Annotated in this window: 47 protein-coding genes and 1 tRNA gene (1 of these 48 running past the window's edge); 22 read left to right on the forward strand and 26 right to left on the reverse strand. The window is 67.5% G+C overall.

Features of this window, described 5'->3' with window-relative positions:
• The 5 genes from AC1DP9_RS26090 to AC1DP9_RS26110 all read right to left on the reverse strand — a co-directional run.
• On the reverse strand, positions 1–425 hold a 425-nt coding region (locus tag AC1DP9_RS26090), incomplete at its 3' end, for an ABC transporter ATP-binding protein (protein WP_477108899.1).
• A gap of 324 nt (positions 426–749) precedes the next feature.
• Positions 750–2429, reverse strand: coding sequence for a GMC family oxidoreductase (locus AC1DP9_RS26095; protein WP_454757423.1), 1680 nt, complete (start codon positions 2427–2429; stop codon positions 750–752).
• A gap of 90 nt (positions 2430–2519) precedes the next feature.
• The gene (locus tag AC1DP9_RS26100) at positions 2520–3452 is read right to left on the reverse strand and encodes a lysophospholipase (protein ID WP_477108925.1); all 933 of its coding nucleotides are present in this window, start codon (positions 3450–3452) and stop codon (positions 2520–2522) included.
• Positions 3453–3549: 97 nt separating this feature from the next.
• Positions 3550–3978: a Cu(I)-responsive transcriptional regulator gene (gene cueR / locus AC1DP9_RS26105; protein WP_477108900.1), complete on the reverse strand. Its 429-nt coding sequence runs from the start codon at positions 3976–3978 to the stop codon at positions 3550–3552.
• Entirely contained in the window at positions 3975–6233 is a 2259-nt protein-coding gene (locus AC1DP9_RS26110; protein ID WP_477108901.1) for a heavy metal translocating P-type ATPase, read from the reverse strand. The genes cueR and AC1DP9_RS26110 overlap by 4 nt, the downstream gene beginning before the upstream one ends.
• A 161-nt stretch (positions 6234–6394) precedes the next feature.
• Here AC1DP9_RS26110 and AC1DP9_RS26115 point away from each other — a divergent pair, with 161 nt between their 5' ends.
• Positions 6395–6658 carry a heavy-metal-associated domain-containing protein gene (locus AC1DP9_RS26115; RefSeq protein WP_477108902.1) on the forward strand — a complete coding sequence of 88 codons (264 nt, stop codon included), beginning with the start codon at positions 6395–6397 and terminating at the stop codon, positions 6656–6658.
• A 4-nt stretch (positions 6659–6662) separates the two neighbouring features.
• Here AC1DP9_RS26115 and AC1DP9_RS26120 read toward each other — a convergent pair whose 3' ends face one another.
• The 6 genes from AC1DP9_RS26120 to AC1DP9_RS26145 form a co-directional block, all read right to left on the reverse strand.
• Entirely contained in the window at positions 6663–7238 is a 576-nt protein-coding gene (locus AC1DP9_RS26120) for a hypothetical protein (protein ID WP_477108903.1), read from the reverse strand.
• A 46-nt stretch (positions 7239–7284) separates the two neighbouring features.
• The gene (locus AC1DP9_RS26125; RefSeq protein WP_477108904.1) at positions 7285–7872 is read right to left on the reverse strand and encodes a hypothetical protein; all 588 of its coding nucleotides are present in this window, start codon (positions 7870–7872) and stop codon (positions 7285–7287) included.
• On the reverse strand, positions 7862–10006 hold the full coding sequence (locus AC1DP9_RS26130; RefSeq protein ID WP_477108905.1) for a hypothetical protein: 2145 nt from the start codon (positions 10004–10006) through the stop codon (positions 7862–7864). Before AC1DP9_RS26130 ends, AC1DP9_RS26125 begins: the two co-directional genes overlap by 11 nt.
• A gap of 283 nt (positions 10007–10289) precedes the next feature.
• The gene (locus AC1DP9_RS26135; RefSeq protein ID WP_477108906.1) at positions 10290–11018 is read right to left on the reverse strand and encodes an OmpW/AlkL family protein; all 729 of its coding nucleotides are present in this window, start codon (positions 11016–11018) and stop codon (positions 10290–10292) included.
• A 249-nt stretch (positions 11019–11267) separates the two neighbouring features.
• Positions 11268–12236: a delta(1)-pyrroline-2-carboxylate reductase family protein gene (locus AC1DP9_RS26140; protein WP_477108907.1), complete on the reverse strand. Its 969-nt coding sequence runs from the start codon at positions 12234–12236 to the stop codon at positions 11268–11270.
• Between the two features lie 68 nt (positions 12237–12304).
• Positions 12305–13303: an aldo/keto reductase gene (locus tag AC1DP9_RS26145; protein WP_477108908.1), complete on the reverse strand. Its 999-nt coding sequence runs from the start codon at positions 13301–13303 to the stop codon at positions 12305–12307.
• An 87-nt stretch (positions 13304–13390) separates the two neighbouring features.
• Between AC1DP9_RS26145 and AC1DP9_RS26150 the strand changes: the two genes are divergently transcribed.
• A complete protein-coding gene (locus AC1DP9_RS26150; protein ID WP_477108909.1) occupies positions 13391–14317 on the forward strand; it encodes a LysR family transcriptional regulator in 927 nt (308 codons plus the stop codon).
• Here the strand turns inward: AC1DP9_RS26150 and pbpC are convergent.
• The 4 genes from pbpC to AC1DP9_RS26170 all read right to left on the reverse strand — a co-directional run bounded on the left by pbpC (position 14314) and on the right by AC1DP9_RS26170 (position 23800).
• Positions 14314–16518, reverse strand: a complete 2205-nt coding sequence (pbpC, locus tag AC1DP9_RS26155; protein WP_477108926.1) for a penicillin-binding protein 1C — start codon at positions 16516–16518, stop codon at positions 14314–14316. The two genes, AC1DP9_RS26150 and pbpC, sit on opposite strands and share 4 nt — an antisense overlap.
• A 2-nt stretch (positions 16519–16520) precedes the next feature.
• Complete coding sequence (locus AC1DP9_RS26160) at positions 16521–17234, reverse strand: lysoplasmalogenase (protein WP_477108910.1); 714 nt, start codon at positions 17232–17234, stop codon at positions 16521–16523.
• Entirely contained in the window at positions 17231–23227 is a 5997-nt protein-coding gene (locus AC1DP9_RS26165; protein WP_477108911.1) for an alpha-2-macroglobulin family protein, read from the reverse strand. Before AC1DP9_RS26165 ends, AC1DP9_RS26160 begins: the two co-directional genes overlap by 4 nt.
• A gap of 93 nt (positions 23228–23320) precedes the next feature.
• On the reverse strand, positions 23321–23800 hold the full coding sequence (locus AC1DP9_RS26170; protein ID WP_092292059.1) for an Lrp/AsnC family transcriptional regulator: 480 nt from the start codon (positions 23798–23800) through the stop codon (positions 23321–23323).
• Between the two features lie 141 nt (positions 23801–23941).
• On the opposite strand from AC1DP9_RS26170, the gene phhA reads away from it, so the two are divergent.
• The 4 genes from phhA to AC1DP9_RS26190 all read left to right on the forward strand — a co-directional run bounded on the left by phhA (position 23942) and on the right by AC1DP9_RS26190 (position 27666).
• Positions 23942–24865 carry a phenylalanine 4-monooxygenase gene (phhA, locus tag AC1DP9_RS26175; protein ID WP_092290944.1) on the forward strand — a complete coding sequence of 308 codons (924 nt, stop codon included), beginning with the start codon at positions 23942–23944 and terminating at the stop codon, positions 24863–24865.
• A gap of 23 nt (positions 24866–24888) precedes the next feature.
• On the forward strand, positions 24889–25212 hold the full coding sequence (locus AC1DP9_RS26180) for a 4a-hydroxytetrahydrobiopterin dehydratase (protein WP_255370721.1): 324 nt from the start codon (positions 24889–24891) through the stop codon (positions 25210–25212).
• A 110-nt stretch (positions 25213–25322) separates the two neighbouring features.
• Positions 25323–26027 (forward strand): response regulator transcription factor, encoded by a 705-nt coding sequence (locus tag AC1DP9_RS26185; RefSeq protein ID WP_092290948.1) that lies wholly within the window; start codon positions 25323–25325, stop codon positions 26025–26027.
• On the forward strand, positions 26014–27666 hold the full coding sequence (locus AC1DP9_RS26190; protein WP_477108912.1) for a sensor histidine kinase: 1653 nt from the start codon (positions 26014–26016) through the stop codon (positions 27664–27666). The genes AC1DP9_RS26185 and AC1DP9_RS26190 overlap by 14 nt, the downstream gene beginning before the upstream one ends.
• Positions 27667–27680: 14 nt before the next feature.
• On the opposite strand, the gene AC1DP9_RS26195 is transcribed toward AC1DP9_RS26190, so the two are convergent.
• Entirely contained in the window at positions 27681–28178 is a 498-nt protein-coding gene (locus AC1DP9_RS26195; protein ID WP_092290953.1) for an SET domain-containing protein, read from the reverse strand.
• An 820-nt stretch (positions 28179–28998) separates the two neighbouring features.
• On the opposite strand from AC1DP9_RS26195, the gene AC1DP9_RS26200 reads away from it, so the two are divergent.
• Both AC1DP9_RS26200 and AC1DP9_RS26205 read left to right on the forward strand, forming a co-directional pair.
• On the forward strand, positions 28999–29277 hold the full coding sequence (locus AC1DP9_RS26200) for an HU family DNA-binding protein (protein ID WP_092290955.1): 279 nt from the start codon (positions 28999–29001) through the stop codon (positions 29275–29277).
• 241 nt (positions 29278–29518) lie between these two features.
• Positions 29519–30490, forward strand: a complete 972-nt coding sequence (locus tag AC1DP9_RS26205) for a DUF2272 domain-containing protein (protein ID WP_477108913.1) — start codon at positions 29519–29521, stop codon at positions 30488–30490.
• 54 nt (positions 30491–30544) lie between these two features.
• Here the strand turns inward: AC1DP9_RS26205 and AC1DP9_RS26210 are convergent, their stop codons facing one another.
• Positions 30545–32299: a carbohydrate porin gene (locus AC1DP9_RS26210; RefSeq protein ID WP_477108914.1), complete on the reverse strand. Its 1755-nt coding sequence runs from the start codon at positions 32297–32299 to the stop codon at positions 30545–30547.
• A 306-nt stretch (positions 32300–32605) separates the two neighbouring features.
• Here AC1DP9_RS26210 and AC1DP9_RS26215 point away from each other — a divergent pair, with 306 nt between their 5' ends.
• The 5 genes from AC1DP9_RS26215 to AC1DP9_RS26235 all read left to right on the forward strand — a co-directional run bounded on the left by AC1DP9_RS26215 (position 32606) and on the right by AC1DP9_RS26235 (position 39218).
• Complete coding sequence (locus AC1DP9_RS26215) at positions 32606–33745, forward strand: TRAP transporter substrate-binding protein (protein WP_092290961.1); 1140 nt, start codon at positions 32606–32608, stop codon at positions 33743–33745.
• A gap of 111 nt (positions 33746–33856) precedes the next feature.
• Positions 33857–34759 carry an EamA family transporter RarD gene (gene rarD / locus AC1DP9_RS26220; protein ID WP_092290963.1) on the forward strand — a complete coding sequence of 301 codons (903 nt, stop codon included), beginning with the start codon at positions 33857–33859 and terminating at the stop codon, positions 34757–34759.
• Positions 34760–34880: 121 nt separating this feature from the next.
• Positions 34881–36053 (forward strand): DNA polymerase IV, encoded by a 1173-nt coding sequence (gene dinB, locus AC1DP9_RS26225; protein WP_477108915.1) that lies wholly within the window; start codon positions 34881–34883, stop codon positions 36051–36053.
• A gap of 80 nt (positions 36054–36133) precedes the next feature.
• A complete protein-coding gene (locus tag AC1DP9_RS26230) occupies positions 36134–37327 on the forward strand; it encodes an MFS transporter (RefSeq protein ID WP_441591598.1) in 1194 nt (397 codons plus the stop codon).
• 175 nt (positions 37328–37502) lie between these two features.
• Positions 37503–39218, forward strand: coding sequence for a diguanylate cyclase (locus AC1DP9_RS26235; protein WP_477108916.1), 1716 nt, complete (start codon positions 37503–37505; stop codon positions 39216–39218).
• A gap of 30 nt (positions 39219–39248) precedes the next feature.
• On the opposite strand, the gene AC1DP9_RS26240 is transcribed toward AC1DP9_RS26235, so the two are convergent.
• Positions 39249–39749 carry a hypothetical protein gene (locus AC1DP9_RS26240; RefSeq protein WP_092290972.1) on the reverse strand — a complete coding sequence of 167 codons (501 nt, stop codon included), beginning with the start codon at positions 39747–39749 and terminating at the stop codon, positions 39249–39251.
• A gap of 376 nt (positions 39750–40125) precedes the next feature.
• Here AC1DP9_RS26240 and AC1DP9_RS26245 point away from each other — a divergent pair, with 376 nt between their 5' ends.
• The 6 genes from AC1DP9_RS26245 to AC1DP9_RS26270 all read left to right on the forward strand — a co-directional run bounded on the left by AC1DP9_RS26245 (position 40126) and on the right by AC1DP9_RS26270 (position 46273).
• Positions 40126–41082, forward strand: coding sequence for a Bug family tripartite tricarboxylate transporter substrate binding protein (locus AC1DP9_RS26245; protein ID WP_092290974.1), 957 nt, complete (start codon positions 40126–40128; stop codon positions 41080–41082).
• Between the two features lie 137 nt (positions 41083–41219).
• Positions 41220–41702 (forward strand): tripartite tricarboxylate transporter TctB family protein, encoded by a 483-nt coding sequence (locus tag AC1DP9_RS26250; protein ID WP_092290976.1) that lies wholly within the window; start codon positions 41220–41222, stop codon positions 41700–41702.
• Between the two features lie 19 nt (positions 41703–41721).
• Positions 41722–43236, forward strand: coding sequence for a tripartite tricarboxylate transporter permease (locus AC1DP9_RS26255; protein WP_477108917.1), 1515 nt, complete (start codon positions 41722–41724; stop codon positions 43234–43236).
• A gap of 96 nt (positions 43237–43332) precedes the next feature.
• Complete coding sequence (locus tag AC1DP9_RS26260; protein WP_092290980.1) at positions 43333–43773, forward strand: PaaI family thioesterase; 441 nt, start codon at positions 43333–43335, stop codon at positions 43771–43773.
• Positions 43774–43792: 19 nt separating this feature from the next.
• Complete coding sequence (locus tag AC1DP9_RS26265) at positions 43793–44722, forward strand: patatin-like phospholipase family protein (RefSeq protein ID WP_255370691.1); 930 nt, start codon at positions 43793–43795, stop codon at positions 44720–44722.
• Positions 44723–44791: 69 nt separating this feature from the next.
• Entirely contained in the window at positions 44792–46273 is a 1482-nt protein-coding gene (locus tag AC1DP9_RS26270) for a dihydrolipoyl dehydrogenase family protein (protein ID WP_092290984.1), read from the forward strand.
• Between the two features lie 60 nt (positions 46274–46333).
• Here AC1DP9_RS26270 and AC1DP9_RS26275 read toward each other — a convergent pair.
• The 8 genes from AC1DP9_RS26275 to def all read right to left on the reverse strand — a co-directional run bounded on the left by AC1DP9_RS26275 (position 46334) and on the right by def (position 54734).
• Positions 46334–46409: transfer RNA gene (locus AC1DP9_RS26275), tRNA-Phe, on the reverse strand.
• A gap of 62 nt (positions 46410–46471) precedes the next feature.
• Entirely contained in the window at positions 46472–47191 is a 720-nt protein-coding gene (locus AC1DP9_RS26280; protein ID WP_477108918.1) for a response regulator, read from the reverse strand.
• 51 nt (positions 47192–47242) lie between these two features.
• Positions 47243–49723 carry a sensor histidine kinase gene (locus AC1DP9_RS26285; RefSeq protein ID WP_092290988.1) on the reverse strand — a complete coding sequence of 827 codons (2481 nt, stop codon included), beginning with the start codon at positions 49721–49723 and terminating at the stop codon, positions 47243–47245.
• On the reverse strand, positions 49720–50610 hold the full coding sequence (locus AC1DP9_RS26290) for a DUF4390 domain-containing protein (RefSeq protein ID WP_477108919.1): 891 nt from the start codon (positions 50608–50610) through the stop codon (positions 49720–49722). Before AC1DP9_RS26290 ends, AC1DP9_RS26285 begins: the two co-directional genes overlap by 4 nt.
• 8 nt (positions 50611–50618) lie before the next feature.
• A complete protein-coding gene (gene rsmB, locus AC1DP9_RS26295) occupies positions 50619–51992 on the reverse strand; it encodes a 16S rRNA (cytosine(967)-C(5))-methyltransferase RsmB (protein ID WP_092290992.1) in 1374 nt (457 codons plus the stop codon).
• A 128-nt stretch (positions 51993–52120) separates the two neighbouring features.
• Positions 52121–52981, reverse strand: coding sequence for a zinc metalloprotease HtpX (gene htpX, locus AC1DP9_RS26300; protein WP_092290994.1), 861 nt, complete (start codon positions 52979–52981; stop codon positions 52121–52123).
• Between the two features lie 140 nt (positions 52982–53121).
• The gene (gene fmt, locus AC1DP9_RS26305; protein ID WP_477108920.1) at positions 53122–54117 is read right to left on the reverse strand and encodes a methionyl-tRNA formyltransferase; all 996 of its coding nucleotides are present in this window, start codon (positions 54115–54117) and stop codon (positions 53122–53124) included.
• A gap of 110 nt (positions 54118–54227) precedes the next feature.
• Complete coding sequence (gene def, locus AC1DP9_RS26310) at positions 54228–54734, reverse strand: peptide deformylase (RefSeq protein ID WP_092290998.1); 507 nt, start codon at positions 54732–54734, stop codon at positions 54228–54230.
• 161 nt (positions 54735–54895) lie between these two features.
• Between def and AC1DP9_RS26315 the strand changes: the two genes are divergently transcribed.
• The 3 genes from AC1DP9_RS26315 to AC1DP9_RS26325 all read left to right on the forward strand — a co-directional run.
• Positions 54896–56071: a LysM peptidoglycan-binding domain-containing protein gene (locus tag AC1DP9_RS26315; RefSeq protein ID WP_092291000.1), complete on the forward strand. Its 1176-nt coding sequence runs from the start codon at positions 54896–54898 to the stop codon at positions 56069–56071.
• Positions 56068–57231 (forward strand): DNA-processing protein DprA, encoded by a 1164-nt coding sequence (gene dprA / locus AC1DP9_RS26320; protein WP_477108921.1) that lies wholly within the window; start codon positions 56068–56070, stop codon positions 57229–57231. The genes AC1DP9_RS26315 and dprA overlap by 4 nt, the downstream gene beginning before the upstream one ends.
• A 74-nt stretch (positions 57232–57305) precedes the next feature.
• Positions 57306–57671: the 5' portion of a thioredoxin family protein gene (locus AC1DP9_RS26325; protein ID WP_149137045.1), read on the forward strand. 36 nt of this gene lie beyond the right edge of the window; only the first 366 of its 402 coding nucleotides appear in the window; it begins with the start codon at positions 57306–57308; its stop codon lies beyond the right edge, outside the window.

A 57671-nucleotide genomic window follows, 5' to 3' on the forward strand; every position in this document is an offset into this window, starting at 1 on the left:
AACTCGGTCAGGCCGACCTGTTCGAGCAGGTCCATCGCCCGGTCGTTGAGCACGTCGAGCGATCGCTCGCTGCGCCAGAACTGGAACGAGGTGCCAAGCTGGCGCTGCAGGCCGATGCGCACGTTCTCGCGCACGGTCAGGTGCGGGAACACGGCGGAAATCTGGAACGAACGTATCACGCCGCGCCGCGCAATCTGCGCCGGCTTCTCGCGGGTGATGTCGATGCCGTTGAAAAGGATGGTGCCGGTGGTCGGCTCCAGGAACTTGGTGAGCAGGTTGAAGCAGGTCGTCTTGCCCGCGCCGTTGGGGCCGATCAATGCGTGGATCGAGCCGCGTCGCACCTGCAGGTTGACGTCGCTAACCGCCGTGAACCCCTTGAATTCCTTCGTGAGGTTCTTTGTTTCCAGGATGATTTCCTGAGTCATAGTCTCCTGCCCGCCCTCTTGCTGCGATACCGGGTTGTGCCCGGCACTGACAATGGTTCGAACTCCGGCTTTGTCGCCATGTTTGCCGCGTTATAGGTGTCTGGAAGCGGCGCGGCTGCCGCGATATCCGGGTGGCTCAACCGCCCTGAAGTGCAGGCGGGAGCACCGTATACCGGCGACTATTGTGTGCGTCTGCTGCGTCGCAAAACATCGGGGTTTGCACTAGGCATAAGACATGCAGGAGTCGTCATGTTTCGCCTTGTCTGGTCAACGCTGGCGCGGGTTGGCGGCGGGTTGGGGGGCTCCCGCTGCCGACCCGGCACATCACGCCACGGGAATACCCGAAGGCGTGTCAGCAAGCACCTGCACCACGGCGGCGCCACTGGCGCGCAGCTTGCGATCCTCGCGGATCATGTCGCTGGCGCGCTCGGCGATCATGATCGTCGGCGAGTTGGTATTCCCCGACGTGATCAGCGGCATGACGGACGCATCCACCACGCGCAGGCCGGCGATGCCCCGCACGCGCAGGCGGTTGTCCACCACGGCGTCCGGATCGTCGGCGGTGCCCATGCGACAGGTGCCCACCGGATGGAAAATGGTCGTGCCGATGGCGCCAGCAGCCTCGGCCAACTGCTCGTCCGTCTCGAAAGCGGCGCCGGGCAACCATTCCTGGGGCTTGTACGGCGCCAGCGCCGGGGAGGCGACGATGCGACGCGTCAGGCGCAGCGAATCGGCCGCCACCTTGCGGTCCTCCTCGGTGGCGAGGTAGTTGGGGGCGATGGCCGGTGCGCGCCGGAAATCGGCGTCTTCTATATGTACGCTGCCGCGCGAGCTGGGCCGCAGGTTGCACACGCTGGCCGTGAAGGCGTTGAAGGCGTGGAGCGGATCGCCGAACTTGTCGAGCGACAGCGGCTGCACGTGGTATTCGAGGTTCGGCCGTGTGTAGCTGGGGTCGCTGCGCGCGAACGCGCCGAGTTGCGACGGCGCCATGCTCATCGGCCCGCTCTGGTTGAACGCGTACTGGAGGCCGATGCCGAGCTTGCCCCACCAGCGCGCCACGCGCGTGTTCAGCGTGCGCACGCCATCCACCTTCATCACCGCGCGCAGCTGCAGGTGATCCTGCAGGTTCTCGCCCACGCCCGGCAGCGCCTGCCGCACGCGGATACCGAGCGACTGCAGCCGCTCCGGCTGGCCGATGCCGGACAGCTCCAGCAGCTGGGGCGAATTGATCGCACCCGAGGCCAGGATCACTTCCTCGGTGACGCGTGCCTCGCGGTTCTCCCCGCCGCCGACGAACTGCACGCCGGTGCAGCGGCGCCCGTCAGGGCCGTCGAAGGTCAGCGCACTGACCTGCGCCCCGGTGACGATGGTCAGGTTGGGCCGGTCCGAGGCGCGTCGCAGGAAGGCCTTGGCCGTGTTCCAGCGAATGCCGCGCCGCTGGTTGACCTCGAAATAGCCCACGCCGAAGTTGTCGCCACGGTTGAAGTCGTCGGTACGGGGGATGCCGGCCTGCTCGGCCGCGTCGATAAAGCGCTCGAGGATGTCCCAGCGCAGCCGCTGGGCCTCCACGCGCCATTCGCCGCCCGCGCCGTGGAAGGCGTTGGCGCCGCGATAGTGATCTTCGCTGCGCCGGAACAGCGGCAGGACGTTGTCCCAGCGCCAGCCGTCGTCGCCGGCGATGCGCGCCCACTCGTCATAGTCCTCGCGCTGGCCGCGCATATAGATCATGCCGTTGATGGACGAGCTGCCGCCGAGCACGCGCCCGCGCGGGTAGCCGAGCGAGCGGCCATTGAGCCCCGGCTCCGCCACGGTGCGGTACATCCAGTCCGTGCGCGGGTTGCCGATGCAGTACAGGTAGCCCACCGGAATATGAATCCAGTGATAGTCGTCCTTGCCGCCCGCCTCCAGCAGCAGCACGTTGACGTCGGTGTCCTGCGTCAGGCGGTTGGCCAGCACGCAGCCCGCCGAACCGGCGCCCACGATGATGTAGTCGTACGTCTCCATAGTCCCTGGCTAGTCCTTCAATGCGCCCCGGCACATCGGTTTTATTATCGGAATGCCACGGATCATCGCACGACTCGGACCCTGCCGCCGTCAGGGCTTTGCCTGAGCCCCCGCACCCGTCACCGCCACGGGTGCCGCCCCCAGATGCGCCCGCAGCCAGCCGGAGAGCGCCGCGAACACCTCGCTGCGCAGCGGCTCGGCCTCGTTGAAGATCTCGTGATAGCCGTTGTCGAACCAGACCATCTCGCGCAGGTCCTCGGGCGCGTTGTCGTGGAAGGTGCGGCTGCCGGCGGCATCGACGACCCGGTCCGCGCCGCCCACCAGCATCAGCGTGGGCGCCTCCAGCCGGGGCGCGTCGGCCTGCGCCTGGGCCATGCCGTGGAGGAACGTCTCCAGCACGCCAGCGCTGATGGTGCCCTGCACCAATGGATCGGTGCGATAGGCGCGCGCCACCTCGGGGTCGTGCGACAGCTGCCGCGCGTCGATCGGATTCGGCACGCGCAGTTGCGGCGCCAGCGCCAGCAGCAGCCGGTGCACGGTCATCATGCCGCTGGAGATGCGCAGCGCCAGTGCCGGCGAGGACAGGATCAACGCGCGAATCGGCCGCACGCGTGCCGTGGCCAGCCGCGCCGCCACGAGCCCGCCCATGCTGTGGCCGAGCACGATCGGCAATTCGTTCCACTGGCGCACGGTGGCGTCGTGGATCTCGGCGAGGTCATCCACAGAGATGTCCGCGTGCGGCACGATCATGCGCGGGCCGCCGCTGGCGCCATGGCCGCGATGATCATAGGCGCGCACGCGCAGGCCGAGCCCGCACAGCAGCGCCGCCACGTGCGGGTAGCGCCCGCTGTGCTCGGCCAGCCCGTGTACCAACAGCAGCGTGCCGAGCGGCTCGGGGTAGCGGTTCGGATCGGGCAGCCAGGTGCGCACCAGCAGCTCGGTGCCGTCGCGCATGCGCTGGCGGGTCTCGGCTGGGGCGATGCTGGGGCGTGCGGCGGCTTCGGTGCCAGGCCGTTCGTCCATGCCGCCCACGTCGTCCGTGCCGATGAGAGGTTCGTCCATCGCTTGTCTCCTGATTGGTACGCCTGCTTCTTCTTGTGGGAATGCTTGCGGCGCGCGGTCAGCGGTGACAGCTCGCACAATCCTTGGAATCCTCGCCGGCGGCGCTCGCCATGTCCGCCAGGATCGGGCAGTCGGGGCGATCGTCGCCGCTGCATGACTCGGCCAGCGCACGCAGCGTGTCTCGCATCGCAGCCAGTTCGGCAATGCGCACTTCGAGATCCGCCACGTGCTTCAGGGTCAGCGCCTTGACGTCCGCGCTGGCGCGCGCGCGGTCGTGCCAGAGCGACAGCAGCCCGCGAATCTCGTCGAGCGAGAATCCCAGATTACGGGCCCGCCGCACGAAGCGCAAGGTGTGCACCGCGCGGTCGTCGTAGCGCCGGTAGCCGCCCTCGGAACGCGGCGGCGTGTCCACCAGGCCGATCGATTCATAGTGGCGGATCATCTTGGCCGTGACGCCAGAGGCCGCTGCGGCTTCTCCGATATTCATCGTGATTCCTCATCAGTCGATCGGGCACTCGCCGCCCCAGCACCCGCCGGATGCCAGCGGCGCAGCAAGAGCGCATTGCCGACCACGCTCACGCTCGAAAACGCCATGGCCGCGCCCGCGACCACCGGGTTCAGCAAGCCGGCGGCGGCCAGCGGAATGCCGATCACGTTGTAGATGAACGCCCAGAACAAATTCTGCCGAATCTTGCGCACGGTGCGGTGCGACACGGCGAGCGCATCGGCCACCAGCGCGGGGTCGCCGCGCATCAGCGTGATGCCGGCGGCGTGCATCGCCACATCGGTGCCGGTGGACATGGCGATGCCCACATCGGCGGCGGCCAGCGCGGGGGCGTCGTTGATGCCGTCGCCGACCATCGCCACCACGGCGGCGCCGTCGCGCTTGAGCGCGGTCACGCGCGCGGCCTTGTCCTCGGGCAGCACCTCGGCCTGGAACTCGTCCAGACCGAGCGCGCGGGCGACCTGCGCGGCGGCGCCGGGGTTGTCGCCGGTCAGCATCACGGTCCGGATGCCCGCCGCGCGGAGCCGTGCGATGGCCGGTGCGGCGCCCGGCTTCACGGCATCGCCGAACGCGACGAGACCCGCCACGCGTCCGTCCGCCATCAGCCAGGACACCGTGCGGCCCTCGGCGCGCAGCCGCTCGGCTTCGGCCTGGAGCGGACCGGCGTCGGCGTGCAGGCTGGCGCGCAACGCCTCGCTGCCCAGTTGCAGCGGCTGGCCATCGACCACCCCGGCGATGCCACGCCCCGGCAGCGCACGCACCTCGCTCGCCGGCAGGGGCGCGATACCACGCGCGGCGGCAGCCGCCAGCACGGCACGGGCCAGCGGATGCTCGCTGCCGGACTGCAGCGCCGCCAGACGCGCCAGCAGCGCGGCTTCGTCCCCATCGGTGGCGATCAGGGCCACCACATCGGGCTTGCCGACGGTGAGCGTGCCAGTCTTGTCGAAGGCGACCACCGATACGCGATGCGCCACCTCCAACGCCTCCGCATCCTTGATCAGGATGCCCGCGCGCGCGCCGGCGCCCGTGCCGGCCATGATCGCGGTCGGCGTGGCCAGCCCCAGCGCGCACGGGCAGGCGATGACGAGCACGGCCACCGCGTTGAGCATCGCGGCGGTCCAGTCGCCGCCTACCAGCCCCCAGCCGAGCAGCGTGGCCGCCGCCAGCGCCAGCACCACCGGCACGAACACCGCGCTGACCTGATCCACCAGCCGCTGGATCGGCGCCTTGGCCGCCTGCGCGTGCTCCACCATGCGGATGATGCGCGCCAGCACGGTCTCCGCGCCCACCGCCACGGTGCGCGCCACCAGCAGCCCTTCGGCATTGATCGCGCCACCGGTGAGGCGATCCCCGGCGCGCTTCGGCACCGGCACGGACTCGCCGGTCAGCATCGATTCATCGACATGGCTGCTGCCTTCGATCACCTCGGCATCCACCGGTATGCGTTCGCCGGGACGCACGATGACTTCGTCGCCCACGCGCACGGCGGCCAGCGGCACGGTGGCTTCCACGCCGTGCCGACGCACCTGCGCGGTGTCCGGCCGCAGCGCGGCCAGCGCGCGGATGGCGGCGGCGGTCTGACGCTTGGCGCGCGTCTCCAGCCACTTGCCGAGCCGCACCAGCGTGATGACCACGGCGGCGCTCTCGAAGTAGAGGTGCGGCATGACGTCGTGCGCCATCGCCATCTGCCACAGTGACAGCCCATACGCGGCGGACGTGCCGAGCGCCACGAGCAGGTCCATATTGCCGGCCCCGGCGCGCACGGCCTTCCAGCCGGTCTTGTAGAAGCGCCAGCCGAACACGAACTGCACCGGCGTAGCCAGCAGCCACTGGACCCACCCGGGCAGCATCGCGTGGATGCCGAACCACTCGAGCACCATCGGCGCCACCAGCGGCACGGACAGTGCGGCGGAGATCGCCACGGGCCACGGGCCGGACCAGAAATCGGCATGCCCCGCCTCCGCCGACACCGATGCCTCGTCCGCCGGAACCGGCGTGGCCGCATAGCCGGCGCGCGTGACGGCATCGGCCAGCGCCGCCGCATCCACGGCGCCGCGCTGCACGGTCACGGCGGCGCGCTCGGTGGCAAGGTTGACCTGGGCATCCTCGACGCCGGGCACCGCGCGCAACGCACGCTCCACCCGGCCCACGCATGACGCGCAGGTCATGTCGGCGATGTTCAGGTCGATGGTGTCGCGCGGCCCTTCGGCGGCGATCAGGGCGGGGGTACTGGACATGACAGGAAAACTCCACGGGAGCCATCGATAGCGATGACTGCACTGTGAACCCTACCATCATTGGAAGGTCAAGGTCTTTGCGCGACGCGGAAAGCCCTTGCGCTTCCCATGGTGGGAAGGTTCACACTGCAGGCTGTCGTCATTAATCCCGGAGTTCCAAGATGATCCAGTTCCAAGTCGAAGGCATGTCCTGCAACCATTGCGTCCGCGCCATCACCCAGGCCGTGCAGGCCGTTGATCCTGCGGCACGCGTCACGGCCGATGTGCCGACGCAGGCGGTGAAGGTGGAATCGGGCGCGGATCGACAGGCGCTGCGGCAGGCGATCGAGGGGGCGGGGTATCCGGTGAGGGGCGTGAATCCCGGGGAATGCGCCACCGCGGCTCATTCCCTCCAAACACCTGTGGAGACCGAGAATCGTGCGTGAAGTCTCAACGGCTGCGCATCGCAGCCTTGGGGCAGTCATTTTCCCCATTTATCATCCGGGCTGAATCGAGGACGTCGAACAGTGCGTGTCTCGCTTTCACTACTTCGTCCTGGTATTTGTTTCGATTCTTCTTGCCAACGTTTTGTCCGAGCAAATAGTTGATCGAGACAGTGAATTGTCCATTGGACGCGACCGCGACATAACATTGTCCGCCGTATTGGGACTCTGCCCCCCTGCCGTCTGTCCACCCACAGATTGGAAAGGTCTCCAGAAGCGTGCCCCCACGCTGCTTCGTCTTGGCGATCGTCTCGGTGAAGTGAAAAATCACGAGGCGCCCAGCCGCATCGTGCCAGTAGGGAGCGCCCGCCTCATTCGTCGCGGCGCACCGATCGAGATCGGCATTGCACACGGTGAACATGTCGACGATGTGTGGCGAACTGCGGCGTGGCAGATCGATGGCATCTATTTGGATTTGTCCGCCTTCGCGATGCGACGTGCTGCAAGAAGCCTCATAGTGGCCAGCATCGCTGGCGCGCGCTAAGCTACCGACCAGGCTCATCGCCGAGGCAAGAACGGTCACGGCGGCTGCCGACCTTGCATGGATGTTCCATCGACACGCCACCAACTCATTCTCTCCACAATATCAACGCTTTCCCTCTCGTCAAGGCTGCTTTTAACGCATTCAGTGTCACAAGAAAACGCGTTTCTTCTTCATAAGCAAAGCACTCGGCCACGGCAACATATGCTCCCTTTATCTCATTGCGCAGGACACCTGTCGCGCAAAGCATCGGGTAGCCCACAGCCTGTTGTTGCGATTCGTATTGGATGTCCTCAAGAAAGATTGTCCAGTCATCGCTTTGGATGCGCGTCGGCCGAACGCTTCTACTCGCAATTTGACTTGCCAACAGCGGCGCCGCCAGCGTCGTGCGCATCAGTGCGAGCCGCCCCCCCACGACTCGGAGCCCAGCCTCGCTATTCAACGACTCCCTCCTGCCAGAGAAACCGAGGAACAAACGACGTTCGTCGAACGCGGACGCGTAGTGGGCTTCGTGGCCCTTCCAGTAGGTCACTATGCCGACGCCTTCCCTTTGGTTACACCCGATAATTTCGAGATCGGCGAGACGTGGCGCGACTGCGCATTGAACGGTGTTTGCGTAAACCGGCTGCGAAAATAGTACGAGCATCCCTACGATGCGTGCGAGTCTATTGATCATTTACCCGGCCCCATATCCCACGAAATTTCTGTAGCCTGTCCTCCAGGTGCTTCGGCCTTTTGTGTGGCGCACCGCGATTCACCAGGCCTCCTATGCGTTGAACCTGCTCACGTCCTGCGCCTTTATCCGCCTCACGATTTGCGACCTCCCGCACCCAGAAATAGCCTGACGTGTCGCAAGCGGCGGAATCATCCAGTGCAATAAGCGTAGGATTTGAATCAGACAAAAAATCTCGGGCCTTGTACTTTCCGTAGGCCCTGTAGTTTCTTCTGCCGGTAATTTGTAAGAACCCCCGGCCTTTGAATTTTGCTCCATCACCAGCTGCTCCTCCTGAAGCGCTATTTGCCGCACCATTGTCCATTCCCTGTGCCTTCAGAAGAACCTCTGCCGGTCGGCGACTGGCATATGAAAGCTCCGTGTCATCGTGCCGTACCACCCCAAGCCTATGCGCCAGCCCGCTCCGAAAATCGGCTGTGGCTTCCTCCGAAGAGATGATTTCGTACATCGTCCTGAAATAGCGTTCGTTACCAATTTCCTCTCGGTGTTGCCACCATCCCGTTTCGTGGCCAACTTGTGAAAGGAAATGCGCCAGTCGCAGTCTCGATGTGATCAGGTATTTGTTCGCCATCGAACCTAGCTGCCGTCGCAAGGTAACTGCCCGTCTTTGTCCTGCCGGCGGTGCGGAATGCAGAATTCCCATCAAATCAGACTCACTGAGCCACCCACATTTCCTGAAATGCCGGATAAATGCCAGCGGATGGAAGAACCATAGCTTCTCCGTGCAGGTGGGCGGCAGCCCGGTCTTGTCCCAGAACTGGGCCTTGTCCACAAACGCCATGAACCGGTCATATCCCGCCGGGTCGCCTGCGTAGAACTCTCCAGGCTCCTTCAGCTTCCGGTATCGCGCCTCATTGTTTGACCTATCCCACTCTGACGGCATCTCGCATACCAGCCCTCGCAGCTTTTCCCTGACACCCTCCCTCATTTGCACGTAGTAGCGTAATGCCTTGTTCACGGAGCTTCCGGCATGGGGGTTATGGCCGGGATTCTTGTCCTTCAGTAGATTCTTGAGCAAATCGATATCGCACAGTCCGTCCCGCGCGAAAGGCCCCGCGCCTTCGCTAACCTTTTCCCAACCCATGAAACTCGGGAAGTCCGCGTCGGACAGTTTCTGGATGCCTGCGTTGTGGATGTCGACATACCCCTGCTTGTCCTGATCGAATGCCACGCGGAACCATGTCGCCCGATTTCCGGCCGGCAACGTTTCGGGCCGGCTGAGAATGCGCCCGAAGCGCAAGAGCTCATAGCCATCACTGGGACAGGCCGGGTACAGGGCACAAGCACGCGCGTACATGCTGTATTCGTAATCCGCCTCGAGGATCGGCGTCGCTGTCAACAGCGTGCGTTGCCCCTCCCCGTCATCGCGCCATACGCGTGTCAGTTTCTGCCCGCTCCGGAACTTCACCTCGATATAGAGTTTCCGAGCGGTCGCTGTGGTGCCCTTCAGGGGCGGAAACTCGATGCCATTCAGTTTGTCCTTAACCGTGCCGGATGGCTGTGCCAGGATTGGCAGTCCGGCCGGAATCACGTAATAGCTATCGCCCCAATAATCCGTCGATACAGGCGTTGACGGATTGGCTCGTCCCAGCTGCGTGCCACTGAAGTACGCCTCGAAATCCGCCCGGGTCATGAATATCTCGAAGTGCAGATACATGCGCCCATTGCACTGTCCGATCCAACCGAGAACATCCTTGCGGGAGACCTTTTTTCCGTCACCGGACTCGATACCGCTCGGCATGCGTAGCCACTCCGGCAAGTCCTTCGGGTTGCAATTGCCCCCGTAGCCACCAAGATGGCGCAGGTGCATATAGAGCGAGTAGAACCGCAGCTTGCAGTTTTCACCGGTCTCCGTCTCGTGCCGTAAGAGCACGAAGCCGAGATCGCTGTCTTTGACCGCCCCGTCGGGTCCATCCAGATGCTGGCAGACGCGATAGGCCACCACTTCACCATCGGCAACCGCGCGAACGGCCTCATTCTGGCTCCGGGACGCGATGTGGCATCCGCCGTGCCAGCGACGATCGACGCCGATGGGATAAGTAGGATCGAACTGCTCCCCCTCGTCCGCGAGATCCATGACGTCCGCGCGTGCGTCGGTCGGGTTAGGGCCAATGGGGTTAGGGAGAAACGGAGGACTGATGAGCATGAGCCGCAGAGCAGTAAGCCGATAGGAAACGGCATACTAGAAGCGGTGAGCGGGACACTACAATCGCAGAACTCCGAAATTGGCAGCGGAGTTTGCGGCCGCGAGGGTTGCGGCGACTGCGGAAATTCAGAAACGTCCGAGCAGGGGCGTCAATGGGCGCCCACCGCCCAACCGCAGGCACCCGGAGGTGCCCGCGTCAAGCCTGATCAATCGATCAGAACCGATACCCCACATTCAGGAAGGTAACGATCGGGTCGATCTTGATCTTGGTGTGCGACTGCACCTGCGCGCCGTTGGCCAGCGTGGTGGTGAAGTTGGCGGTGGTCGAGATCGGTACGTAGGACACCGACAGGCCGACGAACCAGTTGTCGGTCACGGCATAGTTGGCGCCGACGTTGAACACCGGGTTCCACGACGGCTTGGCCGAGGCGGTCATGGTCGAGCCCGGGCCGAATTCGCTCTGCACGAAGGTCTGGTTGGTGACCGTTTCGCCCGTGAACCACGTGTAGTTCACGCCGATGCCCACGTACGGGCGGAACTTCGTCTTGGCGTCGAAGAAGTGCCACTTGGCGACGATGGCCGGGCTCCACTGGCGCACCTTGCCGAGCTTGCCGTACTTCTCGTAGCCACGGTCACCGCTCACGTCGTGCTCCGGCGGAATGCCGGCCACGAATTCCGTGGAGATGTTGTCCGTGAAGAAGTGGCTGAACGCCAGGCCGACCGTGTCGGCCGAGTCGATCGTGGCGCCCGTGTTCTGGCGCTGCAGGCCACCGGTGGGACGGCCCGCGACCGAGTCGATCGTCAGGAATTCCGAGTGGCCCTGCGGCATCACCCGGAACCAGCCCAGGCTGACGATATTGCTGCCCGCGGATTGTGCTTGTGCCACGCCCGCCAGCGTCATTACGGCGGCGGCCACGAGCATCTTCTTATAGGTGTTCTTCATGATTCCTCTTACTCCTCATCCTCGTTCTGTCTCAACTCACTGCTGGCACGCATTATCCGTCTCACGGACGGCAAGCTGTTTCAAACGTGATACCGGGAGGTAGAAGAATTGCCCTAAAGGCAGGGTTAACCCAAGAACCTCGCACAAATCGAGGTCGAATTCGCCCCAAAACGCGGCTTTCGCGCAACGGTTCTGTTCACAAAACGAGAATCCATTCGAGCAGCGTGGTTTTTCCGCTGAGGACGAAGGTCAGCCGGCGTCACTCCGGCTCACCAGCACGCAGGCAGCGAGGTCCCAGAGCGCGTAGCCCACGCTCTTGAAGACCAGCGGGCAGCCGGTGCGGGCGCGCAGTGCGTCGGCATCGAGAATGGCGGTTTCGAACGGCTGGACCGTGGCCCAGTCGATGCCGGCCTGGAGCAGGTCGCCCGCCTCGTCCTCGATGCCGAACAGGGTGTCGGCCAGCAGCCGGCCCCGGGCAGAGGCGGTCTGGCAGAGCACGGGCGGCAGCTCGCACATATCGGGGCGGAATGCGCCGACGCCGGCGACGAAGTGTCGATCTGTCCACAATCCGCTGTCGAGGTCGGGCAGCACCGCCGTTCGGCTCGACGTCACCGTGACGACCATCGACACATGTGGAAGTGCCTCGGCCACATCGTCGATCACCCTCGCTTCCACGCCGAGGGCGCGCGCCTGGGTGGCCAGCGCCTCGGCCTTGTCGCGCGTGCGCGACTGCAGCCAGACCCGCCGTATCGGCAGGCCGGCCACGAAGGCCTCGAGGTGGGTCTGCGCCTGCACGCCGGCGCCGACGATCAGCAGCTCGCCATCGGGCTCGGGCGCGAACGACTGCGCCGCCAGCAGCGTGACCGCCGCCGTGCGCCGCCCCGTGACCGTGGGGCCATCGAGCATGGCGATCCGCTCGCCCGTGTGCGCATTGGCGACCAGCACTTCGCCGAGGATGGTCGGCAGGCCGCGCCGGGGATTGTCGGGATGGACGGTGATGTTCTTGGTCATCACCAGGTCGCGGTTGCGCGCAGGCATGACCAGCAGCGTCCCGGCGCCGCTCGCGGCGTCGCCCACGGGCAGCGCGATGCGCGGCGGCGCCATCGCGCTGCCATCCCGCAGTTCAGCGAGCATGGCGGCGATGGCCTGGGCCAGTTCGGGATACGGCAGGCGGGCCGCCGTGGCGGCGGCGTCGAGCGGGACGAAGGCGTTGGGCATCGGGCGACGGATGGGTGACAGGTGGGCCGAAGGCAATCCGCCATTGTCCCCCATGCCGCGCCCCCGGATCAGCGCGACAGCATCCCCATCACCGCCGCCGCGTAGCGCGTACCCGCCGCTGCGCCGGCCGGGAATACGGCCTCGATGTCGGCAAGATCCTGCGCTCCGAGCCGCACATCGAGCGCACCAAGGTTGTCATCGAGATTGGCGATGCGGCGCGTGCCCGGAATCGGCACCACATGCTCGCCGCGCGCCAGCACCCAGGCCAGCGCCAGTTGCGCCGGCGTGCAGCCGCGGGCATCGGCCAGCGCACGGACCTTGTCCACCAGCGCCAGGTTGCGGGCGAAGTTCTCGCCGATAAAGCGCGGATTGGTCTTGCGATAGTCGTCCGCATCGAAATCGTCCGGCGTGCGGATGGCCCCGGTCAGGAAGCCGCGCCCGAGCGGGCTGTACGGCACGAAGCCGATGCCGAGCCGCTCGCACGTGGCGTAGATGCCGTTTTCGTCCACGTCACGCGTCCACAGCGAGTACTCGGTCTGCAGGGCGGTGAGCGGATGCACCGCGTGGGCGCGTTCGATGGTCTCCGCGCCCGCCTCTGACAGCCCAATCCAGCGCACCTTGCCCGCCTGGACCAGTTCGGCCATCGCGCCGACGGTGTCCTCGATCGGCACGGTCGGGTCCACGCGATGCTGGTAATAGAGATCGATGGTGTCGAGGCCCAGCCGCTTCAGGCTGGCATCGCAGGCGGCACGCACGTACTCGGGCCGCCCGTTCACGCCGCGCGCCGCCGGATTGGCCGGGTCGCGCACCATGCCGAACTTGGTCGCCAGCACCACCTTGTCGCGCCGCCCGCCGGCCAGCGCGCGGCCAAGCAACTGCTCATTGGTGTGCGGGCCGTAGATGTCGGCCGTGTCGAGCAGGTTCACGCCGCGCTCGATGGCATGGTGGAGGGTGCGGATCGACTCGGCGTCGTCGTGCGCACCGTAGAAGTCGCTCATGCCCATGCAGCCGAGGCCCAGCGGGAAGACGTCGGGGCCGACCCGGCCCAGTTTGCGCATTGCGGTCATGTGAGACTCCTTGTGACGGGGTTGGAAACTGGCGCCCAGTATCCCCATCCCGCGCGATCGGAAACAGCATGCTACGCTGCAAGCATCATGAAGCCCGACTTCACAATCGATCCTGATTCCCTGCCCTCGCTGGCCGCCTTCGCCTGCGTGGCGCGGCTTGGCAGCTTCACGGCCGCTGCCGGCGCGCTGGGCGTCAGCCCCTCGGCGGTCTCCCAGACCATCCGGCACCTGGAAGACCGGCTGGGTGTGCGGCTGCTGCAGCGGACCACGCGCCATGTCGGCCTGACCGAGGCCGGCGCGGCACTGCTGGCCCGCGTGGCGCCGGCGCTGGCCGAGATCCAGGCGGCCACCGAGGACGCCCGCGCCCAGCGCGACACCCCGGTCGGCACGCTGCGGCTGACCAGTTCGCACTCGGCGGTGGTCATCGCGCTGCGGCCGATCCTGACCGACTTCATGCGCGCCTATCCGTCGATCTGCGTCGATCTGGTCACCGACGACCGCTTCGTCGACCTGATCGCCGAAGGGTTCGACGCCGGCCTGCGGCTGGGCGAGGCACTCCACCAGGACATGGTGGCGATTCCCGTGACCGGCCCGCTGCGGATGTTCGTGGCGGCCTCGCCCGACTACCTCGCCCGCCACGGCACGCCGCAGACGCCGCACGCACTGCATCAGCACGCCTGCCTGCAATACCGCTTCGGGCCGATAGGTTCGGTGTATCGCTGGGAGTTCGCGCGCGGCGGGCGGCCGTTCACGGTCGATACGCGCGCCGCGCTGATCGCCAATGACAAGATGATGCTGCATCAGGCTGCGGTGGCCGGGCTCGGCCTGATCTACGAGTTCCCGCACCACATCCAGGCCGCGCTGGCGGCGGGCCAGCTCGTCACCGTGCTGGAAGACTGGACGCCGCCGTTCTCGGGCTTCTACCTCTACTACCCGAGCCGCGCGCTGATGCCGCCCAAGCTGCGCGTATTCGTCGATTTCCTCAAGGCGCGCGGCCTGCCGGCAACGGCCTAGCGCCGCATCGACGTGCGCTGCGGCCCGGCCTCGCGCACGCTGGCGCCGCGCACCTCGATGCCGATGTCATCGACGACCTTGCCCGCCGCATCGACCAGTTCCACGCGATGCCGGCCCGGCCACGGCAGCCACGCCAGCTGCCCGCCCTTGCCGAGCGGCTTGCCGTCGATGCGCCAGCTCACCGCGCGCGCCGTCTGCCCGGTCAGCCCATCGGCATGGAACCAGACGCGTTGCGCATCGGGCGGAATATCGGGATCGAGCGCGAAGATCGTGCCGTCCCTGGGACTGGCGATGGCCGGCGTGCCGCTCGACGGTGGCGCCGCGCCCACGTTGATGCGCGTCACGGCGGTGCCGGCCAGGAACACTTCCTCGCGCGCCGGCTCGAGGTTGTCGGCGAAGGTCAGCGGCACCCGCTCCACGCCGGCCGGCATCGCGGGCGCGCGGCTGGACGACTGCCGATGGAGCGCCGCCATCACGTCGTGCCACACCGGCGCCGCGCCGGAGACCCCCGACACATCGTGCATGCTCGCGCCGCTGGCGTTGCCGATCCACACGCCCACCGTGTAGCGCTGCGACCAGCCGATGCACCAGTTGTCGCGCATGTCCTTGCTGGTGCCGGTCTTCACGGCGGTCCAGAAGCGCGTGGTCAGCGGGCTGTCGAGGCCGAAGGTCCGCGCCCGCGCGTGGCGGTCGGCCAGCACATCGCCAATCACATAGCTGGCCGCCGGGCTCATCACGGGCTGGCGGGGCACCGGCGCGCCGTCCACGGTCATCCGCACCGGGCCGTAGGCGCCCTGGTTCGCAAAACTCCGATAGGCATTGGTCAGCGACAACAGCGACACATCGGCGCTGCCCAGCGCGAGGCTGTAGCCGTAGTAATCGCCCGATTCGGTGAGCGGCAGGCCCAGCGCCACCAGCCGCCGATGAAAGCGATGCGGCGTGACCATCACCAGCGTCCGCACGGCGGGCACGTTCAGTGACGAGCCGAGCGCCGCGCGCAGGCTGACCCAGCCCGCGTAGCGATGATCGTAATTCTGCGGAATGTAGAGCCCGCCGCCGGTCGGCAGGTTGACCGGACGGTCATCGAGCAGCGACGCAGCCGTCAGCCGTCGTTCCTCGATGGCCTGCGCGTACAGGAACGGCTTCAGCGTCGAGCCGGCCTGACGCGGCGCGGCGGCGTGATCGACCTGTGCGGCCGACGACAGCGCGCCTGAGGAGCCCACATAGGCCAGCACATCGCCGCTGGCATTGTCGATGACCACCACGGCGCCGTCCTCGGCATTGCGCCCGGCCAGTTCGCGCAGATGGCGCGACAGGCTGTCCACGGCCACGCGCTGCACCTCGGCATCGACCGTGGAAGCGATGCGCGCCGGCACCGGCCGCCCTGCCGGCAGCGTCTCGCGCGTATGGGCGATCACGGCGCGCGCAACGTGCGGCGCCAGATTGGTCCGGAAACTCGCGTCCGGCACGCTGGCCGACTTCGCCAGGGCCAGCGCCGTGAAGCCATCCAGGCCGTCGCACTCGCGCGGCTGCTTCATCTCGCGCAGGATGCGGCACGCGCGCACCGACACCTGCCCCGGCGCGGCGTTGGGGCCGCGCACCAGTGCCACGGCAAGCGCCGCCTCGCGCGCATTCAGGCCGCTCGGCACCTTGCCGAACAGCGTCTGCGACATCGCCGAGAGCCCCACCAGTTCGCCCCGGAACGGCACGAGGTTCAGGTACGCCTCGAGGATCTGGTCCTTGCTCCAGCCGTGTTCGAGCGAGGCGGCGCTGACCGCCTGCCCTACCTTCTGGCCGAAGCTGCGCCCGCGCGCGGCACGCAGGTCTTCATCGAGCAGACCGGCCAGCTGCATGGTCAGCGTGGACGCGCCGCGCGTGCGCGTGTTCCACATATTGGCCCACGCGGCGGCGGCCACGCCCTGCCAGTCCACGCCGCTGTGCGCGTAGAAGCGCCGGTCCTCGGACAGCACGATGGCCGTGCGCAGGGCCGGCGAGGTGTCGGCCAGCGTCACCCAGTCGCCACGCCGCGCGCGGAAGTCGTCCCGCACGCGCGCCACGGGTTCGCCGTGGCGATCCATCACGACGATGTCGGCGCTGCGCCAGTTGTCGCGCACGTCGCGGAAGGCGGGCACCGCCGCCGCCGAGGAGGTGGCTGCGGCCAGCACGAGCAGGACGAGTGGGGCAAACAAGCGGCGCGGCATCGTCATCGTCCCCCGGGCTCCCCGCGCTCCGACACCACCCCCGCCACCAACAGCACCTGCGCCAGCGCGTAGGTCCACCAGATGCCGAGTTGGTAGGTATCGAACGGGGACAGGAACTTGGCCATGCCGATCATCGCGTCCGAGGCCACGAAGCACAGCGCGCCCAGCGCCGCAAGCGGCGTTGGCAACTGCGCCAACAGCGCCGCGCAGGCCATGGCCGCCAGCGCGCCGATGTAGACCGTGACCGGCAGCGCCATCTCGCCAAGATTGGGCCAGAAGCGGCCGAGCAGCGCGCCCGCCGCACCGATCACCAGCCCGCAGCCCAGCAGCCGCTGCGGCCGGAGATCACGCGCCATCGGCACGAACAGGCGCAGGTAGGCCAGGTGCGCCAGCAGGAAGGCGCCGAGCCCGCCGAGGAACGAGATCTTCAAGCCCGGCAGCGCGAGCAGGAAATCGCCGATCGCCGAGAACACGAGCGCCACTACCAGCCAGCGGCGCTCGCCAAGCGGGCGATGGAACCACGCGGCGCGCGCCAGCATGATCGCCATCGCCGTCTTCCACGCCGGCTGGTAGGCGATCTGGCCGGTCAGCGGCGTGCCGGGCGGTAACTCCATCGACGCCTGGAGCAGCAGCACGCCATAGACCACGGCGGCCAGCGTGCCCGCGATCCACCACTCGCGCACGCGCGGCGGCATCCGCATCGCGAGCCAGCTCATGGGCGCGCTCCCACGGTCACCTTGGCGTTGGGGGCGGCGCCGAACACGTCGGGTGCGTAGAGCGCCTCCACGCGCGTGGGCGGCAGCGCGAACTCACCGGCGTTGTTGAGCCGCACCGTGTACTCCACCGCCACGTTGCCCTTGGGCAAGTAGCCGAAGTACTCGCGGTACGACTCGGGCGTGCGTTCGGTGAAGGTCGCCGACGACTTCTTCTCACCGCTCGTGGCGATCTGCGAATCGCGGCCCAGCCCGCTGCCGAGGATGGTGGCGCCGGTCGGCACCGGATCATTCACCACGACCCAGGTCATGTCCGCCTGCGCGTCCACTTCGAGCCGCACGCGATAGGAGTCGCCGCGCGACCACTTGCCCGCCACGGCCTGCTCCACCGGTGTCACGGTGCGCTTGATGCGATACCCCGCCGCCACCGGATCGCGCAGCGGCACGGCGGCCATCGCGCGCACCGTGGCCCAGGGACGGCCCGAGCCCTGCTGCTCGACCTGCAAGGTGCCAGTCGTGCCGGCAGCGGGCCACGGCAGTTCCACCGCGCCGCTCGCCACGCCATCCTTCTTCGTCGCGCCCGACCAGTCGAACGTGCGCGAGGCATCGCCCAGCGTCACGCGCGCGCCGCCGGCCACCGGTGTCTTCTCGAACGCCTGCGCGTAGCGCTGCACCGCCAGCACGCCCCAGGCGTTGGCCGTGGTGGTGCCCCACGCGCCGCGCGTCTGGCGGCCCAGCAGGCCGGTCACCAGTTGCGGCACATCATCCTTCCAGCCCGGCAGTTGCGTGGCCAGCGCCAGCAGCTTGGCGGCGTTGACGTCGCCGTTGGCCATCAGCCACCACCAGTCGTCACTGCGCTCGGTCGAGAACACCAGCCGCGTGCCCTGCACCGTGAGCCGGCTGCGCAGCAGTTGCTGGGCTTCGGCGAGGCGTTTTTCATGCTCGGGGATGTCCGTCACGCGCGAGAGCAGCGCCAGCCAATCGATCAGCGCCGAGGTGGGCCACTGCGCGGGCAGGATCTGGATGCTGCCGAGCATGCGCGCCTGGGCGTGGCCGGTGCGCGAGAGTGCCTCAAGCGCGGCCAGCTTGCGTACGTCGAGGTCCATCGACGCGGATGCCGGCGCCCAGCGCGGCGGCGTGATGCGCCCTTCGACGAACGACGTCAGCCCACGCTCCATTTGCGCGCGCTGCGCCTCGGGGAGGCGCATCGGCAGACCGGCCCGTGCGGCCTCATCGGCCACGGACAGCAGGTAGGCCGTCAGCACCTCGCTGCCCGCGCTCGCATCGCTCTGCAGCGGGAAGTAGGCGGCCAGGCCGTTGCTGTCGAGGTAGGACGGCAGTTGCGCCATCAGTGCATCCCACGCCGCCGTGTCGCCCAGGCCGAGCGACTTCGACGTACGCTGTTCGAGGCAGCTATAGGGATAGTGGCGGAACCACTCGCGTACGCCAGGCATCCCGCCCGCCAGCGACGACTGCATCGTCACCTGCATGCCGCCGCGCAGCTTGCCGGACGGATCGGTCAGCGCGCCGGCCGGGGCCTGCACCGGCACCGAGACCGTCGGCGTCATTTGCGCCAGCATCGCCTGCTGCGCGGTGACGGGCACCGCCGGGACGATCTGCTGCGAGAGCTTGAGCCGGTCGGCCGCATTGCTACCGCCCTTCTCGGTCGCCGCCACCTCCCACATCACCGTGCCGCTGCGGCTGTAGGCCAGCAGCGCCGGCGCGGTCACGTCCCAGCCAATCTCGCGCGAGGCGCCGGCCGCCAACTCCACGGTCTGCGCCGGCAGCGTCTGGGCATCGACGAGCGTGGCGCGCGCGGTGGCCTCCACAGTCATCGCCCGTTGCGTGGTGTTGCGCAGCGTGAACATGGCGCGATACTTGTCGTCCTCGCGCACCAGCAGCGGCAGGCCCGAGATCATCTGCAGATCCTGCGTGGCGGCGACGGTGGCGCTGCCGGACCCGAAACGGCCCACGCCGAGGTCGGCCACGGCGACGATGCGGAAGCTCGTCAGCGAGTCGTTGAGCGGCACGTCGAGCGTGGCACGCCCTTCGGCGTCGAGCTGCACGCGCGGGTTCCACAGCAGCAGCGTGTCGAACAGTTCGCGCGTCGGACTCTTGCCCCCGCCGCCGCCGGCCGGCACGGCCTTGCGGCCGTAATGGCGCCTGCCGATGATCTCCATCTGCGCGGTCGAGGTCTCCACGCCATAGCTACGCCGTTGCAGCATCGCGTCGAGCAGGTTCCAGCTCGTGTTCGGCATCAGTTCGAGCAGCGCCTGGTCCACGGCGGCCAGCACCACCTCGCCGTTGGCGGCGGGCTTGCCGTCGGGCAGCTTCACCTGCACCACCACGCGCGCCTTGCCGCGCACCGGGTACGTGGCCTTGTCCGGCGTCACGGTCACGTCGAGCCGATGGGCTTCATTGCCGACGCGGATCTCAGCCAGCCCGAGCCGGAACGCCGGCTTGGACAGGTCCACCAGCGGCGACGGCGCCACGTAGTCGCGCCCCTCGCTGCGGAACGCGCGCCACCAGTCCACCGGCTGGCGCCAGCCCCAGGTGAAGAACGAGTACCACGGCACGTCGCGCAGGCGCCCGCGCACGCTCAGCACGGACACATAGACGTTCGGCCCCCACTCCGGCTTCACCTTGAGCCGCACCGTGGGATCGGTGCCGTTCAGCTCCACCACCTGCGTCTCGAGAATGCCTTCCCGTTCGATGGCGACCAGCGCCGTGGCATGGCGGAACGGCATGCGCACCTGGAACACGGCGGTATCGCCGGGCGCGTAGGCGCGCTTCTCCGGCAGCACGTCCATGCGGTCGTGGTTCTCGCCGCCGAACCAGAGTTCGCCCTGGCGTGTGACCCAGACCGTGGTGGAAGCCTGCGAGACACGCCCGTCCGTATCGCGCGCACTGGCGATCAGCTCCACCTGCCCCGCCTGCGCCAGCGACACGTCGCAGCGCATGCGGCCCTGCGCATCGGTGCGCGACTCGCACACCACGCCCAGGTCCTTGCTCTCGGTACGGTTGTCATAGCGATAGAAGCCGCCAACCACGCGCTGGCGGGCAGACGTGGTGATGCGCGCGCGCGCCTTCACCTGCACCGGCGTATCAGCCACCGGCTTGCCCTGGGTGTCGAGCACCACGCCCTGTACCGACAGCTTCTGGCTCACCGATACCCAGTTGGCCGCGCGGATGCCCGCCACCACGGCGGCCGGCCACACCGGCACGGTCTGGCGCAGCGTCTGGATCTCGCCGTTCGGGTCGGCAAAGCCGGCCTCCAGTACGAGGTCGCCCGGCGTGGTGATCTTCGGCATGTCCTTGACCGTGACCTTGCCGTTGCCGTCCTTGTCCAGCGTGACGGGCAGCTTGTCGGCGACGAGCTTCTCGCGGCTTTCGCCCGATGTGTCCTCGCTGTCTTCGTCATCGACGGTGGCCTTCTCGTCCGGCGCGCGCGGCGGCTGGAACGAGAATTCGTCGAAATCGGCGAAGTTGACCGGCTTCTCGCGCAGCAGCGCCGACAGGCGCACCGGCAGGCCGGCCGCGCCGCCGCCGTTCAGATAGTGGATTTCCACGCCGACCTGCACCTCGGCCGGCGCGACCAGCGCGTTGCCCTTGGCTTTCGGGTCCTTGGCCGTGCTCAGCGTACCGGACAGTACCGGCAGGCGGAATGCTTCGACGCGGAAGCTGCCGCCGTCGAGCGTGCGGCCATCGGCATAGACCAGCCCCACGGTGTAGACGCCCAGCTTGGCCGCCTGCGGGATCTGGAAGGTGCTCTCGGCGCTGCGCCCGCCCGTGGCCGTGGTGCGCCAGGCCAGTGGCAGTTCATAGGTCTGGCCGCTGCCGTCATGCGTGACGACGGCCTTCTCCGGCATCGACGCCGGCAGCGCAAAGCCCTGCGCGGTCTCGCTGCGCAGCAGGTGCTTCATCGACACGGTCTCGCCCAGCCGCAGCAGCGTGCGGTCGAAGATGGTGTGCGCGCGCACGGTCTGCTTCGGGCTCATGTCGGTGGGCACGTTGAAGCGCCACGTCTCGATGCCACGGTTCCAGTTCGACATCACGAAGGCCATGTCGGCCTTGCCGCGCGCCTTCGGGTGGTCGGCGGCGATCCGTGCGGAGACGAAGTAGCCCTCCATGCCGTTGCCGCAGTCCTGGTAGCGCTGGTCCGGCAGCTTGGCGAAGCGGGCGACGCCGGTGGCGTCGGTGGTCCCTTCGCCCAGCAGGGCGCCCTCGCAGCTACGCACCGCGATGCGGGCGTTGGCGACGGGCTTGCCGTCGTCGAGGCCGGTCACCCAGGCCAGTCCGCTCATCTCGCCCTCGGCAGTGCCGCGCGCGAGCTTGAAATGGACGCCGAGGTTGGTCACCAGCGCCGCCGTGCGCACGTACATCGGCTCGGACTTGCCGAGCAGCGCGGCACCCAGCATCGGCGAGGCAATCTCCACGACGTGGAAGCCTGGCTCGGGCAGCGGAATGCCGACGACCTCGAAGGGTCGGGGCGAGGTGTCCGACGATTTCGGAATCGCCAACGTCTGCGCGCCCGCCACGCCGCGCAGCAATGGCACCGCGCGCGTCTCGATGGCCGGGGCGTTGCGCGGGCTCTTGGCCCGGTACGGCGGCTGGCCGGCACGGATCGCGTCGATCTGTTCCTTGGTCCACGTGTTCTCGTGCATGCGCTTGACCATGCCGAACCAACGCAGGATGGCCGTGTCGTCATCGACCTTGAGCCGTGCCACAGTGCCAGCCTGGGCGCGCACGGACGTGGCGGGCAGGTCGGCCTCCACGTTGCGCAGCGTCACGGGCAGCAGCGGCGGATAGTCGGCCGGCGACTTGCCGCGCGGCACATCGGCGAAACGCTCCACCACGCCGAACGGCGCGGCGGCGAACTTGGCCAGCGGCGGCAGCGCGCCGGTGGTCAGCTTGATCGGGAACAGGTCCGCATTGGTCAGCGGGCGGCCGCTGTCGTCCTTGATGTCGCGCGGGGCCTCGATGGTCAGGCTGGCGCGCTCCGGGAACGGCGCGGTGAAGCGGACCGACGCCACCGGGGCGTCCGGCGGCGTGTCCGGGTCGAAGGTCGGCGCGCGCGGGCCGGAGGGGGTTTTCAGGACGATGTGCTCGGCCACCTTGCGCGGAATCGGCGCGGTGAAGGTCACCGTCATCGGCCGCAGCGGGGTGCAGGGCGCCTCGGCCCGTTCGCGCTCACAGGTGAAGCCGGCGGCGAAGGCTTCGCGCACGGTGTAGTCGAAGCGGCGCGGCGTCGTGGTGGCGATGCCGGAGGGCGTGGCGATGCCCGCATCGAGCACGAGCTGCATGCGCGCGCCGGCCGGCAGCTTCTGCTGGCAGGCCAGCAGGTGCACCGCCTCCCCTTCCCGCTTGGCGATCTCGTTCCAGCCGACCGCCGCAATCACGTCCGTGCGTTCCTTGCCGGCCAGCAGCCGTACCGGAATGCGCTCGCCCAGGCCCTCGGCCTGGCACCACGCGTGTTCGCGGATCGACCCGGCCGTGGCCGCGCCGTTAAAGCGCAGCACGAAGACCTGGTCTTCCTCCACCTCTCCGCCGGAAGGCCGGGCCGATACCACCGTGGGCCCACCGGTCTCGAACCGGTATTCCGGCTTGCCCGCGTAGGCCTTGCCAGCCACGCTCTTGAGCCCGCCGGCAATGCGCACCGTGCAGCGCATGCCGGGCGGCAGGTCACGCTCGAAGTCGAATACCCAGTTGGTGGCGTTGACCCAGCGCCCGCTACCGGCCGCCGCACCGCCGGTGCAGGACACCGCCGCGGGTGGCGCGGCGTTGAGGTCGCCCATCGGCACCATCGGCTCGTCGAACCGGATGGCCACCTGGCGCACCTGGGGCACCACCCCTTCGGGCGAGAAACGCGCGATCTGCGCCGCGTGCGCATCGCCGGCGCCGGCCCACAGCGCCAGTCCCGCGCCCAGCACGGCCAGCCTCCCAAACGTGGTGGCGTACCCGCCGCTGCGACCCGAGGTGACAATCGTCCCCATCATCCTTTCCTTGTTGGATTTGGCTCGGGGCGAGGGTGACATGCGCGGATGGCAAGCGCAAGCCTCTGCACATTTTGGATTTTGTGTATGGCTGATTCAGCGCAAATGTGACAGCGGCAGCGGTCCTTCGCGCTTCAGTGCGGTCAGCACGATGTTGGACCGCACGCTCTCCACGCCGGGTACGCGCATCAGGCGCTTCATGGTGAATTCGGCCAGCGTGGGCAGGTCTGGCACCACCACGCGGACGAGGTAATCGGCCTCGCCGGCGACCGAGTAGCACTCCTGCACCTCTTCCAGCAGCAGGATTTCCTCGCGGAAGCGTTCGATGATGGTGTCGCCGTGGTGGGCCAGTTTCACACTAATAAATACCAGCACGCCCAGACCCAGCGCTTGTGGCGAAAGATTCACACGGTAGCCGGTAATCACGCCATCGGCCTCGAGCTTGGCCAGCCGGCGGCCGACCTGGCTGGGCGAGAGGTGCACCCGTTCGGCCAGTTGCTGGTGGGTGGAGCGGCCGTCGGCCTGCAGGGCGGTCAGCAGGGCGAGGTCGTAGGGGTCGAGGCTGGCAGTGTTCATGGCACGCAGGAAATCCGCATTCTGGATCTGAAAGATGCAGGTTACCTGCATGCGCCGACGAAACCAAGCCGTTTATGCGGCCTGAATGCGCGTCCACACGCCTACACTGTGCATAAATTCCGCATCGCTGGAGACACACAGATGAACGCCACCCCGGACACCACGGCCGACTTTGCCGGCACGATGACCGCCAAGCTCAGGGAACAATTCGAAGCCGGCCTGCTGTCCGGCGAGGAACTGCGTCCCGACTTCACCATCGCCCAGCCGGTGCACCGCTACACCAGCACCGACCACGCCATCTGGCGCAAGCTCTACGACCGCCAGGCCTCGATGCTGCAAGGCCGGGTCTGCGACGAGTTCCTGCAAGGGCTGGGCACGCTGGGCATGGAGCGCGACCGCGTGCCCGAGTTCGACCAGCTCAACGAGACGCTGATGCGCGCCACGGGCTGGCAGGTGGTGGCCGTGCCGGGCCTGGTGCCGGACGAGGTGTTCTTCGAGCACCTGGCCAACCGCCGCTTCCCGGCGAGCTGGTGGATGCGCAAGCCCGAGCAGCTGGACTACCTCCAGGAGCCGGACTGCTTCCACGACGTGTTCGGCCATGTGCCGCTGCTGATCAACCCGATCTTCGCCGACTATATGGAGGCGTACGGCAAGGGTGGCTTGAAGGCGGCCAAGCTCGGCGCGCTGGACATGCTCGCGCGCCTGTACTGGTACACCGTGGAATTCGGCCTGATCCAGACCCCGGCCGGGCTGCGCATCTTTGGCGCGGGCATCCTGTCCAGCCAGGGCGAATCGATCTACAGTCTGGATTCGGACAGCCCGAACCGGATCGGCTTCGACCTGCACCGCATCATGCGCACGCGGTACCGGATCGACACCTTCCAGAAGACCTACTTCGTGATCGACAGCTTCGAACAGCTGTTCGACGCCACGCGGCCGGACTTCTCGGACCTGTACCCGCAACTGCGCGCGCTGCCGACGCTGGGCGCCGGCGATGTCGCCGAGGGCGACCGTGTGCTGAACATCGGCACCCGCGAGGGCTGGGCCGACAGCAACGACATCTGACGACGACAGCCGAGCCGCAGAACATTCATAACACCGAGGCCATCATGACCCCTCTTTCGCAAGACGCCCGCGCCAGCCTGCTGGCCGGGCTACCCGGCTGGACCCCGGTCCAGGACCGCGACGCCATTCACAAATCCTTCAAGTTCGCCGATTTCAACGCGGCGTTCGGCTTCATGACGCGCGTGGCGCTGCATGCCGACAAGGTCGATCACCATCCCGAATGGTTCAACGTCTACAACCGCGTGGACATCACCCTGTCCACCCACGACGCCAACGGCCTGACCCAGCGCGATATCGACCTGGCGCGTTTCATCGAGCAGGCTTTCAGCGGCCCGCCGGCGCGTTGAAGTCGCGCTATAGATAACTGTCGCCAGCTGAAGGGCAACTGAAAGGCAGCGCGCAAGGCTGCCCTGTACAATCGGCGGCATTGCCCCACAACGCCGCCGAGCCCCCTGCCATGCGTATCCTGCTGATCGAGGACGACCGTCAAATCGCCAGTGGCGTGGAGGCGGGCCTGACCCGTGCCGGCCATCAGGTACGCGTGGTCCATGACGGCGTGTATGCCACGGATCACCTGCTGCGCGAGCAGCACGACCTCGTCATCCTCGACCTGGGCCTGCCCGGCATCGACGGCATGACGCTGCTGGCCCGCTACCGCGCCCGCAACCGCACCACGCCGGTCATCATCCTGACCGCCCGCGACGAACTCGAAGACAAGCTCTCCGGCCTCAACGCCGGCGCCGACGACTACCTCGTCAAGCCCTTCGCGCTGCCCGAGCTGGAAGCGCGCGTGCGCGTGCTGCTGCGCCGCAGCCAGCATGGCGAGGCCGCGCCCGAGCGCGACGTGCGCCTGGGCCGCCTGCGCCTGTCCGGCAACGACCGCCGCATGTTCGTCGATGGCAAGCCGCTGGAACTGTCGCCGCGCGAGTTCGCCGTGCTGGAACTGCTGCTCCAGCGCCAGGGCCGCGTGGTGAGCAAGGCGCAGATGCAGGACCACCTGGCCACCTTCGCCCATCCGGCTGGCGAGGGCGGCGATACCGTCGGCGACACCGCCATCGAGGTCTACGTGCACCGCGTGCGCAAGAAGCTCGAGGAAGCGGATGTCGAGATCGTCACCGTGCGGGGCTTCGGCTACCTGCTCCAGATTCGTGGCGGACACTGACTCTCCCTCCCTCTCGCGTTCGCGGCTGGTCCGCGCTTCGAACCCGAGCCTGCGTGTCCACCTGCTGCGCGCGCTGGCCACGCCGCTGTTCGCGCTGGTGCTGGTCAGCGGCTCGCTCTCCTACTGGCTCGCGGCGCACTACACCACCCAGGTCTTCGACCGCGCGCTGTATGGCGTGGCGAACAACATCGCCCAGCAGATCCGCATCGCCGGGCCGCGCCTCGATCAGGATATTCCGATGATTGCCCAGACGCTGGTCGAGGCCGAAGGCTCCGACCGCATCTACTGGCGCATCCACGGCCCGGACGGGCTGATCGGCGGCATGGACACCTGGCTCGGCTACGGCACGGGCCAGACCACGCTCCACGACGCACGGCTGTTCTACGCGTGGTTCAGCGGTCGCCAGGTACGCGCCGTGCGGCTGCCGGTGACGCTGCCGAGCCCCGCCTCGGACGAATTCGGCACGAGTGGCGAGGGCACGCTGTCGCGCGGGCCGATCGTCGTGGAAGTCGCTGAACTGCTAGACCGCCGCGAGACGGCGGCGAACGAGATCCTGCTGTCGGTGTCGGTGCCGCTGATCCTGCTGCTGCTGGTGGGCAGCCTGATCCTGTCGCACGTGCTCAAGGAGGAACTGGTGCCGCTCCAGATCCTGACCGACAAGCTGAACCGCCAGACCGCCCGCTCGCTGGCCGCGCTGGACGAAACCCAGGTGCCGGCCGAAGTCGAACCGTTGATCCGCGGCCTGAACGCGCTGCTGGCGCGCCTGCGCGATGCGCTGGACGCCCAGCGCAAGTTCATCGCCGATGCCGCGCACCAGCTACGCACGCCGCTGACCGCCGTGAAGCTCCATGCGGACCGCGCGCTCGATGCCGATTCCCCCGATGTGGCCCGCCACGCGCTGCGCGAGGTGCAGACCGCTGCCGACCGCGCGGTGCGGCTGTCGAACCAGCTGCTGTCGCTGGCGCGAGCCGAGCCGGGGCTGTCGCTGGAGCGGCTGGGGCCGGTGGAACATTTCGATCTGGCCGAATTGGCCTTCGAGATTGGCGCGGAATGGGTGCCGCAGGCGCTGGCCCGCCGCGTGGACCTGGGTTTCGAGATCCTGCCTGGCCCCACCTTCACCGGCAGCGCGCCAGCCACGGTACGGGGCAACCGGCTGCTGATGCGCGAGGCGCTCTCGAACCTGATCGACAATGCCGTGAAATACGTGCCGGCCGGCGGACGCATCACGGTGCGCGCGGGTGGCGAGACCATGGGCCATCGCGGCATGGCCGTGGTGATGGTGGAAGACAACGGCCCGGGCATTGCGCCGGCGCGGCGCGAGGAAGTCTTCAAGCGCTTCTTCCGGGGCGATCACACACCCGGCGCCCAGGCGGTGCAGCAGGCCGCGCCGAGCGGCGCCGGCCTGGGGCTGGCCATCGTGCATGAAATCGTCTCGCTGCACCAGGGCACCATCCGTATCGAGGACGTGCCCGCGCCCTCCCCGGCGCCTGTGCCGGCGCCGTCCGCGCTGTCAGCCGTGGTGGCTGGCCACGGGGATCACGGCGACCATGGGGAGCAGCGCGATCCGGCACCCCGGCGCGCGTCGATGCGGTTCGTGATCCGCATCCCCTGCGAGGCGCCCGGCACGGCTGCCGGCTGACTTCTTCCGACTGCTTACTTCCGTTCCTTCGGGGCCAGCATCGTGCCCCGGCAGTTCGGGCTGCCGCAGCGGCACTCGTATTCCTTCTTCAGCTTCTTGGTATAGCGCGCGTCTATTACCAAACCATAGTCATAGAACAGCTCTTCGCCCTGAGCGATGTCGCGCAGCGCGTGGATGAACACGCGCCCCTTCTTCTCACGTGCCTCGCAGTTCGGCTCGCAGGCATGGTTGATCCAGCGCGCGCGGTTGCCGCCGAACTTGGCGTCGATCACGTCGCCATCGTCCAGGCTGAAGTAGAAGGTGTGGTTTGGGTCGGCCGGATCATGCGGATGGCGCTTGAGCGCTTCTTTCCACGAGATGTGCTCGCCCTTGTATTCGATCACGCGCTCGCCCTCGGCGATATTGCCGATCGCGTATACGCCCTTGCCGTGCACGCCTGACTGGCGCACCTCGATGCGGTCGCTGGCGCTCTTCTTCTTGCCCGCCTTCTTTGCCTTGCCTTGTTCCGACATGTCGCTGTTTCCCCGTCAAACCGATGACTGCCGGTCCACTCCGGCGCGCCCCGGATGATACCTGCCAACCATGTCGGCGCGACACCCCTTTTCGCCTCCTGTATACCGTCACGCATGTGGATAAACCGGCCAAAATCTGTGGATAAGCGCGCGGGTTTGGTGTGGGCGGCAAGGGGGTGACATGGGGATGGCGCAGGAACAAGTCGACGAGGTATATCTCCCATCCTCCTCCAGACGGCTGAGTCATCCACGCCGGCCAACAACCGCTCCCTGTGCTTTCGGTATACGTAAACATCTGATCCGATTGACGTATACGTGGTTATCCACAGAAACGGTCGCCCTCTATTGACTACTACTATTCGTATACATAAAAGAAAGATGTAAACCGAAAGCACGAGAGCCGGGAGCGCAGCGAGGTATACGTCCGAACCCCTCCGACTTTGGGAGGAAGGCCGTTTTGGACGTCGATGAAAAATTGAGCAGGTCCCGTTTTTCGCGTATACCGGCACGCGGGCACGCCAGAAGCCCCTCAGGCGCTTTTGGCCGCGTATACGTCCCCAACCCTCTGTCAGCCGCGTATACGCCTCTGAAGGGCTCTCAGCGCTTCCAGGCCCCTTCCGCGTGACGCGTATACCGCTTCCCAATCGCCCTCAGCCCCCCTGCTGCCAAGGCCTGGCAATGGCTGGCGTAACAATCTGTTCCCGGTGCGCCTTCCCCGACACGGTATGATGTGGCCCGCGGCGTCTTTGCCGGTGCGGGTTCCAGCGGAGCCGGCGCGGCCAGGACGTCAGTGTTTTTTCAACTCGAGACGGAGTGAAGCATGACGAAAACCGAACTGATCGACGCGATTGCAGCTGGCGTGGACGGTCTGACCAAGGCCAAGGCGGAACAGGCACTCAACGTGACGCTCACCGCGATCATGGACGCCGTGGCCAAGGGCGATACCCTGAGCCTGATCGGCTTTGGCACCTTCAGCCAGGGCGAGCGTGGCGAGCGCATGGCGCGCAACCCGCGTACCGGCGAGGAAATCAAGGTGGAAGCCGCCAAGACCGTGAAGTTCAAGGCGGGCCAGAAGTTCAAGGACGCCGTCAACCAGTGATGCTTGCGGGCCGATGAATCAGCCCGGTTTGCAAGACCCCGCCGTGCCGCCACCGGACGCCGTCTCCGGCGCAGGTGCGCGCCAGGCGGGGGACGTTATCCACAACAGGTTTCCCGCCTCCGTGCGCGGCAAACCGCACAGCCGCACCGTGCCGTCAGACGGCGGCCGCAATCCTCTTCAAAATGGCGTCCGGACGTGGCCAGCACTAGGATCCTCGGGCGTCGCCATCCGTGGCCTCGCCATGCCGTCCAGCCCGCTCGCACCCAGATTTCCACAGCGTTATACACAGCGCTTTCCATACAAGGCTCCACAGCTTTCTCCACAGGCACTGACTCGGCGTTTTCTGAGTCTGGTAGCACTCGCCGTGCTATGTGGTTGCACCGCCGCGCCGCCGCGCACGGCACGTCCGCAGGCCGTGCCCTTGCCCGACCTGGAGCGCGTGGCCACCACGCCCGGCGCCACGCCGCGTGAGCGCATTGTCGAGATCGCCATGCAGGAGTGGCGCAAGTGGGGCAGCCAGACCATGCGCATCGGCCGCGACGATGGCGCCTGTGTGACGCACAGTCCCCTCCCCGCCCCGGTGGCAGTCGAATCGTTCGCTCCCCTCGCCCCGCAAGGCGCCCAGTCGGCGGACGATGAATCGGACGAGAACGGGAATGCAACGGATTGCATACGTTTTCCCGATGGCACGGGCATGGAAGCCACCGCGCAAGGCTGCCGGATGGCCCAGCGCTACTGGGGCATCGTGGGCGAGGCGCCGGATTGCCGCCAGGTGACGCAAGGCGCGTGGGCGTGGTCGGCCGTGTTCATTTCCTGGGTGATGCGCAAGGCTGGGCTCAACAACGACCAGTTCCTGACCGGTCAGTCTCATGCGATGTATGTGGTCGATGCCCGGGATGGCAAGCTGCCGCGCCCCGCCTTCCATATCGAGCCGATGCCGGCGCTGCCGCGCCCTGGCGATGTCATCTGCGCGCCGCGCGGACGTGACAAGTACCTCGAGAACCTGTCGGAGATCGGCTTCGGCACCACGCCGATGCACTGCGACATCGTCGTAGCCGTGGACCCCGCCGCGCGCGTGGTGCGGGCCATCGGCGGCAATGTGCAGCAGTCGGTGACCATGAGCGAGATCGACCTCAACGATGCCGGCCAGCTCGACGCCTTCACCAACTCGCACATGCCGTGGCTACTGGTGATGCGGAACGATTTGCAGTGACGGGACGAATCGAGTGGGCTGAAATTTCCGCTCGATCATCTATCCGAAGAATGATTACCAGCGGCGGTTGAGCTGCACGCCGAAGATCGAGCCGCTGGTCTGGGTCGCCCAGGCTTCGGCGGGCGTGGCGAAGGTGATGCCGTCGACGTCGCTGGCGCGGCTGTAGGTGTAGAACGCGCGTAGGTTGGCGTTGCCGGTGGACTTGCCGAGCGTGAAGGTCGGCGCCACGGTCAGCGCGGTGCGCTGGCCACCCACGCCAAACCCGGACGAGATCTGGTCGTGCGCGACTTCGAAGTTGAGCCGGAACTGGTCGTTGGCCACATAGGCCGGACGGAAGCGCGTGGCCGCCCATTGCAGCGTGCCGACCGGCGAGCGGTCCAGCTGCAGGCTCGATTCCACCGAGCCGCCGATGCCCGAGCGGCCCTTCCACTCCATCGATTCCGCCACGCGCACGCGTGACAGCGAAGCGCCCATGCCCGTGTAGCCGGTCATGGCCGCGCGCGACCCCTGCCCGTACTGCACGCCCAGCCGGTTGGTGCCCATCAGCACGTTCTTCTGCTCGTGCATGGCCGAGGCCCACCAGGCGCTGCCGGTGTCTTCCATGGCCGAGAGCGGCTCCACGCGCGTGAAACCCAACTGGACGTTGCCCTTGTCATTGGTGTCGATCGGGGCGCTGCGCAGGCTGTGATAGCTGGGCAGATGGGCGCCGTTCAGATCGTTACGTGCGGTGTATTGATAACTGAGTCCGAAATCGCCCAGTTTGGCGTTATCCACCCCGAATCGCATCGAGGGCGAGTTGGGCGGCAGCAGGCCGGACGACATCAGGAACGGATTGCTCTCGCGGCGGCCGGCCCAGACGCTGGCGCCATCGAGCACGGATACACCCGAGAGCCCGGTGACAGAGGTATAGAACTGCGGCACCAGTGCGTAGGGGTCCACGGCGGCGGCGTTGCCGTTAACCGAGGTGGCGTTGGTACCCCGGGCCTGTGCCACGAGCTGGACCTGGGTGCCGCCGCCGATGTCGGCCAGCGATTCGCGGATCTTGACCTCGCCAGTGCTGGTGCAGGCCAGCCCTCCACCGAGCCCGACCGACGGCGTACCACCGCCCGGGCAGGCGCGCTGCGTGCTGGCGCGGTCCTCGACCGCTGCACGGCCGCTGTAACCCATGCGCCATACCGTATCGCCAGCGAGATCCTCGGCCGGCAACTGCGAGCGGAGCACCGGAGGTGCATCCGAGACCGTACCCGCTTCAGCGCTGTCGACTTGATCACCGACGTTTGTGCCATCAGCGGCACTGGCGCGTGCCGGCTGGACGGGCTGAGCCGGCTGCGCGGGGAATTCACCCAGCCGCTGCGGGAAGAGGACCAATGGCGGTGGCGGAGGCGGCGGGGCTGTGGCCGACTCGGGCGGACCGACAAAGTCGGGGTCCACGGTGTTCTCCGCCGCGACGGTTGCCATGGTTTCGGATGGTGCCGCATTCGCCGCATTCGCCGCATTAGCCGCATTAGCCGTATTCGCCACAGCCGCATCGGCAGGCTTGCTCGTACCCGGGACGACGGTCGGCTGGATCAGGTCGTACAGCGGGTCAGTTGCCGGCGGCGCAGCCGCCACGGGCGCAGCGGTAGGTACGCTCGCCGGGGCCGAAGTCGACGCCATGGCCGTCGGCGGCACAGTGCTGGCCGAAATTTGTGGCGGTGTCGCCACCTGATTGCCCGTTTGCGCGCAGGCGACCATGCCCCATGCAGCCATGACGGCAAACGTGAGACGGCGGGAACGCAGGCGAGCGAATCGGGGTACTGGCAGCGGCATGGGAAACAGTGACGGCGCGCGGCGCGCCGGATGGGGGCTCCGTTTTTTAACAGGCGAACTTTTTGACCGCAAGACGGGTTACAAAATCCATCAAACCGTGCGGCATCTCACATTGCGAAAAGATCACCTCGCGCCACCTTGCCAGTCTCCCCGTAAACCGTTGCAGAAGTGCGAATCCCTAGCGAAAACCCGCAGTCGGGAGTGTGGTCGTGCGCAAAACGCCACCGCTATAATCGACCGGCTGTTTTGGACTTGTCCTATGGGTGGGGCAGCCAGCGCACATATATATCTATAAGAGGAGATGTCATGGAACGTCGTTCCTTCCTGTTGAAAGCATCGGCTGTGGCCGCTACCGGGGCCCTGGCCGCGTGCGGTAAGGAAGACAAACCCGCCGCGCCCGCGGCGTCGGCGAGCGCACCGGGCGCGCCGGCCGTGATCGGCAGCAACCCGGCGGTGGAATGGCGCCTGGCATCGAGCTTCCCAAAGTCGCTGGACACCATCTACGGCGCCGCCGAGCTGCTGTCCCAGCGCGTGAAGGAGCTGACCGACGGCAAGTTCAACATCAAGGTGTTCGCCGCCGGTGAAGTGGTGCCGGGCCTGCAGGTGCTGGACGCCGTGCAGAACCAGACCGTGCAGATCGGCCACACGGCCGGCTACTACTACTTCGGCAAGAATCCGACGCTGTGCTTCGACACCACCGTCCCGTTCGGCCTGACCGCGCGCCAGCAGACCGCGTGGATGATGCAGGGCAACGGCATGAAGCTGATGCGCGAGTTCTTCAAGGAATATAACGTCGTCAACTTCATGGGCGGCAACACCAATGCCCAGATGGGCGGCTGGTTCCGCAAGGAAATCAAGACCGTGGCGGACCTGCAGGGCCTGAAGTACCGCATCGCCGGGTTTGCCGGCGTGGTGCTGCAGCGCCTGGGCGTGGTGCCGCAGCAGATTGCCGGTGGCGATATCTACCCGGCGCTGGAAAAGGGCACCATCGATGCGGCCGAGTGGGTCGGCCCGTATGACGACGAGAAGCTCGGCTTCTACAAGGTGGCGCCGTACTACTACTACCCGGGCTGGTGGGAAGGCAGCGCCCAGCTGTCGTTCTACGCCTCCGCACCGGAGTTCGAGAAGCTGCCGGCGCAGTACAAGCGCGCGCTGGAAACGGCCACCATCGAGGCCCACACCAACATGATGGCCAAGTACGACGCCGTGAACCCGCAGGCGCTGGCCCGTCTGCTGGAGAATGGCGTGAAGCTGCGCCCGTTCTCGAAGGAGATCATGGAGGCATGCTTCAAGGCCACGCAGGACGCGTACGCCGAGGAAACCGCCAAGAACCCGTCGTTCAAGAAGATCTATGACGACTGGCGCGTGTTCCGCAACAACGAGGCCGCCTGGTTCAACGTGGCCGAGCAGGGCTTCGCGCAGTTCAGCTTCGCGCGCAAGCTGTAAGACATCGATGGGATCTTAATGTGATGTTATCGCCTCTCCCGCCAGGGGGAGGCGAGTTCCAACGCTGATGACGGCGTACCGGTAGAATCCGCGCACCTACCGGACACTCCCATGCAACTCGGCATCTTCTACGCGCTGCTCGCGTACGTCATCTGGGGCCTGCTGCCCCTCTATATCAAATCCCTTCACGGCGTGGCGCCGCTCGAGATCCTGCTGCACCGGATGGTGTGGTCGCTGGTCTTTTTGGGCGCGATCCTGCTCTGGCGGCGGCATTTCGGCTGGCTGCGCGAGGTGGCGGGCAATCCGCGCCTGATCCTCGGCTTCGCGGCGAGCGCCGCCCTGCTCTGCGCCAACTGGTTCCTCTATATCTGGGCGGTGTCGGCCGACCGGGTGGTCGATGCGAGCCTGGGCTACTTCATCAATCCGCTGTTCAGCGTGTTGCTCGGCGTTCTGTTCCTGCACGAGCGGCTGCGGCCGGGGCAGTGGCTGTCCATCGCCGTCGCGGCGGGGGGCGTGCTCTGGCTGACCATCAGCGCCGGGCAACTGCCGTGGATCGCGCTCGCGCTGGCGGCGTCGTTCGGCGGCTACGGGCTGCTGCGCAAGACCGGGGCGCTGGGCGCGCTGGAGGGGCTGTCGCTGGAGACGCTGCTGCTGTTTCCGATTGCGGCCACCGCGCTGGGCGTGCTCGTCTTCACCGGCCAGGACACCTTCCGGAGCGCAGCACCGGGTACGCAGATCTTGCTGCTGCTGGCCGGCCCGGTCACGGCGGTGCCGCTGCTGTTCTTCGCCGCCGGCGCGCGCCGGATTCCGCTTTCGCTGCTCGGCCTGCTCCAGTACACCGGCCCGACGCTCCAGCTGCTGCTCGGCATCTGGCTGTGGCACGAGCCGTTCCCGGCCCAGAAGCAACTCGGCTATGCGCTGATCTGGGTGTCGCTGCTGATCTACGCGATGGAAGGGGTGTGGGTTTCCCGCCGCAATTCCGTTAAGTCTATCAGCGCGACAAATGAAGCATAAGTTTGGATCGATTTATCGATTCATCCCGGGAATGATGGATTAACACCGGCTCGGCACGCGAGGGCCGACGCACTATACTGTACGTTTATACAGTACCGACGACGCGCACGCCCCCTTCGCCATGTCCACCCCCGTCCGGCGCATCGCCCACCTCGACATGGACGCCTTCTATGCGTCCGTCGAACTGCTCCGTTATCCCGACCTGCGCGGCCAGGCCGTTGTCATCGGCGGCGGCCGCAATGCCATCCCGGAGACGCTGCCTGATGGCTCGCGCCGGTATGCCCGCCTGCGCGACTACGTCGGACGTGGCGTCGTCACCACTTCCACCTACGAAGCCCGTGCGTTGGGCGTGTTCTCGGCGATGGGCATGATGAAGGCGGCCAAGCTGGCCCCGGACGCCATCCTGCTGCCGACCGATTTCGACGCCTATCGCCGCTACTCGGGCCTGTTCAAGGCCGCCGTGCGCACCTTCACCGAGCAGGTGGAAGACCGGGGCATCGACGAGATCTATATCGATCTGACCGAGGTGCCCGGCGAGCCGGCCGAGGTAGCCGCGCGCATCAAGGCGGCCGTGAGCGAGGCCACTGGCCTGACCTGCTCGATCTGCGTGGCGCCCAACAAGCTGCTGGCGAAGATCGGGTCCGAACTCGACAAGCCGGACGGCCTGACCCTGCTCACCCCCGCCGACATCCCCCGCCGTATCTGGCCGCTCGCGGCGCGCAAGGTCAACGGCATCGGGCCGAAGGCGGCCGAGAAGCTGGCCGGCATCGGCATCGACACCGTGGGCGACCTGGCCGAGGCCGACCAGGGCGTGCTCCAGACCCATTTCGGCCGCAACTACGCGAGCTGGCTGATCGAGGTGGCGCATGGGCGTGATGACCGCCCGGTGGTGGTCAGTTCCGAGCCCAAGTCGATGAGCCGCGAAACCACCTTCGAGCGCGACCTGCACCCGCGCGTGGACCGCCCGCTCCTATCGGAATCGTTCACCAAGCTCTGCATGCGCGTGGGCGAGGACCTGCGCCGCAAGGGCTACGTGGGCCGCACGGTGGGCATCAAGCTGCGCTTTGACGATTTCCGCACGGTCACGCGCGACCTGACCATGCCGGCCTATACCGCCGATGGCGCGGCGATCCGGCGCAGCGCCACGGAATGCCTGAAGCGGATACCGCTCGAGCGGCGCATCCGGCTGCTCGGCGTGCGCGTGAGCGCCCTGATCCCGGCGGACGAACAGGGCGACGACCCGGCGCCCGTGCAGGAGGAGTTCCGCTTCGAGGATGAGCGGCCGGATGCCTGACGCGGCACCGGAATGACCCCTCCGACGCATCTATCTATCTCCCGCTAGAATCGGCGGCTTCGAGCACCAAGGCCGTCCCCATGACCACCACCGCCACAGAGCGCGCCGCTGAGCCCGCCACCTGGATCACGCCGCTGCTGGCCACGGCCTGCGGCATGATCGTCGCCAATCTCTATTACGCCCAGCCGCTGGTCGGCCCGATCGCCCGGTCGCTGCAACTCTCGCCCGAGATTGCCGGGCTGATCGTCACGCTGATCCAGATGGGCTACTGCGCGGGGCTGGTGCTGCTGGTGCCGCTCGGGGATCTGGTCGAGAACCGCAAGCTGGTCCTGACGCTGATCGGCGGCTGTGCCGTGGCGCTCATGGCGGCGGCCCTGGCCACTCACGCCAGCGTGTTCCTGATCGCGGGCTGCGCCATCGGCCTATGCTCGGTGGCGGTGCAGGTGCTGGTGCCGTTCGCGGCGCACCTCGCCCCGGACCATATCCGGGGCCGCGTGGTCGGCAACGTCACCAGCGGGCTGCTGATGGGGATCATGCTGGCGCGGCCGGTGTCGAGCCTGATGGCCGGCCTGACGGGCGGCTGGCACACCATCTTCGCGGTCTCGGCCGTAGCCATGGTGCTGCTGGCGCTGGTGCTGGCGCGCAAGCTGCCGCGCCGCCAGCCCGCGCGGGGCGTGACCTACGGCCAGATGCTGGCGTCGATGGCGCACCTGCTCCGTACCCAGCCCGTGCTGCGCCGGCGCGCGCTGTACCAGGCCAGCATGTTCGGCGTGTTCAGCCTGTTCTGGACCACCATCCCGCTCTATCTGGCCGGGCCTGCGTTCCACATGTCGCAGACCGGCATCGCCGTGTTCGCGCTGGTCGGCGTGGCCGGCGCCATCGCCGCGCCGATGGCCGGCCGCTACGCGGACCGGGGCCACAGCCGCCAGATGACCGCCATCGCGCTGGCCATCGGCGCCGGGTCGTTCCTGTTGAGCCGGGTGGGCGTGGAGGGGTCGATGACCTCGCTCCTGGCGCTGACCGTGGCGGCCATCCTGCTCGACTTCGGCGTATCGGCGAACCTTGTGGTCGGCCAGCGCGCCATCTTCACGCTCTCGGCCGAGCACCGCAGCCGGCTGAACGGCCTGTACATGGCGATCTTCTTCGTCGGCGGCGCCACCGGCTCGTGGCTGGGCGCCTGGGCCTTCGCGCGCGGCGGCTGGCCGCTGGCGAGCTGGATCGGCTTCGCGCTGCCGGCGCTCGCCCTGCTCTACTTCCGGACCGACCGGCACTAAGCTCGGGGCGCCACCCCCTCCCGAAGTCCCGTTTGCTGCACTACACTGGCCGAGCGTTGTCCTTCATCGTCACAGTTTCGTTGCAGTGCCCGCTCAGGCGGGACTTGCCCGGAGGCCCCCGATGCCATGGCGCAAACTGGTGCCGCAACCGCGATGGTTACCGCGCGCGGCGGTCATGCGCCCGCAGCGAGTCGTGATCTGGTGTTTCAGCCTCGTGCTGGCGCTGACGCTCGCCGTTGGCCTGCGAGACCTCTACACGCTGCGCGAGCGCGTGATTGCCAGCCATCAGCACAATCTCGCGCTGCGCGCGATGGGGCTGGAGGCCGCCGTGTCGTCGGAGCGCTTCCGGCTGTCGTTCGTGCGCGACTACGCGCGGCAGCTGATGCAGATGGAGGCCGTGCAAGCCCGTGGCGTCTCGGACCCCGTCATCGATCGGGCCTTCGCCGCGCGTAACGAGCCGATCTGGCAGATGGAAGTCCCGCTCGGCGATGCGCCCGTGATCGGCGTGTCACCGCAGGCCCTGGCCGGCCTGCCCGGCTTCGAGCGCCACGTGGGCGACCTGCGCGCCGACCTCTTCGCCGCGCGCCAGCTCAGCCATGTGCTGGGGCTGACCATGGGCGTGGACGAGATCCGCAATTCGGTCACGTTCATCTCGAGCAACGGCTTGTTCGTGACCTATCCTCCGGTGCCGGCCGACAAGGCACCCGCGTTGCTGCAGCGCTTTGCGAGCATGCCCTACTACCGCGACCTCCTGCCCGACCGCAATCCGGGCCAGGACCTGCGCTGGGCGCCGCCCTATCGCCAGTTCGAAAGCACCGAGCTGCGCACCACGCTGAGCGTGCCGATCTATGTGGAGTCGCACTTTCGCGGCGTGGTGGCGGTGGATGTCTCGCTGAAGCATATCCAGGCGCTGCTCGGCGCACCGAGCGACGACTCCCCGGCCCTGAACCGCTACCTGATGGACAGCGCCGGCCGACTGATCGCGGCCTACCATGACCATCTGAGCACGGACCTGCGCTGGCCCGACGTGCTGGGCGACACCTGGCGCGACGTGGGACCGCAGACGCTGTTCGCCACCGACGGCCCCGGCATGCGCAAGGGCGATGGCGGCTACCTGTTCTACCAGCGGCTGGGCACCGGGCAGTGGATGCTGCTGGAGGCGGTCTCGACCGCCCAACTCTACGGCGAGGTTTTCTCGCGCATCAGCAAGCCGCTGCTGCCGGTCTGGATCGCGTTGCCGCTGCTGATGTGGATCTCGGTGAGGCTGGTCTCGCTGCTGTTCAGCTACTACCTCGCGCTGGGCGACAAGCTCCAGAAACTGGCCGAGCGCGATCCGCTGACGGACCTCGCCAACCGGCGTCATTTCGGCGACCAGTTCGCGCAGGCGGCGGCGCGGCGCGCGCGCGACGGCAGCGCGCTGTCGATGCTGATGCTCGACATCGACTATTTCAAGAAGGTGAATGATCGATGGGGCCATGCCAGCGGCGACCACGTGCTCCAGCGGCTGGCCACGGCGTTGCGGGAAAATATGCGTGCGGTGGATATGCCGGCCCGCCTGGGCGGTGAGGAATTCGCCGTGTTGATGCCCGGCGCCACGCTGGCCGAGGCCACGGTCAGTGCCGAACGGCTGCGCGTGGCGCTGGCCGCGATGCCGGTGGAGCCCGCCCCGGACGCGCCCACGTCAGCGACGCAGGGCGACCCCGGGGCGCGCATCCGCTTCACGGTGTCGATAGGCGTGGTCGAAGCCGGGAGCGACGGGGGCCAGACACTCGATGCCATGTTGGCGACGGCCGACCGCCGTCTTTATGCCGCCAAGGCAATGGGGCGAAACCGGGTTTGCGCGGAGGATGCGCGGGCCGGCAATGCAGAGGCACCGCCGGTTGCGGGGTGAGGTGCAGGCAGGTCATGACGGCGTCCCCGGTCAGCGCAGCAGGAAGGCGATGTCCTCGACGGCAATCACCGAAACCGGGATGCCCTTGCGGCGCTGGAACAGGATGTGTTGCTGCACGCGGCTGCGCTGCTCCGCGAACACGGCCGGGTCCACCGGCGTGCCGCTGCGCGCGTAGTGCTGCACCAGCAGCTTGTAGGCGCGATGGCGGATCTGGAGCGTCTCGTTCTCGGCGCGCAGCCGCTGCCATTCGGTGGGGCTGAGGTCGAGCGTGTGGTTGAGTTCGTCGAGCGTACGCGCGTGAAGGTCGCGGTAGAGATCGCGCTCGGCTTCGGCGCGATGCAGCTCGTCGCGCAGCGCCATGATCTTGTGCTGGAGCTTCAGTGTCTGCCCCACCGCCGCCTGCATGCCCTTGGCGGCCTCGAGCGCCTGGCTTGCCGCCGCCATGGTGCTCTTCCACAGTCCACGGTCGGTACCCGCGGCCGTATCCAGCTCCGGCGGCCACACGTCGGCAGCCTTGATCGTCGTATCCATTGTTGACCCCAGTTGACACCCATCAGGCCCGTCGCCTCGTTGTGCGCGGGTCCCTTTTTCATCGTTGTCCGTCGCCTGTTCCGCACTGCAACGTGCGGCAGGCAACTGTGGTCAATCGTAGTGATATGTCTGACGTCAGCCAAGTCAAAGATGTTTAGATCAGACTTCCTCGCACTTGTCTGTGGCGAAAACCATGCAGTGGGTAGTGCGTGTGCCGTCCGGCGCGTGTCGGCGGGGCCAGACAAAGCAGACAACCCCCACGTAAACCCCATGCGAATTCCTGTCGGTTTGACAGGCTTTTGACAGTTACCGACCTCTAGAATCCAGCCCACAGCTATCACTAGCTATCCATTCCAAAAAAAGACAGGAGACCGCGATGCCTCGCACGCTTGCCCGCTTTGCCCATGTCGTCCTCGCCGCCGCCACGCTGGCCGCGGCCCCGGCCTACGCCGTGGACAGCCTGAAGGTCATGATCGGCGCCAACCCCGGCGGCGGCTACGACCAGACCGGCCGCACGATCGGCGCGGCGATGATCGCGGCAGGCACCGCCAAGACCGCGTCCTATGACAACAAGGGCGGCGCCGGCGGCACCATCGGCCTGACCCAGTTCGTCAACACCGACAAGGGCAACCCCAACGCGCTGATCGTGACCGGCGCGGTGATGGTCGGTGCCATCGAGACCAACCATCCGCCCGTGACGCTGAAGAACGCCACGCCGATCGCCCGCCTGTATGCCGACACCATGGTCCTGACCGTGCCGGCCAGCTCGCCGCTGAAGTCCATCAAGGACCTGACCGCGCAGCTCAAGGCCAACCCGGGCAGCGTGAGCTGGGGTGGTGGCTCGAAGGGTTCGATCGACCACATCCTGGCCGGCCTGATCGCCAAGGACATCGGCGTGGATCCGAAGAAGATCAACTACGTGCCGTTCGCGGGCGGCGGCGAAGCCTCCGCGTCGATCATGGGCGGCCACGTGACCGTGGGCATTGCCGGCGTGTCCGAGTTCCTGCCCTTCATCAAGAGCGGCAAGATGCGCGCGCTGGCGGTGACCTCGAAGGACCGCACCGCCGACATCCCCACGCTCAAGGAGCAGGGCGTGAACGTGGAGATCTATAACTGGCGCGGCGTCTACGGCGCGCCGGGCATCACGCCCGAGCAGCGCAAGGCGATGATCGACGCCGTGGTCAAGGGCACCGAGAACAAGGTCTGGAAGGAAGCCCTGACGAAGAATGACTGGACGCCCTTCCTGCTGACCGGCGACGAGTTCGGCAAGTTCGTGGATGCCGAGTCGACCCGCCTGGGTGGCACGCTGCGCGAACTGGGCGTTGCCAAGTAAGTCCGGCGGATTCATCGCCAACTGCACGACTCGCCTCACCGCCTCACCCGCCCCACCCGCGCGCCCCAACAATAATCACAATCCTGTCACGCTCGTCGTGACCGCGCGGGTGGTGGCCATCCCTCCGGGAGCCCACCATGAAACCATCGCATGTCTCCATCGGCATCGCCGTCCTGGCGTTGTCCGCCTTCTTCCTGGCCGGCCTGTCCGGCATCTCGGGCGAGGAAGGCTACGCCGGCCTGTCGCCGCGCTTCGCGCCCACCCTGGTCGCCATCGGCCTGGCCGTGTGCGGCGCGCTGCTGACCTGGCAGGGCGTGCGCGGCGGCTTCCGCAATATGCCGGAGGAAGATGCCGAGTTGCCCGAGGCGCCACACAACTTCAAGGGCTTCCTGTGGGTAGCGGCGGGCCTGGTGCTGAACATGGCGCTGATCGGCACGCTCGGCTTCGTGCTGTCCTCCACGCTGATGATGGTCTGCGTGGCGCGCGGCTACGGCAGCCGCCGGCTGGTGCGCGATGCGCTGATCGGCCTGGGCCTGACGCTGCCGATGTGGGCGTTGTTTGAATTCTTGCTCGGCATCAACCTGCCGCTGCTGCCCCTTTTGTCGATCTCCGGCTTCTGAACCGGCGGGAGGAATTGCCATGGATACCCTGAACCAGTTGATGCACGGCTTCGCCGTCGCCATCACACCGATCAACCTGATGTGGGCCCTCGTGGGCTGCTTCCTCGGCACCGCCATCGGCGTGCTGCCGGGCATTGGCCCGGCCCTGACCGTGGCGATGCTGCTTCCGCTGACGGCCAAGGTGGAACCCACCGCCGCGCTGATCATGTTCGCCGGCATCTACTACGGCGCGATGTACGGCGGCTCGACCACCTCCATCCTGATGAACACGCCGGGCGAGTCGTCCACCATGGTCACCGCCATGGAAGGCAACCTGATGGCCAAGAACGGCCGCGCCGGGCCGGCGCTGGCCACGGCGGCGATCGGCTCCTTCGTGGCGGGCACCATCGCCACCGTGCTGCTGTCGATGTTCGCGCCGGTGGCGGCGGACGTGGCGCTGCAGTTCGGCCCGGGCGAGTACTTCATGATCATGCTGCTGGCCTTCACGACCGTGTCGGCCGTGCTCGGCTCGTCGCTGCTGCGCGGCATGACCAGCCTGTTCCTGGGGCTCGGCATCGGCCTGATCGGCATCGATTCGCTGTCCGGCCAGACCCGTTACTCGATGAACGTCCAGGAGCTTTACGACGGCGTGGATATCGTCGTGGTGGCCGTGGGCCTGTTCGCCGTGGGCGAGGCGCTGTTCAACGCGTTCTTCCCGCAGCCGGCCGGCTCGTTCAACAAGCTCAGTTCCGTCCACATGAACAAGTCGGACTGGAAGCGCTCGGTGCCGGCCTGGCTGCGTGGCACGCTGATCGGCTTCCCGTTCGGGCTGATTCCGGCCGGCGGCGCGGAGATCCCGACCTTCCTGTCGTACGCGACCGAAAAGAAGCTCTCCAAACACCAGGACGAGTTCGGCAAGGTGGGCGCCATCGAGGGCGTGGCCGGCCCCGAGGCCGCCAACAACGCCGCCGTGACGGCCACGCTGGCGCCGCTGCTGACGCTGGGCATTCCGACCTCGAACACCACCGCCATCCTGCTGGCGGCGTTCCAGAACTACAACCTCCAGCCCGGTCCGATGCTGTTCCAGACCTCGGGCGATCTGGTCTGGGGCCTGCTGGCGTCGCTGTACATCGGCAACGTGATGCTGCTGGTGCTGAACCTGCCGGCGATCGGCCTCTGGGTGCGCATGCTGCGCGTGCCCACGCCGCTGCTGTACGGCGGCATCCTGATCTTCGCGGGGCTCGGTGCGTACGGTATCCGCCAGTCGTGGTTCGACCTGCTGCTGCTGTTCGTGATCGGCCTGCTGGGCATGGCCATGCGCCGCTTCGACTTCCCCACGGCGCCGGTCATCGTCGGCCTGATCCTGGGGCCGATGGCCGAGAAGCAGCTGCGCAATGCGCTGTCGATTGGCCAGGGCGACTGGAGCCTGTTCGTCAAGCAGCCGATCTCCGCCACGATTCTGGCGATGACGGTGGCCGTGGTGGTGGTGCCGCGCGTGCTGCGCTGGCACGCCAGCCGCAGCAGTGCCCGCGCCGCTGCCGACAACGCGGCGTAGCCGTCGCGCCGCCCCGGCCGGCGGGGTCTTGCAGTGCATCACACGGGGGGCTGCGGCCCCCTGTATCATTGGCGAAACCCGCTCGACAGGATCGCCATGCCGGAACCGACCTCCGCACCGACCGCAGCGCCCGCCTTCACCCTGGCTGATGTCGATGCCACGCTGGAACGCGTGCTCGCCCCGTGGGTGCGCCAGCTTGGCCTGCGAGCCGAGGCGGTGGACGACCAGGGCGTGACGCTGCGCCTGCCGTTCAGTGAGACTTTTCGCCATGCCGGCGGCGTGGTGTGCGGGCAGGTACTGATGTCGGCAGCCGATACGGCGATGATCGTCGCCATCTCCCGGGTGCTCGGGGAGTTCCGCCCGATGACCACGGTCAGCCTGACCACCAACTTCATGCGGCCTGTGATCGACGGCGATGTGCGCGTGCGCGCCAACGTGCTGCGGCTCGGCAAGACCGTGGTGTTCGGCGAGATCGAGCTGACCGGCACCGACGGCAAGCTGGCGGTGCAGGCCACCACCACCTACGCGCTGCTCTGACATCCAGGACCATCCGACGATGATGACTGGCGCCGCGCCAATCTCCTCCGCCCCTCCCCAGCCGCTTTCCCAGCCGTTCGACCAGATCGTGTTCGCCGGCGGCGGCAACCGATGCTGGTGGCAGGCCGGCTGGTGGGACACCGTGGCGCCCGAGCTGGCGCTGCGGCCGCGCGTGATTGCGGGCATCTCGGCCGGGGCGGCTACGGCGTGCATGGTCCATGCGCATGATTCGCACCAGACCATGGCCTATTACCGCGACATCCTGGCCAACAACACGCGCAACGCCTACTGGGGCAACCTGCTGCGGCGCGAGCGCGTGTTTCCGCATTACGGCATCTATCGCAACGCGCTGCTGTCGCTGTTCGGCGATAACCGGCTCGCGCGGCTCCAGGCCGCGCCCGAGATCCGCATCGGCGTGGCGCATATCCCGCCGTGGAGCGGCCCGCGCCTGGCCGTGGCCGCCGGGCTGCTCGCGTACAACATCGACAAGCACCTCCTCAAGACGCTGCACCCGCGGCTGGGCCGCAAGCTGGGCTTCCGGCCCGAGTTCGTGCGCGCGCAGGATTGTGCTTCGCCCGAGGATCTGGCCGATCTGCTCTTGCAGTCGGCCTCCACGCCGCCGTTCACACCGGTACTGAAGCGCCAGGGGCGCGCGGTGCTCGATGGCGGGCTGGTGGACAACGTGCCCGTCGATGCGCTCGACCCGGCCCCCGGCAACGTGCTGGTGCTGGTGACGCGGCTGTACCCGCGCCCGCCCCGCTTCGTGCTGGCGGAGGGCGGCCAGCGCCGGCTGTACCTGCAGCCGTCGCAGCGCGTACCCATCTCGAGCTGGGACTACACCCGGCCCGAGGCCATGACACATGCCTACGATCTGGGCCGGCGCGACGCGGAAGCGTTTCTGCGCGACTGGCCCACGATCCGGGACGAGGAATTGTTGCCGGCGCCCTGAGTGGTTGCGCCCACGGGCGCCGGTCGGTCGTGTTGAATGCGGCGATGCGCCGCGTACAAGGAGACATGGATGACTAAGCGCCAGGCAACACCCGAGACCGCCACCCCGGCACCGGCCAAGGAGCGCCGCCGCGCGCGCGAGATCAGCGCGGCGCCCGTGGTGGAGAACGTGCCGCGCCGCAAACGCAATGGCCGGCCGGGCAAGGCGCGCGAGGCGGACCTCGTCGTCATCGGCGCGGGTTCCGGCGGCGTAGCGGCGGCCCGGCGCGCGGCGTCGCTGGGCGCGCGCGTGATCCTGGTCGAACGTGGCGCCATCGGCGGCACCTGCGTCAATCGCGGCTGCGTGCCCAAGAAGATGCTGTCCTACGGTGCCACCTGGGCGGCCATTTTGTCCGATTGCCTGTCTCACACGGGCGGCAAGGAGGACTGGCGCGACGCCATCGTGCGGGTCAATGCCGAGGTCGCGCGTCTCAACGCGTCTTATGCCCAGCGGCTGACCGAGGCCGGCGTGGAGATCCTGCACGGCGAGGCCCGGCTGACGAGCCCGACCGAGATCGTCGTCGGCAACGAAACCCTGCGCACCCGCAAGACGCTGATCGCCACGGGCGCGCGGCCGCGCGTACTGCCGGTGCCCGGCGGCGAGCTGGCGAGCACGTCCGACGATGTGTTCACGTGGCAGACCGTGCCGGCGTCGATGGTGGTGATCGGCGGAGGGTATATCGCCGTGGAACTGGCGTCGATCCTGTCGCGCTACGGGGTCAAGGTCGACCTGCTCGTGCGCGAGGACCGGCTGCTGCCGCGCTTCGACCACGACGTCTCCGCCTCGCTGGCCGGGGCGCTGGCCGCCAAGGGCATCCGCCTGCATTTCAATACCGAGGTGACGCTGCTCTCGCAGGCCAATGGCGCGACCGAGGTCTGCTATACGCAGGACGGCAACCCGGGCCGTACCCAGACCGTGCGCGCCCAGGCGGTGCTGTCGGCCATCGGTCGGCAGGCCAATGTGGAGGGGCTGGGGCTCGAGGACATCGGCATCGAACTGGGCGAAAAGGGCGGCATCGTTGTGGACCGCCAGTTCCGCAGCGCGGAGCGCGCGCTGTACGCGGTGGGCGACTGCATGGCCGAGAACCTGCACCTGACGCCGGTGGCCATCGCACAGGGCCGCTGGGTCGCGGACCGCCTGTTCGGCAAGCGCGGCGACCTGGCCGATTTCGACATCGTGCCCACGGCCGTGTTCTGCGAGCCGGCCATCGGCGTGGTAGGCATGACGGAGGCGCAGGCCATTGAGGACGCGGGGAAGCCGGAGCGCATCCGCACGGAAATCAAGCGATTCGTCTCATTGGAAAACCGCTTCGGCGGCAGTTCGCAACAGTCGATGATCAAGCTGGTGCTGAACGCGCGCAGCGGCCGGGTGCTCGGCGTGCATTTGATGGACAACGCCGCGCCCGAGATCATCCAGGCGCTGGCGGTGTCGCTGCGGCTGGGGCTCAAGGCCTCGCACCTGAAGACGACCCTGCCCCTGCATCCGACGGTGGCGGAGGAGATGTTCGGGTAGGCGCTAAACCATTGACCCCAAACGCAAAAACGGACGCCGAAGCGTCCGTTTTCTTGTATCTGGTGGCCTGGGACGGAATCGAACCGCCGACACAAGGATTTTCAATCCTCTGCTCTACCGACTGAGCTACCGGGCCAAAGAAGCGAAACTATATCAGCGCGAAACCGGCCAGTCAAGCGCCCCGTGCATCACTGTCGGTCATTGTTCGGTGGGCTCAGGCTTGTTGCGACCCAGCTCCACGCCGAGCTGCTTGAGCTTGCGGTACAGGTGGGTCCGCTCGAGGCCGGTCTTCTCGGCCACGCGTGTCATGCTGCCGTGTTCGCGCACCAGGTGGTATTCGAAATAGGCACGCTCGAACAGATCGCGCGCCTCACGCAAGGGCATGTCGAAGGAGAAGTGCATCTCGGCCTCGGGCAGGCGTGCCGGATTGCCGTTCGCGGTGATCTCCGCGGGCATCTCGGCGGGCGCCAGCGCGGCCGCGGCGGCTTCGCCCGTGGCAGAGGTGGCGGCAGGCGCCGCGCTGGCCGCCGTCGGCGCCGTACGCGGGCGTTCGATGCCGCGCGCCAAGCCTTGTTCCACGGCGGACAGCAACTTCTGCAGCGCGATGGGCTTCTCGAGGAAGTTCAGCGCGCCAATCTTGGTCGCCTCCACAGCGGTGTCAATCGTGGCGTGGCCAGACATCATGATGACCGGCATCGTCAGGTAACCCTGTGCCGACCATTCCTTGAGCAAGCTGACGCCATCGGTATCTGGCATCCAGATATCGAGCAATACCAGATCGGGCGTCCCGGCCGCACGGTACTCGCGTGCCTGCTGGGCGTTCTCCGCCACTTCGACCACATGGCCTTCGTCACTCAGGATCTCCGAGAGTAATTCCCGGATGCCCATTTCGTCGTCGACTACGAGGATGGTTGCCATACTTCCCCTCTTAACCCCACCGCAGCGCCACCGGACGGTGACGCAGTTTGACTATGCCAGTTTAACGAACAGGATCGAGATCTGTGCCCCGATGATCTCGGCGCCGTCCATGCGATTGCGTAACTCGATGCGCGCGCCGTGTTCGTCAATGATCTTCTTTACCATCGCCAGCCCGAGACCCGTACCCTTGGCTTTCGTGGTCACATACGGTTCGAACGCCCGACTGAGAATGCGGGGTGCGAATCCGGGACCATTGTCCGCGATGGACAGCTTGACGGCCTGCCGGTCTTCGCCAGCAGAATCTTTGTATTCTACAGTCTCGGTGTGCAGAGTGATATGGGGCGCCGCCCTACCGGCCGCCACGTTGTCCGCCACCGCATCCTGCGCATTCTGCAGCAAGTTGTGGATCACCTGCCGCAACTGGGTCGGATCTCCCTTTATTTCAGGCAAATCGGGCCCCAGCGCCGAATGGATCACGGGATGCTCGTGCACCCCGGGCTCGTCGATCCCATACAGATGCAAGACTTCTGCCACCAGGTGATTCAGCGCCAGCGTCTGCACTACGGCGGGCGGCGTACGCGCGTAATCGCGGAAGTCGTCAACCATGCGTTTCATTGCCGCCACTTGGTTAACGATCGTTGCGGCCCCGCGCTTTAGCACTTCCGCATCGGTTGTCTCCAATTTCGGCGAAAGTTTCATCTGCAGGCGCTCCGCCGAGAGCTGGATCGGGGTGAGCGGATTCTTGATTTCGTGGGCCAGCCGGCGCGCCACCTCGCCCCAGGCGACCGAGCGCTGGGCCGAGATCACATCGGAAATATCGTCGAAAACCACCACGTAGCCGGGCTCGTCGCGGCTGCCGCCCGGCAGGTGGGCGCCGCGCACCAGCAGCGTCAGCGGCTGTTCCTCGTCGCCCTGCGGCAGTTCGATCTGCTTCTGCCAGTGCCGCGCGCCGCCCAGCACCTCGCTGGTGTTCTGCTCGGAAAACGCCTGGCGCACGATCTCGGTGAATTCGCCCAGCCCTGGAATCTGCTCGGCCGGCTGGCCCAGCACGCCGGCGAAGGGCTGGCGGAAGATGCGCTCGGCACCGGGGTTGGCGGTCAGCAGCGCAAAGCGCCGGTCGAACACCAGCACGCCGGCGGTCAGGTTCTGCAGCACGCTTTCCAGGTAGGCCTTCGACTGCTCCAGCGCGGTGCGGTTTTCCTCCACGGCGATGCGGGCCTCGGACAACTGGCGCGTCATCGCATTGAACTGCTGCGTCAGCATCCCCAGTTCGTCGCGGCTTTTAAGTTCACGCTTGGGTGAGAGATCGCCCTCGGCCACCTCCTTGGTCCCCTGCAGCAGCATCAGCAGCGGCCGGGCCAGCTGGCCGCCCAGCAGCAGGGCCAGCATCACGGCGATGAACACGGCCAGGAACAGCGTCAGGGTCAGCGTGCCGATGTACATCTTGCGCAGGCCGGTGCGCCCCAGCGCCTTTTCCTGGTACTCCTGATAGGCGCGCTGGACCTCGTCGGCATTGCGTGCGAGCACGGCCGGCACCGGGTGCAGCACCTGGAGGTAGCGCTCCTCGCGCACCGTATCGCCCATCAGGCCGAAGCCGGTAGCCGGTGCGTCCTCGGGGCGGCGCTCCACGGACAGCCCCGACCCGGCCCAGCGGGCACCGGGCGCGGACATGCCGGCACGCGGCGGGCGCTGCGCGCGCTGGACCGCGGCGGCTGCAGCCACGGCGGCGGCCTGCGCCTCCGCGTCGGTCGAGTTCTGCGACGGCGCCGGCCCGAGCGGAATGATCACGCGGATGCGGTACAGGTGGGTACTGTCGATGGGGCCCGTGCGCTTGCCGTCCACCGAGGGCTCGGTGCCGCCCTCCACGGCCGCATAGCCGCCGGCCAGCCGCGCCTGCTCGGCGAGCATGCCCGACGGCAGGTCCGGCACCAGCGAGGCGTAGCTGCTCGACGCCGTGGCCATCACCCGGCCGCTGCCGGTGAAGATCGCGGCCTCCTGCACGCCGTACTGCTCGCGCAGCCGGTTCAGTTGCAGCGACGTGGCCATGCCCGACGACCCCGTGAGCTGGTCCGCCATCAGCCGGGCCTTGCCCTGCAGATCGGCCAGTTGGCTGTCGATGGTGGACCGGCCCAGGTTCAGCCCGGCCTCGAGCGCCGTTTCCACGCGTACATCGAACCAGGATTCGATGCTGCGCGAGACGAACTGCAGCGAGACCAGGTAGATCAGCACGCCCGGCAGCACGCCCACCACGCCGAAGAACACGGCCAGCTTGGTCATCAGCCGCGTGCCGAACTTGCCGCGCCGGTAGCGCACCCACAGCGTCATGGCCARYGCGCCCACGGTCAGCACMAGYAGCGCGCCGACGACGAGGTTGACCTTGAACAGCAGGGTGAAATAGCGATCGAAGAATTCGGTGTTGGCCGAGGCCCCGGCCAGCAGGCCCACCAGGACCAGCGCCAGGAAGACGATGATCCCCACCACGACGCGATAGAGCACGCGGCGGAATCGGCTGTCCCAGATCGCTCCGTTCATGGCGGGCTCGATGCGGGCTGTACCAATTGGCTCGGAGACAGGACCGTGGAGACGGTCTGCGAGAACGGCGTGCGGGCATCGGCCGATGGCGCGGAGGCCGCGGCGGGCGCGGAGCCGGGGATGGCCGGCGCAGCGGGCGGTGCCGGGGGTGCCGCAGGCGGTGAGGCCGGCATCGGGGACGGCGGTGCGGGCAGCGGCTGCGGCGCGTCGAGGTTGGTCGGCACGGTGTAGTTGAAGCGCTTCCACTCGGACGACAGGTTCCACTCGCGCGTGTTCACCGCGTTGATCTGGAACGGCTTCGGCAGCTGCGAGAGGTCGAGCCGCATGCGCAGCTCGGCGTGATAGGTTTCGCCGCGCCGCACGTCGCCGCGCTCGAACACGCGCCAGCCACGCACCTGCTGGATGAACTGCAGCGCGCCCTTGAGGCGGTTGAACGGCAGTTGCAGCCCGCCCGTGGAAACGCGGTACTGACGCGTCAGCGGCTGATACGACAGGCGCACGCTGCGGTTGGTGTTCACCGGCTTCTCGTCGAACCAGTACCAGCGCGGGCGCGAGAGCTGGAACTCGACCACGAAATAGAGCGGAATGCCCTTGTGCAGCGCGTCTTCCAGCGCCGGCGGCAGGTCGAAATCGAACGAGGTGGCCAGCTCGAAGCCGCCGTCCTGGTATTCGATCTTCGCTTCGGAATTCTCGATGAGCTGCGCCTCGGCGCGGGGCGTCAGCGCTAGCAGCAGGCTCAGCAGCAGCCATGCGGTGACGGCCCAAATGCTGAGTGTGCCAAGGGTGCCCAGCGCACGCCGGCCGCTATTGGCCAGCGCGAGCGCCGGCGCCTCGCGCGTTGCGCGGCCCGGGACTCGGTGGACGAACAAGCGCAGCGGGCTCGGCATCGGTGGGATCAGGCGCGTTTCTGGAAGCGGGCGTAGTAGAAGCCATCATGATCGGTAGGCAGACCCGACGGCGAACCGGTTGGCAGGCTGGCCGTTTCAGGCGCCTTCGTACCGGGCAGCAGTTGTCCCGGCGCTTGCAATCGTATCGCATCTGGTAGCTGCGCACCAAACCAGAGCGCCTGCTCCTCGCCTTCCGTTGGGAAAATAGAACAGGTCACGTACACCAGGATGCCGCCCGGCTTCAGCAGCGGCCAAAGTTGAGACACGATGCGACGCTGCTCATTGACGAGGCGCGCGATATCTGTCTCGCGGCGCAGCCAGCGGATATCGGGATGGCGCCGCACGATGCCCGACGCCGAGCACGGCACGTCCGCCAGGATGCGGTCGAACGGCTGGCCGTCCCACCAGTCCTGGGGTCGGCTCGCGTCGCCGACGATCACGTTGGCGCGCTGGCCCAGGCGGGCAAGGTTTTCGTGGATGCGGGCGGCGCGTTGCGCGTCGCTCTCCACGGCGGTGACGTCGATGTCGGCCAGCTCCAGCAGGTGGCCGGTCTTGCCGCCGGGGGCCGCGCAGGCATCGAGCACGCGCATGCCATCAGACAATTCGCAAAGGGGCGCGGCCAGTTGCGCGCCGGCGTCCTGCACCGACACATCGCCTTCGGCAAAGCCGGGCACCTGCGAGACCGGGAACGCGCGGACCAGCCGCACCGCCTGCTCGCCCACGACCGTGCCGGCCATGCCGGCGTTGGCCAGTTCAGTCAGATACTCCGGCACCGACATGCGCTGCGTGTTCACGCGCAGCGTCATCGGCGGCCGGGCGTTGACGCTCTCCGCCAACGTAGTCCACTGGTCCGGGTACGCCTTGCGCAGCTGCGCCAGCCACCAGGACGGCAGGTTGTAGCGCGCTTCCTCGTCCTGGTTGACGGTCTGCATCAGTTGCTGACGTTCACGCAAAAAGCGGCGCAGCACCGCGTTCACCAGGCCGCGCGCGTGGGCGGTCTTCGGCTCGGATGCGGCCGCGCTGACGGCCTGGTCGACCACGGTGAAATCGCTGTAGCCACCGCGCCCGACCTTGCTGGCATCGCCCTCCTCGCCTTCCAGCAGCAGCGCCAGGGCCACGGCCAGCAGGGAATCGACGAGCGCGCCGGGCGGGCGCGTGACCAGTTCGGTGACCAGCGCGCGCGTGGTGCCGAACTGGCGCACGGTGCGATAGGCCAGGTCCTGCACGGCGCCGCGCGTGGCGGCGTCGCGCACGCGGTCGAGCCGCAGGTGCGTGGCGACGTCTTCGATGGCCTGCGGCAGGGCCGTGCCTTCATTGACGCCGCGTACCGCCGCGGCGGCGCCGAGCATCTGGAAGGCAAGTGAATCGTGTTGCAGGCGCATGGAATACGAGAATTCTGAAAATGCTATGAATGACAGTGACCGGCACGGCGTGCCGATCACAAAAAAAGCCCGCCGGTTCCGGGGAACACAGCGGGCAGTTTACCCGGACTCGGGGCGCGCGGCCGGCCTCAGGCGGGATAGGTGCCCGTCTGCGCCATGTGCATCAGCCGCGCAACGCGCTCCTCGGTGGCCGGGTGGGTCGAGAACAGGTTGGCGATGCCGCCGCCCGAGAGCGGGTTCATGATCATCATCTGCGCCGTGGCCGGGTGCGCCTCGGCGGCCTGGAACGGGATGCCCTGCGCGTAGCGGTGGATCTTGTCCAGCGCGCTGGCCAGCGCCTGCGGGTCGCCGCTGATCTCGGCGCCGCCCCGGTCGGCCTCGAATTCACGCGCCCGGGAAATCGCCATCTGGATCAGCGAGGCCGCCAGCGGGGCCAGGATCGCCACGGCGATGCTGGCGATCGGATTGGACCGATTGCCGTTCTCGTCGCGCCCGCCGAAGAACATCGCCATGTTGGCCAACGCCGAGATCGCACCGGCCATCGTGGCCGCGATGGTCGAGGTCAGGATATCGCGGTGCTTCACGTGCGCCAGTTCGTGCGCCATCACGCCGCGCAGCTCGCGGTCAGACAGCACGCGCAGGATGCCCGTGGTGGCCGCCACCGCCGCGTGCTCGGGGTTACGCCCCGTGGCAAACGCGTTCGGCGCGTCCTCGTTGATCAGGTACACACGCGGCATCGGCAGCCCGGCGCGCTGGGACAGCTCCTGCACCATGTTGTAGAACTGCGGCGCCGTGCCGGCGTCCACTTCCTGCGCGTTGTACATGCGCAGGACCATTTTGTCCGAGAACCAGTAGGAAAAGAAATTCATGCCCAGCGCGATCAACAGCGCGAACATCATCCCGCTGCGGCCCCCGATCATGCCCCCGATGACGATGAACAGCGCCGTGATGGCGGCCATCAACATGAAGGTCTTGACCCAGTTGAACATGGAAAAGTCTCCCAAATCGACAATCGACGTACATCCCCGCGTACCCGCCCCTGCGGGACGCGTTGACGGTTAGATCGGGACCGATTGCCGGAAATTCAATGTCCGTAGCAGGGTTTTTGCAGACGGATGTGGAGATTGAATCACGCCGGCACGAGGCAGCGCGTGCCCGGCGGCAGCGGCTGGCCCTGCAGGAACTGTTGCGCCGGCTGGCGGCGGCCGCCCGGCTTCTGGAGTTCGGTGACCTGGAGCGCGCTGCCCTCGCCGCAGGCGATGATCACGCCGCTGGCGTCGGCCGCCAGCACAGTGCCGGGCGGGTGCGGCAGCGGCGTCGAGCTGGCCAGCGGCAGCGCCTGCCAGCACTTGATGACGGTGTCGCCCACCTGCACCGTGGCCCCGGGGAAGGGGTTGAAGGCGCGCACCTGGCCGGCCAGCGCCGTGGCCGGGCGGCGCAGGTCGAGCGGCGCTTCATCCTTGGCGATCTTCTCGGCATAGGTCACGCCGGCCCCGGGCTGGGGCGTGGCGGCCAGCGGCTGGCCGGCCGCCAGTTGCTGCAGCGCCGCGACGATCATCCGCCCGCCCAGCGCCGCCAGCGTGTCATGGAGCGTGCCGGTGGTGTCCAGCGGGCCGATCGGCACGGCCTCGCGGGAGAGCATGCCACCCGTGTCGAGCCCTTCGTCCATCTGCATCAGCGTGATGCCGGTCTCGGCATCACCGGCCTCGATGGCGCGGTGGATCGGCGCCGCGCCGCGCCAGCGCGGCAGCAGCGAGGCGTGGATGTTCAGGCACCCATGGCGCGGCAGCGTCAGCACCTCGGCCGGCAGGATCAGGCCGTAGGCGGCCACCACCATGACATCGGGCGCCGTCGCCGCCAGCGCATCGACAGCCGCGCCGGCTTCCTCGGGATATTTGCCCTGGCGGCGCAGCGAGCGCGGCTGCAGTACCGGCCCGAGGCCGGCATCGAGCGCGAATTGCTTGACCGGGCTAGCCTGCAATTGCATGCCGCGCCCCGCCGGGCGGTCCGGCTGGGTCAGCACGGCCACCACCGGGAAGCCTGCGGCGTGGATGGCCTCCAGGGCGACGCGCGCGAATTCCGGGGTGCCGGCAAAGGCAACGCGTAGTGGCTGGGCTTGGGTCATGGCAGGGTTCCGCGATAAAAACGCCACCGGCCGCATGGTGGCGGCCGGGTGCATTGGGTGCTTCGGAGGGGTTAACGATAGCAGACGGCGCCGGCGCGGCGGCACCGCTGTTACATCCGCGAACGGACGCGCTTCTGGAGCTTCTGCTTGATGCGGGTGACCTTGAGCGGCGACAGGTACTCGACGAACACCTTGCCCATCAGGTGATCCATCTCGTGCTGTATACATACAGCGAGCAGATCGTCGGCATCGAGTTCGAAGGCTTCGCCCTTTTCGTTCAGCGCGCGTACGCGCACGCGGTCCGGGCGCTCCACGCGGTCGTAGACCTCGGGCACGGACAGGCAGCCCTCTTCCCAGACCTTGCGGTTGTCGCTGGCCCAGACGATTTCCGGGTTGATGAAGACCTGGAGGGCGTCGCGCGTCTCGGAGAGGTCGATCACGATCACGCGCTCGTGCACATCCACCTGCGTGGCGGCCAGGCCGATGCCCGGCGCTTCGTACATGGTTTCGGCCATGTCGCGCACCAGCGTGCGGATGCGGTCATCCACCACCTCCACGGGCTTGGCCACTTTGTGCAGGCGGGGATCGGGGTAGGTGAGGATGTCGAGTTTTGCCATGATGCTCGGGCGCAACGCCAGGTGCTGTCTACTGCCCGGCCGCGTTGCGGCGACGGGTGTTTACATGCAGAATCGGGGCGCAAGTACAAAAAATCAAGGCGGGCCGCAGCAGGCACGCTCTCTAGGGTCAATCCGGTCGCTACACCGACCGGTTCACGAAAATGCGCGATCTTACCAAAGAACAAGCGGCGTCGGGCCGCAGGCTGCACGCGTTCACCCTTCTCATGCTAAGTGTCGCCGGCATCACTGCCGGGGCGGGCATGACCGTCCAGGCCGCAGACCTCAGTGTCTCGCCGGCGCAGCAGGCGCAAGCCGACCGGACGGCACAGCAAGGCATTCCAGTTGCCGATCTGGCGCCCAGCGCGCCGGGCCAGTACACGGTGCGCTCCGGCGACACCCTGTGGGGCATCTCGGGCCGCTTCCTGCGCCAGCCCTGGCGCTGGCCCGAGCTGTGGGGCATGAACAAGCAGCAGATCCGCAATCCCCACCTGATCTATCCGGGCCAGACCCTGTATCTGGTCACCCGCGATGGCCGCGCCTACCTGAGCACGACCGCACCGGGCGGCGCGAGTGGCGATGGCCGCCTCTCGCCGCGCATGCGGGGCGAAGGCGCCGATGGCGACGCGATCCTGAGCATTCCGGCGGCCGACATCGAGCCGTTCCTGATCCGCCCGCTGGTGGTGGACAAGGACACCGTCGATACCTCGGCGCGCCTCGTGGCCCTGCCCGATGCCCGTGTCTACATGGGCCGTGGCGATACCGGCTACGCGCGCGGCATTGGCCCCGGCGATGCCTCCATCGGCAGCGACTGGCAGGCCTTCAAGCCGGCCTTGCCGGTGCGTGATCCGATCACCAACAAGGTGATTGGCTTCGAGGCCGAATACCAGGGCAGCGTGCGCGTCTCGCGTCCGCCCGAGGGCCCGGACGCCGTGACCACGGTGCAGGCCACTCAGTCGCTGCAGGAAATGGGCCCCGGCACACTGCTGCTGCCCCAGCCCCCGCGCGAGCTGGTGCGCTATGTGCCGCACGCGCCCGAGACCGACGTGAATGCCCGCATCGCAGCCGTATATGGCGGCGTGCAGTACGGCGGCGCCAAGCAGGTGGTGGTGCTGAACGTGGGCACCGATGCCGGGCTCGAGCCGGGCCATGTGCTGGCGCTCTCGCGTGACGGCGGTCTGGTCAAGGATCCGACGGACAGCAATCGCACCATCCGCCTGCCCGACGACCGTTACGGGCTGGCCTATGTGTATCGCGTGTTCCCGGGTATCTCGTACGCGCTGGTCACCGATGCCACGAACCTGATGAAGGTTGGCGACATCGCCACGACGCCACGTTGACCGGTTGGCGCGCGTCGGAGGGCGCGCAAGTCTCCGGGCCGGCCCTGGGCAAGGATGCGGGGCTGGCCGACGTTGCGGCGTGGCTGCGGCTGATCGCCACGCCAGGACTGAGCGCAGCGGCCGCGCGCCGGCTGCTGGGCGCGTTCGGCCTGCCGTCGGCGGTGCTGGCGCAGCCCGCTGCCCGACTGCATGGGCTGGTGCCGCCCGCCATCGCCCAAATCCTGACCGCCCCGCCCGATGCCACGCTGGCCGCGCTGATCGCGCGTACCGAGGCATGGCTTGCCGTACCCAACCATCACCTCGTCACGCTCGCCGATGGCGATTACCCGGCGCGGCTGCTCGACCTCGCCGATCCCCCGCTCCTCCTCCACGTCAATGGCCGGCGCGATGCGCTGGCAGCGCCGTCCATCGGCATCGTCGGCGCGCGCAAGGCCACCGTGCAGGGGGCGAAGGACGCCCACGCGTTTGCCGCTGCCCTGTCCGGGGCGGGATTCACGGTGGTGTCCGGCCTCGCGCTCGGTATCGATGCAGCGGCCCATGCGGGGGCGATGTCCGGCGCCGGCGGCACGATTGCCGTCATCGGCACGGGTATCGATGTGGTGTATCCGGCACGCCATCACGCGCTGGCGCATGAGATCGTCGACCGAGGCGGCGCCATCCTCAGCGAATTTCCCCTTGGAACGCCGCCGGTGAGCCACCACTTCCCCAAGCGGAACCGGCTGATCGCGGCACTGGGCCAGGGCGTGCTGGTGGTCGAGGCGGCCGAGCGGTCGGGGTCGCTGATCACGGCGCGGCTGGCGTCGGAGTTGGGGCGCGAGGTGTTCGCGATACCCGGGTCGATCCACGCGCCGCTCTCGAAAGGCTGTCACCGGTTGATCCGGCAGGGCGCCAAGCTGGTGGAAAGCCTCGAGGACATCGTGGAGGAGTTTCCCGACCTCGCCCCGTCATCGGCCAGACCCGCCGGGGCGGAGGTTGCCGACCCCCGCCCGACCCCCGCCGACGCATTCGGCGCCGCCCTCGCCTATGATCCTGTGACACTCGACGCCTTGTGCGCCTGCAGCGGAATGTCGGCGGATGCGGCGTCGGCAGCGCTTTTACAGCTGGAACTGGCCGGCGCGGCGGAGCGATTACCGGGCAACCGCTACCGGCGGCTCGGGTAAGGGGCGCCAAACTCTATACAATCTGCCGGCATTGCCGCGGCTGGTGCCGTAGGCTGCTCATGTTTTCGACTGCCATGACCGTTTACTTTCCCGAACAAGACGCCGCGGCGCTGCGCCAGGCGTTGGCCGCGCGGCCAGCGGGCCGGCTGGTGGCCTGCCTGTGCGCGGACTGGTGCGGGACGTGCAAGGACTATATGAGTGGCTTTGCGGCGCTGGCAGCGCGCTATCCCGGCGACTGCTTTGTCTGGATCGATATCGAGACCCACGCCGACCGGCTCGGCGAGGACATCGACATTGAGAATTTTCCGACGGTGCTGATCCAGCCCGTGGCCGGCGGCGATCCGCATTTTTACGGCACGGTGCTGCCTCATCTGGAAGTGTTGGAGCGAATGCTGGACCGTGGGGCGTCGATGCCCGCGGCCGCATCGGAAATTCCCGAA

The organism is Cupriavidus sp. 01L43 (assembly GCF_056399925.1).

Excerpts from the sequence above, each read along its gene's own strand:
- AC1DP9_RS26280 (WP_477108918.1), bottom strand. The coding sequence starts at position 47,191 with ATGGCAACCATCCTCGTAGTCGACGACGAAATGGGCATCCGGGAATTA.
- fmt (WP_477108920.1), bottom strand. The coding sequence starts at position 54,117 with ATGACCCAAGCCCAGCCACTACGCGTTGCCTTTGCCGGCACCCCGGAA.
- AC1DP9_RS26235 (WP_477108916.1), top strand. The coding sequence starts at position 37,503 with ATGCGCCCGCAGCGAGTCGTGATCTGGTGTTTCAGCCTCGTGCTGGCG.
- AC1DP9_RS26260 (WP_092290980.1), top strand. The coding sequence starts at position 43,333 with ATGCCGGAACCGACCTCCGCACCGACCGCAGCGCCCGCCTTCACCCTG.
- AC1DP9_RS26250 (WP_092290976.1), top strand. The coding sequence starts at position 41,220 with ATGAAACCATCGCATGTCTCCATCGGCATCGCCGTCCTGGCGTTGTCC.
- AC1DP9_RS26160 (WP_477108910.1), bottom strand. The coding sequence starts at position 17,234 with ATGAGCTGGCTCGCGATGCGGATGCCGCCGCGCGTGCGCGAGTGGTGG.
- AC1DP9_RS26195 (WP_092290953.1), bottom strand. The coding sequence starts at position 28,178 with ATGTCGGAACAAGGCAAGGCAAAGAAGGCGGGCAAGAAGAAGAGCGCC.
- AC1DP9_RS26230 (WP_441591598.1), top strand. The coding sequence starts at position 36,134 with ATGACCACCACCGCCACAGAGCGCGCCGCTGAGCCCGCCACCTGGATC.
- AC1DP9_RS26200 (WP_092290955.1), top strand. The coding sequence starts at position 28,999 with ATGACGAAAACCGAACTGATCGACGCGATTGCAGCTGGCGTGGACGGT.
- AC1DP9_RS26100 (WP_477108925.1), bottom strand. The coding sequence starts at position 3,452 with ATGGACGAACGGCCTGGCACCGAAGCCGCCGCACGCCCCAGCATCGCC.
- AC1DP9_RS26315 (WP_092291000.1), top strand. The coding sequence starts at position 54,896 with ATGCGCGATCTTACCAAAGAACAAGCGGCGTCGGGCCGCAGGCTGCAC.
- AC1DP9_RS26245 (WP_092290974.1), top strand. The coding sequence starts at position 40,126 with ATGCCTCGCACGCTTGCCCGCTTTGCCCATGTCGTCCTCGCCGCCGCC.
- AC1DP9_RS26210 (WP_477108914.1), bottom strand. The coding sequence starts at position 32,299 with ATGCCGCTGCCAGTACCCCGATTCGCTCGCCTGCGTTCCCGCCGTCTC.
- AC1DP9_RS26095 (WP_454757423.1), bottom strand. The coding sequence starts at position 2,429 with ATGGAGACGTACGACTACATCATCGTGGGCGCCGGTTCGGCGGGCTGC.
- rsmB (WP_092290992.1), bottom strand. The coding sequence starts at position 51,992 with ATGCGCCTGCAACACGATTCACTTGCCTTCCAGATGCTCGGCGCCGCC.
- AC1DP9_RS26125 (WP_477108904.1), bottom strand. The coding sequence starts at position 7,872 with ATGATCAATAGACTCGCACGCATCGTAGGGATGCTCGTACTATTTTCG.
- htpX (WP_092290994.1), bottom strand. The coding sequence starts at position 52,981 with ATGTTCAACTGGGTCAAGACCTTCATGTTGATGGCCGCCATCACGGCG.
- AC1DP9_RS26110 (WP_477108901.1), bottom strand. The coding sequence starts at position 6,233 with ATGTCCAGTACCCCCGCCCTGATCGCCGCCGAAGGGCCGCGCGACACC.
- AC1DP9_RS26290 (WP_477108919.1), bottom strand. The coding sequence starts at position 50,610 with ATGCCGAGCCCGCTGCGCTTGTTCGTCCACCGAGTCCCGGGCCGCGCA.
- def (WP_092290998.1), bottom strand. The coding sequence starts at position 54,734 with ATGGCAAAACTCGACATCCTCACCTACCCCGATCCCCGCCTGCACAAA.
- phhA (WP_092290944.1), top strand. The coding sequence starts at position 23,942 with ATGAACGCCACCCCGGACACCACGGCCGACTTTGCCGGCACGATGACC.
- cueR (WP_477108900.1), bottom strand. The coding sequence starts at position 3,978 with ATGAATATCGGAGAAGCCGCAGCGGCCTCTGGCGTCACGGCCAAGATG.
- AC1DP9_RS26205 (WP_477108913.1), top strand. The coding sequence starts at position 29,519 with ATGCCGTCCAGCCCGCTCGCACCCAGATTTCCACAGCGTTATACACAG.
- AC1DP9_RS26145 (WP_477108908.1), bottom strand. The coding sequence starts at position 13,303 with ATGACCGCAATGCGCAAACTGGGCCGGGTCGGCCCCGACGTCTTCCCG.
- pbpC (WP_477108926.1), bottom strand. The coding sequence starts at position 16,518 with ATGCCGCGCCGCTTGTTTGCCCCACTCGTCCTGCTCGTGCTGGCCGCA.
- rarD (WP_092290963.1), top strand. The coding sequence starts at position 33,857 with ATGCAACTCGGCATCTTCTACGCGCTGCTCGCGTACGTCATCTGGGGC.
- AC1DP9_RS26140 (WP_477108907.1), bottom strand. The coding sequence starts at position 12,236 with ATGCCCAACGCCTTCGTCCCGCTCGACGCCGCCGCCACGGCGGCCCGC.
- AC1DP9_RS26170 (WP_092292059.1), bottom strand. The coding sequence starts at position 23,800 with ATGAACACTGCCAGCCTCGACCCCTACGACCTCGCCCTGCTGACCGCC.
- AC1DP9_RS26150 (WP_477108909.1), top strand. The coding sequence starts at position 13,391 with ATGAAGCCCGACTTCACAATCGATCCTGATTCCCTGCCCTCGCTGGCC.
- AC1DP9_RS26265 (WP_255370691.1), top strand. The coding sequence starts at position 43,793 with ATGATGACTGGCGCCGCGCCAATCTCCTCCGCCCCTCCCCAGCCGCTT.
- AC1DP9_RS26255 (WP_477108917.1), top strand. The coding sequence starts at position 41,722 with ATGGATACCCTGAACCAGTTGATGCACGGCTTCGCCGTCGCCATCACA.
- AC1DP9_RS26240 (WP_092290972.1), bottom strand. The coding sequence starts at position 39,749 with ATGGATACGACGATCAAGGCTGCCGACGTGTGGCCGCCGGAGCTGGAT.
- dinB (WP_477108915.1), top strand. The coding sequence starts at position 34,881 with ATGTCCACCCCCGTCCGGCGCATCGCCCACCTCGACATGGACGCCTTC.
- AC1DP9_RS26130 (WP_477108905.1), bottom strand. The coding sequence starts at position 10,006 with ATGGATCTCGCGGACGAGGGGGAGCAGTTCGATCCTACTTATCCCATC.
- AC1DP9_RS26215 (WP_092290961.1), top strand. The coding sequence starts at position 32,606 with ATGGAACGTCGTTCCTTCCTGTTGAAAGCATCGGCTGTGGCCGCTACC.
- AC1DP9_RS26115 (WP_477108902.1), top strand. The coding sequence starts at position 6,395 with ATGATCCAGTTCCAAGTCGAAGGCATGTCCTGCAACCATTGCGTCCGC.
- AC1DP9_RS26135 (WP_477108906.1), bottom strand. The coding sequence starts at position 11,018 with ATGAAGAACACCTATAAGAAGATGCTCGTGGCCGCCGCCGTAATGACG.
- AC1DP9_RS26165 (WP_477108911.1), bottom strand. The coding sequence starts at position 23,227 with ATGATGGGGACGATTGTCACCTCGGGTCGCAGCGGCGGGTACGCCACC.
- AC1DP9_RS26270 (WP_092290984.1), top strand. The coding sequence starts at position 44,792 with ATGACTAAGCGCCAGGCAACACCCGAGACCGCCACCCCGGCACCGGCC.
- AC1DP9_RS26185 (WP_092290948.1), top strand. The coding sequence starts at position 25,323 with ATGCGTATCCTGCTGATCGAGGACGACCGTCAAATCGCCAGTGGCGTG.